The sequence below is a fragment of the Bacillus sp. NPDC094064 genome, assembly GCF_050279585.1.
Lineage (GTDB): Bacteria > Bacillota > Bacilli > Bacillales > Bacillaceae_G > Bacillus_A.
In genome coordinates this window covers 115344-173014 of sequence record NZ_JBNNUI010000009.1, presented here as the reverse complement: position 1 = coordinate 173014, position 57671 = coordinate 115344, and the positions used below count along the sequence as shown (strand labels likewise).

General features: G+C 35.8%; 68 protein-coding genes and 4 pseudogenes (2 of these 72 cut by a window edge). 15 read left to right on the top strand and 57 right to left on the bottom strand.

The features are described 5' to 3' along the window. Window positions 1–1901 carry the 5' portion of a sigma-54 interaction domain-containing protein gene (locus ACQKNI_RS20360; RefSeq protein ID WP_088230992.1) on the bottom strand. It extends 172 nt beyond the left edge of the window, so the window shows 1901 of its 2073 coding nt (coding positions 1–1901); its start codon is at window positions 1899–1901; the stop codon falls past the left edge of the window. 137 nt (window positions 1902–2038) lie between these two features. On the opposite strand from ACQKNI_RS20360, the gene ACQKNI_RS20355 reads away from it, so the two are divergent. Further along, a complete protein-coding gene (locus tag ACQKNI_RS20355) occupies window positions 2039–2272 on the top strand; it encodes a DUF2627 domain-containing protein (protein WP_088230991.1) in 234 nt (77 codons plus the stop codon). 52 nt (window positions 2273–2324) lie between these two features. Here the strand turns inward: ACQKNI_RS20355 and ACQKNI_RS20350 are convergent, their stop codons facing one another. Continuing rightward, window positions 2325–3053, bottom strand: coding sequence for a glycerophosphodiester phosphodiesterase (locus tag ACQKNI_RS20350; RefSeq protein ID WP_088230990.1), 729 nt, complete (start codon window positions 3051–3053; stop codon window positions 2325–2327). 50 nt (window positions 3054–3103) lie between these two features. On the opposite strand from ACQKNI_RS20350, the gene ACQKNI_RS20345 reads away from it, so the two are divergent. Continuing rightward, window positions 3104–3250, top strand: coding sequence for a YycC family protein (locus ACQKNI_RS20345; RefSeq protein WP_001247671.1), 147 nt, complete (start codon window positions 3104–3106; stop codon window positions 3248–3250). Between the two features lie 144 nt (window positions 3251–3394). Here the strand turns inward: ACQKNI_RS20345 and ACQKNI_RS20340 are convergent, their stop codons facing one another. The 9 genes and pseudogenes from ACQKNI_RS20340 to ACQKNI_RS20300 form a co-directional block, all read right to left on the bottom strand. Further along, a complete protein-coding gene (locus ACQKNI_RS20340) occupies window positions 3395–4927 on the bottom strand; it encodes a glycosyltransferase family 39 protein (protein WP_088230989.1) in 1533 nt (510 codons plus the stop codon). A 241-nt stretch (window positions 4928–5168) separates the two neighbouring features. Then, window positions 5169–5246, bottom strand: a pseudogene (locus tag ACQKNI_RS20335) (PRK06770 family protein); the annotation flags it as partial. A 228-nt stretch (window positions 5247–5474) separates the two neighbouring features. Next, a pseudogene (locus ACQKNI_RS20330) lies at window positions 5475–5570 on the bottom strand (sporulation transcription factor Spo0A); the annotation flags it as partial. Window positions 5571–5879: 309 nt separating this feature from the next. Continuing rightward, a pseudogene (locus tag ACQKNI_RS20325) lies at window positions 5880–6134 on the bottom strand (GntR family transcriptional regulator). A 275-nt stretch (window positions 6135–6409) separates the two neighbouring features. After that, entirely contained in the window at window positions 6410–6865 is a 456-nt protein-coding gene (locus tag ACQKNI_RS20320; RefSeq protein ID WP_088230988.1) for an SMI1/KNR4 family protein, read from the bottom strand. A gap of 18 nt (window positions 6866–6883) precedes the next feature. Continuing rightward, window positions 6884–7336 (bottom strand): YrhA family protein, encoded by a 453-nt coding sequence (locus ACQKNI_RS20315; protein ID WP_088230987.1) that lies wholly within the window; start codon window positions 7334–7336, stop codon window positions 6884–6886. 141 nt (window positions 7337–7477) lie between these two features. Continuing rightward, a complete protein-coding gene (locus tag ACQKNI_RS20310) occupies window positions 7478–8050 on the bottom strand; it encodes an imm11 family protein (protein WP_088230986.1) in 573 nt (190 codons plus the stop codon). A 216-nt stretch (window positions 8051–8266) separates the two neighbouring features. Continuing rightward, on the bottom strand, window positions 8267–8836 hold the full coding sequence (locus ACQKNI_RS20305) for an imm11 family protein (RefSeq protein WP_088230985.1): 570 nt from the start codon (window positions 8834–8836) through the stop codon (window positions 8267–8269). Between the two features lie 35 nt (window positions 8837–8871). Continuing rightward, window positions 8872–10530, bottom strand: a complete 1659-nt coding sequence (locus tag ACQKNI_RS20300) for an AHH domain-containing protein (RefSeq protein WP_088230984.1) — start codon at window positions 10528–10530, stop codon at window positions 8872–8874. 268 nt (window positions 10531–10798) lie between these two features. Here ACQKNI_RS20300 and ACQKNI_RS20295 point away from each other — a divergent pair, with 268 nt between their 5' ends. Then, the gene (locus ACQKNI_RS20295) at window positions 10799–11023 is read left to right on the top strand and encodes a hypothetical protein (protein WP_088230983.1); all 225 of its coding nucleotides are present in this window, start codon (window positions 10799–10801) and stop codon (window positions 11021–11023) included. Between the two features lie 60 nt (window positions 11024–11083). Here the strand turns inward: ACQKNI_RS20295 and ACQKNI_RS20290 are convergent, their stop codons facing one another. From ACQKNI_RS20290 to accB, 19 genes are all read right to left on the bottom strand, one after another. Continuing rightward, on the bottom strand, window positions 11084–11698 hold the full coding sequence (locus ACQKNI_RS20290) for a hypothetical protein (RefSeq protein WP_088230982.1): 615 nt from the start codon (window positions 11696–11698) through the stop codon (window positions 11084–11086). Between the two features lie 2 nt (window positions 11699–11700). Then, window positions 11701–12096 (bottom strand): phBC6A51 family helix-turn-helix protein, encoded by a 396-nt coding sequence (locus tag ACQKNI_RS20285; protein WP_088230981.1) that lies wholly within the window; start codon window positions 12094–12096, stop codon window positions 11701–11703. Further along, window positions 12083–12418 (bottom strand): helix-turn-helix domain-containing protein, encoded by a 336-nt coding sequence (locus tag ACQKNI_RS20280; RefSeq protein WP_240522861.1) that lies wholly within the window; start codon window positions 12416–12418, stop codon window positions 12083–12085. Before ACQKNI_RS20280 ends, ACQKNI_RS20285 begins: the two co-directional genes overlap by 14 nt. 1006 nt (window positions 12419–13424) lie before the next feature. Beyond that, window positions 13425–14243: a MerR family transcriptional regulator gene (locus tag ACQKNI_RS20275; protein WP_088230979.1), complete on the bottom strand. Its 819-nt coding sequence runs from the start codon at window positions 14241–14243 to the stop codon at window positions 13425–13427. A 1085-nt stretch (window positions 14244–15328) separates the two neighbouring features. Then, window positions 15329–16300, bottom strand: a complete 972-nt coding sequence (locus ACQKNI_RS20270) for a tyrosine-type recombinase/integrase (RefSeq protein WP_088230978.1) — start codon at window positions 16298–16300, stop codon at window positions 15329–15331. A 165-nt stretch (window positions 16301–16465) separates the two neighbouring features. Beyond that, window positions 16466–17260, bottom strand: a complete 795-nt coding sequence (gene spo0A / locus ACQKNI_RS20265; protein ID WP_033665531.1) for a sporulation transcription factor Spo0A — start codon at window positions 17258–17260, stop codon at window positions 16466–16468. A gap of 288 nt (window positions 17261–17548) precedes the next feature. Next, a complete protein-coding gene (gene spoIVB, locus ACQKNI_RS20260; RefSeq protein ID WP_088230976.1) occupies window positions 17549–18847 on the bottom strand; it encodes a SpoIVB peptidase in 1299 nt (432 codons plus the stop codon). A 118-nt stretch (window positions 18848–18965) separates the two neighbouring features. Continuing rightward, on the bottom strand, window positions 18966–20705 hold the full coding sequence (recN, locus tag ACQKNI_RS20255; RefSeq protein WP_427282664.1) for a DNA repair protein RecN: 1740 nt from the start codon (window positions 20703–20705) through the stop codon (window positions 18966–18968). A 267-nt stretch (window positions 20706–20972) separates the two neighbouring features. Then, window positions 20973–21422, bottom strand: coding sequence for an arginine repressor ArgR (argR, locus tag ACQKNI_RS20250; protein WP_001032580.1), 450 nt, complete (start codon window positions 21420–21422; stop codon window positions 20973–20975). Between the two features lie 142 nt (window positions 21423–21564). After that, a complete protein-coding gene (locus ACQKNI_RS20245) occupies window positions 21565–22404 on the bottom strand; it encodes a TlyA family RNA methyltransferase (protein WP_088230974.1) in 840 nt (279 codons plus the stop codon). Window positions 22405–22407: 3 nt separating this feature from the next. After that, window positions 22408–24300, bottom strand: a complete 1893-nt coding sequence (dxs, locus tag ACQKNI_RS20240; protein WP_088230973.1) for a 1-deoxy-D-xylulose-5-phosphate synthase — start codon at window positions 24298–24300, stop codon at window positions 22408–22410. Window positions 24301–24600: 300 nt separating this feature from the next. Continuing rightward, complete coding sequence (gene ispA / locus ACQKNI_RS20235) at window positions 24601–25491, bottom strand: (2E,6E)-farnesyl diphosphate synthase (protein WP_088230972.1); 891 nt, start codon at window positions 25489–25491, stop codon at window positions 24601–24603. Beyond that, window positions 25491–25721 (bottom strand): exodeoxyribonuclease VII small subunit, encoded by a 231-nt coding sequence (gene xseB, locus ACQKNI_RS20230; protein ID WP_088230971.1) that lies wholly within the window; start codon window positions 25719–25721, stop codon window positions 25491–25493. The genes ispA and xseB overlap by 1 nt, the downstream gene beginning before the upstream one ends. Next, a complete protein-coding gene (gene xseA / locus ACQKNI_RS20225; RefSeq protein WP_088230970.1) occupies window positions 25711–27069 on the bottom strand; it encodes an exodeoxyribonuclease VII large subunit in 1359 nt (452 codons plus the stop codon). Before xseA ends, xseB begins: the two co-directional genes overlap by 11 nt. 26 nt (window positions 27070–27095) lie before the next feature. Further along, a complete protein-coding gene (gene folD / locus ACQKNI_RS20220; RefSeq protein ID WP_098841285.1) occupies window positions 27096–27956 on the bottom strand; it encodes a bifunctional methylenetetrahydrofolate dehydrogenase/methenyltetrahydrofolate cyclohydrolase FolD in 861 nt (286 codons plus the stop codon). Between the two features lie 23 nt (window positions 27957–27979). After that, on the bottom strand, window positions 27980–28372 hold the full coding sequence (gene nusB / locus ACQKNI_RS20215) for a N utilization substance protein NusB (protein WP_000830247.1): 393 nt from the start codon (window positions 28370–28372) through the stop codon (window positions 27980–27982). Window positions 28373–28719: 347 nt separating this feature from the next. Then, window positions 28720–29112: an Asp23/Gls24 family envelope stress response protein gene (locus tag ACQKNI_RS20210; RefSeq protein WP_000807630.1), complete on the bottom strand. Its 393-nt coding sequence runs from the start codon at window positions 29110–29112 to the stop codon at window positions 28720–28722. 22 nt (window positions 29113–29134) lie between these two features. Next, entirely contained in the window at window positions 29135–30487 is a 1353-nt protein-coding gene (accC, locus tag ACQKNI_RS20205; protein WP_000592883.1) for an acetyl-CoA carboxylase biotin carboxylase subunit, read from the bottom strand. Window positions 30488–30503: 16 nt separating this feature from the next. Then, complete coding sequence (gene accB, locus ACQKNI_RS20200) at window positions 30504–30992, bottom strand: acetyl-CoA carboxylase biotin carboxyl carrier protein (protein WP_088230969.1); 489 nt, start codon at window positions 30990–30992, stop codon at window positions 30504–30506. A 468-nt stretch (window positions 30993–31460) separates the two neighbouring features. Here accB and ACQKNI_RS20195 point away from each other — a divergent pair, with 468 nt between their 5' ends. After that, the gene (locus ACQKNI_RS20195; protein WP_088230968.1) at window positions 31461–31655 is read left to right on the top strand and encodes a DNA recombination protein RecO; all 195 of its coding nucleotides are present in this window, start codon (window positions 31461–31463) and stop codon (window positions 31653–31655) included. Between the two features lie 123 nt (window positions 31656–31778). Here ACQKNI_RS20195 and ACQKNI_RS20190 read toward each other — a convergent pair whose 3' ends face one another. The 9 genes from ACQKNI_RS20190 to ACQKNI_RS20150 are packed head-to-tail and all read right to left on the bottom strand — an operon-like array spanning window position 31779 to window position 37316. Continuing rightward, entirely contained in the window at window positions 31779–32450 is a 672-nt protein-coding gene (locus ACQKNI_RS20190) for a SpoIIIAH-like family protein (protein ID WP_088230967.1), read from the bottom strand. Window positions 32451–32465: 15 nt separating this feature from the next. Then, complete coding sequence (gene spoIIIAG / locus ACQKNI_RS20185) at window positions 32466–33128, bottom strand: stage III sporulation protein AG (protein ID WP_088230966.1); 663 nt, start codon at window positions 33126–33128, stop codon at window positions 32466–32468. After that, window positions 33118–33750: a stage III sporulation protein AF gene (spoIIIAF, locus tag ACQKNI_RS20180; RefSeq protein WP_088230965.1), complete on the bottom strand. Its 633-nt coding sequence runs from the start codon at window positions 33748–33750 to the stop codon at window positions 33118–33120. Before spoIIIAF ends, spoIIIAG begins: the two co-directional genes overlap by 11 nt. A 12-nt stretch (window positions 33751–33762) precedes the next feature. Next, window positions 33763–34935, bottom strand: a complete 1173-nt coding sequence (gene spoIIIAE / locus ACQKNI_RS20175; RefSeq protein WP_088230964.1) for a stage III sporulation protein AE — start codon at window positions 34933–34935, stop codon at window positions 33763–33765. 10 nt (window positions 34936–34945) lie between these two features. After that, window positions 34946–35329, bottom strand: coding sequence for a stage III sporulation protein AD (gene spoIIIAD / locus ACQKNI_RS20170; protein WP_088230963.1), 384 nt, complete (start codon window positions 35327–35329; stop codon window positions 34946–34948). 23 nt (window positions 35330–35352) lie between these two features. After that, window positions 35353–35556, bottom strand: coding sequence for a stage III sporulation protein AC (spoIIIAC, locus tag ACQKNI_RS20165; RefSeq protein ID WP_000020914.1), 204 nt, complete (start codon window positions 35554–35556; stop codon window positions 35353–35355). 14 nt (window positions 35557–35570) lie between these two features. Then, window positions 35571–36086: a stage III sporulation protein SpoIIIAB gene (spoIIIAB, locus tag ACQKNI_RS20160; protein WP_088230962.1), complete on the bottom strand. Its 516-nt coding sequence runs from the start codon at window positions 36084–36086 to the stop codon at window positions 35571–35573. Next, window positions 36080–37006: a stage III sporulation protein AA gene (spoIIIAA, locus tag ACQKNI_RS20155; protein ID WP_088230961.1), complete on the bottom strand. Its 927-nt coding sequence runs from the start codon at window positions 37004–37006 to the stop codon at window positions 36080–36082. Before spoIIIAA ends, spoIIIAB begins: the two co-directional genes overlap by 7 nt. Before the next feature lie 28 nt (window positions 37007–37034). Beyond that, window positions 37035–37316, bottom strand: a complete 282-nt coding sequence (locus tag ACQKNI_RS20150) for a YqhV family protein (protein WP_000816054.1) — start codon at window positions 37314–37316, stop codon at window positions 37035–37037. A 189-nt stretch (window positions 37317–37505) separates the two neighbouring features. On the opposite strand from ACQKNI_RS20150, the gene ACQKNI_RS20145 reads away from it, so the two are divergent. Next, a complete protein-coding gene (locus tag ACQKNI_RS20145; protein ID WP_088230960.1) occupies window positions 37506–38084 on the top strand; it encodes a GNAT family N-acetyltransferase in 579 nt (192 codons plus the stop codon). Further along, on the top strand, window positions 38065–38385 hold the full coding sequence (locus tag ACQKNI_RS20140; protein ID WP_088230959.1) for a hypothetical protein: 321 nt from the start codon (window positions 38065–38067) through the stop codon (window positions 38383–38385). The genes ACQKNI_RS20145 and ACQKNI_RS20140 overlap by 20 nt, the downstream gene beginning before the upstream one ends. A 36-nt stretch (window positions 38386–38421) precedes the next feature. Here ACQKNI_RS20140 and efp read toward each other — a convergent pair whose 3' ends face one another. The 4 genes from efp to ACQKNI_RS20120 are packed head-to-tail and all read right to left on the bottom strand — an operon-like array spanning window position 38422 to window position 41048. Continuing rightward, complete coding sequence (efp, locus tag ACQKNI_RS20135; protein WP_000626515.1) at window positions 38422–38979, bottom strand: elongation factor P; 558 nt, start codon at window positions 38977–38979, stop codon at window positions 38422–38424. A gap of 21 nt (window positions 38980–39000) precedes the next feature. Then, window positions 39001–40062, bottom strand: coding sequence for a Xaa-Pro dipeptidase (pepQ, locus tag ACQKNI_RS20130; RefSeq protein WP_088230958.1), 1062 nt, complete (start codon window positions 40060–40062; stop codon window positions 39001–39003). Between the two features lie 4 nt (window positions 40063–40066). Continuing rightward, window positions 40067–40507, bottom strand: a complete 441-nt coding sequence (gene aroQ, locus ACQKNI_RS20125) for a type II 3-dehydroquinate dehydratase (protein ID WP_016086312.1) — start codon at window positions 40505–40507, stop codon at window positions 40067–40069. A gap of 52 nt (window positions 40508–40559) precedes the next feature. Next, entirely contained in the window at window positions 40560–41048 is a 489-nt protein-coding gene (locus tag ACQKNI_RS20120; RefSeq protein ID WP_140417374.1) for a YqhR family membrane protein, read from the bottom strand. Window positions 41049–41292: 244 nt separating this feature from the next. On the opposite strand from ACQKNI_RS20120, the gene ACQKNI_RS20115 reads away from it, so the two are divergent. After that, a complete protein-coding gene (locus tag ACQKNI_RS20115; RefSeq protein WP_088230956.1) occupies window positions 41293–42213 on the top strand; it encodes a DUF1385 domain-containing protein in 921 nt (306 codons plus the stop codon). Between the two features lie 79 nt (window positions 42214–42292). Then, window positions 42293–42694 (top strand): SA1362 family protein, encoded by a 402-nt coding sequence (locus ACQKNI_RS20110; protein ID WP_088230955.1) that lies wholly within the window; start codon window positions 42293–42295, stop codon window positions 42692–42694. Window positions 42695–42747: 53 nt separating this feature from the next. Here ACQKNI_RS20110 and mntR read toward each other — a convergent pair whose 3' ends face one another. Both mntR and splB read right to left on the bottom strand, forming a co-directional pair. Beyond that, window positions 42748–43176: a transcriptional regulator MntR gene (mntR, locus tag ACQKNI_RS20105; protein ID WP_088230954.1), complete on the bottom strand. Its 429-nt coding sequence runs from the start codon at window positions 43174–43176 to the stop codon at window positions 42748–42750. Window positions 43177–43320: 144 nt separating this feature from the next. After that, window positions 43321–44346: a spore photoproduct lyase gene (gene splB, locus ACQKNI_RS20100; RefSeq protein WP_088230953.1), complete on the bottom strand. Its 1026-nt coding sequence runs from the start codon at window positions 44344–44346 to the stop codon at window positions 43321–43323. 271 nt (window positions 44347–44617) lie between these two features. Between splB and ACQKNI_RS20095 the strand changes: the two genes are divergently transcribed. Further along, the gene (locus ACQKNI_RS20095; RefSeq protein ID WP_088230952.1) at window positions 44618–45469 is read left to right on the top strand and encodes a hypothetical protein; all 852 of its coding nucleotides are present in this window, start codon (window positions 44618–44620) and stop codon (window positions 45467–45469) included. Between the two features lie 27 nt (window positions 45470–45496). Here the strand turns inward: ACQKNI_RS20095 and ACQKNI_RS20090 are convergent, their stop codons facing one another. Further along, window positions 45497–46333, bottom strand: a complete 837-nt coding sequence (locus ACQKNI_RS20090) for a lipoate--protein ligase family protein (RefSeq protein ID WP_088230951.1) — start codon at window positions 46331–46333, stop codon at window positions 45497–45499. A gap of 170 nt (window positions 46334–46503) precedes the next feature. Here ACQKNI_RS20090 and ACQKNI_RS20085 point away from each other — a divergent pair, with 170 nt between their 5' ends. Next, window positions 46504–46887, top strand: a complete 384-nt coding sequence (locus ACQKNI_RS20085) for a rhodanese-like domain-containing protein (RefSeq protein WP_088230950.1) — start codon at window positions 46504–46506, stop codon at window positions 46885–46887. Between the two features lie 40 nt (window positions 46888–46927). Here ACQKNI_RS20085 and ACQKNI_RS20080 read toward each other — a convergent pair whose 3' ends face one another. Next, window positions 46928–47464: a DNA polymerase III subunit delta gene (locus tag ACQKNI_RS20080; RefSeq protein ID WP_140417384.1), complete on the bottom strand. Its 537-nt coding sequence runs from the start codon at window positions 47462–47464 to the stop codon at window positions 46928–46930. A gap of 317 nt (window positions 47465–47781) precedes the next feature. On the opposite strand from ACQKNI_RS20080, the gene ACQKNI_RS20075 reads away from it, so the two are divergent. The 5 genes from ACQKNI_RS20075 (at window position 47782) to ACQKNI_RS20055 (ending at window position 50431) form a co-directional block, all read left to right on the top strand. After that, window positions 47782–48759 carry a LacI family DNA-binding transcriptional regulator gene (locus ACQKNI_RS20075; protein WP_088230948.1) on the top strand — a complete coding sequence of 326 codons (978 nt, stop codon included), beginning with the start codon at window positions 47782–47784 and terminating at the stop codon, window positions 48757–48759. 97 nt (window positions 48760–48856) lie between these two features. Next, window positions 48857–49438, top strand: a complete 582-nt coding sequence (locus ACQKNI_RS20070; RefSeq protein ID WP_170933767.1) for a TetR/AcrR family transcriptional regulator — start codon at window positions 48857–48859, stop codon at window positions 49436–49438. A 71-nt stretch (window positions 49439–49509) separates the two neighbouring features. Continuing rightward, complete coding sequence (locus ACQKNI_RS20065) at window positions 49510–49842, top strand: DMT family transporter (protein WP_088230946.1); 333 nt, start codon at window positions 49510–49512, stop codon at window positions 49840–49842. A 1-nt stretch (window position 49843) separates the two neighbouring features. Then, entirely contained in the window at window positions 49844–50158 is a 315-nt protein-coding gene (locus ACQKNI_RS20060; RefSeq protein ID WP_000312621.1) for a DMT family transporter, read from the top strand. 15 nt (window positions 50159–50173) lie between these two features. After that, window positions 50174–50431: a DUF3975 family protein gene (locus ACQKNI_RS20055; RefSeq protein ID WP_088230945.1), complete on the top strand. Its 258-nt coding sequence runs from the start codon at window positions 50174–50176 to the stop codon at window positions 50429–50431. Window positions 50432–50447: 16 nt separating this feature from the next. On the opposite strand, the gene ACQKNI_RS20050 is transcribed toward ACQKNI_RS20055, so the two are convergent. The 10 genes and pseudogenes from ACQKNI_RS20050 to gcvT form a co-directional block, all read right to left on the bottom strand. Next, window positions 50448–50633, bottom strand: a complete 186-nt coding sequence (locus ACQKNI_RS20050) for a hypothetical protein (protein ID WP_140417373.1) — start codon at window positions 50631–50633, stop codon at window positions 50448–50450. Window positions 50634–50999: 366 nt separating this feature from the next. Next, window positions 51000–51633 (bottom strand): annotated as a pseudogene (locus ACQKNI_RS20045) (ABC-2 transporter permease). A 14-nt stretch (window positions 51634–51647) separates the two neighbouring features. Further along, entirely contained in the window at window positions 51648–52316 is a 669-nt protein-coding gene (locus ACQKNI_RS20040) for an ABC-2 transporter permease (RefSeq protein ID WP_098252988.1), read from the bottom strand. Beyond that, complete coding sequence (locus ACQKNI_RS20035) at window positions 52297–53169, bottom strand: ABC transporter ATP-binding protein (protein ID WP_088230941.1); 873 nt, start codon at window positions 53167–53169, stop codon at window positions 52297–52299. Before ACQKNI_RS20035 ends, ACQKNI_RS20040 begins: the two co-directional genes overlap by 20 nt. A gap of 3 nt (window positions 53170–53172) precedes the next feature. Beyond that, complete coding sequence (locus ACQKNI_RS20030) at window positions 53173–53547, bottom strand: GntR family transcriptional regulator (protein WP_088230940.1); 375 nt, start codon at window positions 53545–53547, stop codon at window positions 53173–53175. Window positions 53548–53663: 116 nt separating this feature from the next. Further along, window positions 53664–53855 carry a hypothetical protein gene (locus ACQKNI_RS20025; protein WP_000535933.1) on the bottom strand — a complete coding sequence of 64 codons (192 nt, stop codon included), beginning with the start codon at window positions 53853–53855 and terminating at the stop codon, window positions 53664–53666. Window positions 53856–53925: 70 nt separating this feature from the next. Next, window positions 53926–54129, bottom strand: coding sequence for a DUF3929 family protein (locus ACQKNI_RS20020; RefSeq protein ID WP_000639159.1), 204 nt, complete (start codon window positions 54127–54129; stop codon window positions 53926–53928). Window positions 54130–54418: 289 nt separating this feature from the next. Further along, on the bottom strand, window positions 54419–55894 hold the full coding sequence (gene gcvPB, locus ACQKNI_RS20015; RefSeq protein ID WP_088230939.1) for an aminomethyl-transferring glycine dehydrogenase subunit 2: 1476 nt from the start codon (window positions 55892–55894) through the stop codon (window positions 54419–54421). After that, window positions 55891–57234, bottom strand: a complete 1344-nt coding sequence (gene gcvPA / locus ACQKNI_RS20010) for an aminomethyl-transferring glycine dehydrogenase subunit 1 (protein WP_088230938.1) — start codon at window positions 57232–57234, stop codon at window positions 55891–55893. The genes gcvPB and gcvPA overlap by 4 nt, the downstream gene beginning before the upstream one ends. Window positions 57235–57254: 20 nt before the next feature. Beyond that, a protein-coding gene (gene gcvT, locus ACQKNI_RS20005) for a glycine cleavage system aminomethyltransferase GcvT (RefSeq protein ID WP_000631766.1) crosses the window boundary here: on the bottom strand, window positions 57255–57671 show its 3' portion. 684 nt of this gene lie beyond the right edge of the window; the window shows 417 of its 1101 coding nt (coding positions 685–1101); its start codon lies beyond the right edge, outside the window; the stop codon is at window positions 57255–57257.

Here is a 57671-nt window from a genome sequence, read left to right as displayed (position 1 = left end):
TCTAATTCAGGTAATAAGTTATTTTGTTTTAACTCCAGCTGCTCTTCTTTATGTAAAGGTGGTAAATGCTGCACATCAATATATATCTCGTTATAATTCATAAAGATAATAGCTCTCCCTAAAATATTTTCAAGCTCCCTCACATTTCCAGGCCATTCATATGATTGTAAATATGAAATAGCCGAATCGGTAAGCCCCTCAACATTTCGGCCATAATCTTGATTTATTTTTTGAATTAATCTTTCTGTAATCGCCGGTATATCTCCTTTACGCTGACGAAGAGATGGAATTTGAATCGGGATTTTATTTAAACGATAATAAAGGTCCTCCCTAAATTCCCCTTCTAAAATGGCCTTTTCTAAATTTACATGTGTTGCTGCAATTACCCGGACATTAATAGGTATCGCTTTCGTCCCACCAACTTTTACAATTTCCTTTTCTTGCAACACACGGAGGAGTTTCGCTTGTGTATTCGCAGACAGTTCTCCTATTTCATCCAAAAAGATACTACCGTTATTTGCTTCCTCAAAGAACCCTCGCTTCCCGCCTCGTTTCGCTCCAGAAAACGCACCTTCCTCATAGCCGAATAACTCACTTTCTAACAATGTCTCCGAAATAGCCGCACAGTTCACACGGACGAACTTATTGTACTTTCGATTACTTCCATTGTGGATTGCATGCGCGAATAGTTCTTTACCCGTTCCAGATTCTCCGCGTAGTAATACTGTTGCAGGAGTATTCGCTCCAAGTTTCGCCTGTTCAATGGCTGCCGTTGTTTCATCTGAATTTCCGACAATATCATCAAATGAATATTTCGCTTCTAACGTTCGAATAATTTGCCTTGCTCTATTCAATTCATTTGTTAACTTTTGAATTTCTGATACGTCACGAATTACACCGACGCTTCCTTTCAATATGCCATCAACAATAACTGGCGCTACGTTTACAATTACATCCCGCTTTTTTTGACCAATTTTCATATGTATTCCACGTACCGCACGACGTGTTCGAAGTACTTTCATATGCATACTTTCACCTTCTACAATATCTGTTGTAGCTGGTTGGCCAAGTATATCTTTTTCTGTCAATCCAGTTAATTTCGTATAAGCAGGGTTAATTACTAACCCTCTTCCTTTTTCATCCACGACCGAAATCGCTTCTTCAGATGAGTTAATAATCGCCTCAAGTAACGTTTGAATCTCTTTTAAATCTGTAACTTCTTCCGCGAGATCTACGACTTCTGTAATATCTTTAAAAACCGCAAACGCTCCTTGCACTTCTCCCCCCTCTTTCAATATCGGAATACGTGTTGTAATAATTTTCTTTTCATTCTCTAACGTCAGTTCATAATTCACTTCTATTTGTTTCGTGCGTATGATACGAAGCAACTTACTCGTTGGAATTACGTCTAAAATATGTTTCCCTATTGCATTTTCTTTTTTATATCCGATAATACGCTCTGCACTTTTATTAAAAAGACGAACTTGCCCTTCTCGATCTATTACGATCATACCGTCGTGGGTAGAATTTAAAATTAAATCCCCTTGTTGTGTTTGTTCTTCTAACTTTCCAATTAAATCTTCCTTCTCATGCGCTAATCTCGTAACAATTTTTGCAATATCACCTGGTATAAGAAGAGTATCCTTATCCTTTTTCTCTAATAAAACTTTATGTACATTATCGTCACCTGTCATATCAAACATTACATCAATGTGCATAGAAAGAAATGGAGTTATACTCTCTCCAATCGTAATCCCATATTCCTTGGCGATTTGTAATCCTTTCGCTACCGGATTGATATCTATAATCCCTATAATTTGAAATATATTCGAACTTTGTAACAGATTCAGCAGCGTACTTCCACCTTCACCTGCCCCAACAATTAACACCTTTTGTTTCATATCGTACACTTCCTCTCGAAGTATCTCTGCAATTTTTTTCACACCCTTATCTTACTCGTTCAGCAACCTCTTGACAAACCCCCTTTTCATATAACATCATTGAAATATACTAAATAATCTGAAAAGGAGCGTTATGTATGCAGCGTTACCTCGCTCTATTATTAGCACTCATTCCCATTTCATTAGCTGTGCTTGGCATTAAGTTAATGAGGGATACTTTATTCGGGATACTATTTCCACCAATCTCTATACTATGGTTACAATTTTTCATCGGAGCTCTCTGCTTCGCACTCGGCTTTTATATCTTCGGTGGCTTCGTCTTACATCGGGACCGTAAACGAAATAAAGTTCAAGCCCGCTTTAGAAGATAGAAAAAGTTTTCTTCTATTAATAAATAAAAAAATGAGACCGTTGCATTCGGTCTCATTTTTTTATCGGCAACAAAGCTCTTGCTGTTTCAGGATAATCCGTAATAATCGCCGATATATTCATATCAAAGTATTTACGCATAAGTGTTTCTTCATTTATTGTATAAGGGCGAACCTCTACACCACTTTCTATCGTTAGTTCGGCAATAGCATCTGGAAGGTAACGATAATTCGGATGTACTGCTGTTGCACCCATTTTTTTCGCATATGCCCACGGACTATGCAAACCTTCGCGATATAAAATAGCTGTTTGAATATCAGGGGCCATCATATGACATCGTTTCATACTGTAGTGGTTAAACGATGAAAATATCACCCGATCCTCTAGGCTAAATTTACGCACAAGTGTTATAACCTCTTCTTCTAAACCTCTGTATGGAATTTTATTATTTTTAAGTTCAATATTAAGTAGCAACTCTGTTTTTACAAGCCATTCTAATACTTCTTCTAAAAGTGGTATTTTACAGAAACCTACTTTGTCACCAAATTTATAACTTGCATCTAACTTACATAAATCCTCATATAAATAATTTCGAACCGCACCTTTTCCATTTGTTGTCCGGTTCACCGTTTCATCATGAATGACGACAACCTTCCCATCTTTCGTTAATTGAACATCAAGCTCAATTCCATCTGCTCTAAAAGACTTTGCTGCTTCAAATGAAATCATTGTATTTTCTGGGTACGTTCCCGCTGCACCACGATGTGCAAATATAAGAGTCATCCTCACTCCCCCAATCTTATGCTATACTATACGAAAAAGGAGGTACTTCTATGAGACCATTACAAATTTCTCCAGATACTGCAGTCCGTCTATCAAAAGCGTTAGGTGTCCCACTTGAACAGCTTATGCATATGCCACAGCACATTTTAATTCAAAAGCTAGTTGAATTAGAAAAACAAAATAAAGACGAAGAATAATATGGTCCTGTTTTGCAGGGCTTTTTATTATCATCTATTATATCACGGATGACTCCCCCACTAAAATATGTAACACATATTCTATTCTCCCAATTTAAAACCCCCTCCTTTATGAAAGGAGGGGGTTTTACTATAAGATTTCAATTATTCGAATTGTCCGTGTTTATCTTTTGTCACAATCGTAAACAATTTATACAATCCTAAAGAAGCTGGAATATTCATAAATGCAAATGCCTCATACGTATAATGCGGGGCTGTTTCCCATAGTAACAAGAACGTAAATACCCCTAATGTACTAATCATCGCAATACGTATAACTTCCGATTCTTTTTCATCTTTCTTTGTATAAAGAATAACAGCCGCAATAACAGCTATATACACGAATAATTTAATAACGTAAGAATATATAGTAACGATTTTATACTTCGTTGTACTAAAATTCGATACAAAATTAGTTACCTTGTCATTCTTTTGCTCGAACCATTGCCCAATTCGGTACATGGAAAACTGACTCGATACCCATTCTCTAGTTATTTTTTCATTCAAATGATGTACATAACCCATTACACCAAGTTCATTAAAACGCTGTACTATAACTTTTTTATTATGTTCATTCAAGTCCTTCGTATTCTTTATGTTTTCATCATCAATATAATCTGCATCTGCCTGATTCCAAACACCATACGTATCTTTGTTCAAACCCATCTTTACCCAATGAGTGTACGGAATTTTTTCAATTTCATTATCGGTACTAAGATTTAGCTTCGTCGTTATACCTTTAAAACTTATAATAAGGATTAAACAAAACACAACACTACTTAACACCTTTACAGAATATTCCTTACGAAACTTTAAAATATTTTCAATTAAAATCGCTAACGCTACCGCCAACGCTGTCGGTCGTATAATGTAAGTACAAGCTGCGAAAACCCCCAATAAAATCCACAAAATAATCTTCATTCTTTTTGTTTCCGCCGTTTTCAAGCACAAATATGTATACATCGTTGCTGAAATAAAAAATATTACTAATGTATGTGTATAAAAAACCGGAGCCTGCCAATATATAAAAATGTTTAGCACAGATAACACAATCGATATGTGAGCAACTTTAAAGTTTGTAATCTTCCTTACAATCAATACATTTAAAATAATGCTACCTGTTATACATACTATTGGTAATATTTTTATTGCTAAATCTACGCTTCCTATTAATTTGGAAAAGTACCCTCCTAATAATACAATATGTGTATTATATGGATAAAATAGAAGCTGTCCCATTTCTAAAAATTGATTATCTCCATTAAACACAGAGACAATTCCTTGTTTAAGGATGGCATAATCCCCTACAACAGGATTAAACGCTATAGAAGTAATACATATTTCTACCATCAAAATACTTATTACCCCTAAGGTAATCATAATATTTGTATACGTTCGTTTCATTTTATTAATAACCCATTTGTAATACATAAAGAAGAGCACAAATAAAAGAAGTGTCGCTACTATAACAGCGCCTATCTTGCTTGCAGTATACTCCTCAGTCGGATACGGAAATTCTCCACTCATCAAAATTACTTTCGGAATGAAAAACTTACTTACTATCATTGAAAAAACAGCCAAAAACACCGTCATAACAATGATTGGATACAATCGATCCACTATTTTTTTTACAGACATTCTTATATTCTCCTATACCTATATCATTTCCCAATCAATGATACGTTATCAAGATTACGATGTCAAACCCACGTATTCCCTGCGCAATCTCCTTCTTTCCCCTCCATCTTTCTACATAAATTTATACATATTCCACTAAATCACCCCACAATTTGGCGAAGGCGTTAGGTGAGAGGTTAAAGCACGATTGGTGAAGACTAATAGCCAGTGTAGGATGACCTTTACTGATCACAGTTTCACTTTATTGCACATGTGGCGCATCTCCTGAATCGTGTAATTCTTTCGCTTTTTCTTCACCGAATGTAGTTAAATTATAATGTTACTAAAAATAGGGGGTATTTTCATGAATTTACATAAGCCTCTTTTATTCATCTGAATACATTTAATAAAATCGAACTTACCGCTCCGCTCCTTCTCGATAAAATAAAAAGACCAACGAATCTTAACATTCATTGGTCTTCAATTGAAAAGTTATTGGTTTAAAATTGAAATGCATTATAAATTTATTAACTTTGTTTAAAGCGTAAATCCTTTATACCTTTTATTATCAGCTAGCCTTATGTTCAAGTCTCAGCTTATCCGCAACCATTGCGATAAACTCGGAATTCGTAGGTTTTGCTTTTGACACGGATACTGTATAACCATCGCTATATCAAGGCGTGTTGTATTTCATAACTATCATTAAATGCTTCTATTTATTGGTTAGAAGTGTACAATCTATTGCTTATCTAAATTTAATTGTACCACCTATTTGAAGTACCTTCAATTATATTCAGACATTATTTTTTAGCCTGTTGAATACTTATATATAACTTATTAGTAATCTATTTCAACATAGGATGAATCCAACTTCCTCGCAACTGAATAATAGTTAATCACTTACAATTTCCTACAAGAAATTTTTTGCTTTATTCTATAATTTTATTAAATCAAAAATAAACTCCATTCAAATTCATGTTTTATACTTATACACCGTTTCTAATGTAAGGTAGTAAGTGTTAGAAGCTTTCCCTTGTCCTACTATAACAGATAGTAACCCTTGTTCTTTCAGTCCTTTTATTGCTTTTGTTGTATTACGGTTCGCACGTAAATAGTCTTATTGGTTATATGATAACTTCACAGGTGCTTTATCCGATTCTAATTCTTTCATAATATATAGTAACAATAGTTCTGTTTTATATAAGTTAGTGCGTTTGAATAACCCCAATAATAGACACCTTTCTTCCTTATTATATGTTTTAGTACCTACACTAATGACACCTAGCCTTCTATATAGCACAAATTAATTACTACAAAAACAATAAAAACTTCCTCTTAACTGTGGGATACATATTAAAAAGACTTATGCGTAATTCACATAAGTCTTACTTTTGTTACTCATAATTAATTATTATTTGTCTTCGCAATCACATAAGCTAGAAAACAATTCTTAAAATGATGAACCAATAATGCACTACTTTAAAAAAATAGAATTGATATCTATTAAATATAATAATCAGGATTTTCTTCCATTTTTATTAAAAATTCTTCTAAAGAATCCTCTATTTTCGTTGAACCATAATATATAGGACATTGACCTATTTCATTTTCCTGCTTAAATTTAATTGTTAAAAAGCTAATCTCTGATACTTCAAAAAATACTAGTGATTCTTCATCATCGACATCGTCGAAATTAGGATTATATTCATAAATATCTTGTCTTAAACGAAAATCTGCAACAGAAAATGGGTCCATGAATCTGTTAATAAGAGTCTTATTAGTCTTTAAAAATCCATAGCCAATTTCCTCATAGAAACGTTTTAATTCTTTTGGGAATTGCATTTTCAACAAATCTTCTGCTTCTGCTATCTCTTCTTTTGATAAAGGATAAAAAATAGGTTTTTGATTAGATTTAATACTCTCGTCTGCTACAATGTGTTTTTTCAAAAAATTAAACATGTTTTAATTACCTCCTTATTACAGATGGGCTGTTTTCAATACTTCCTCAAGCATTGTATTGAAATCATTATATGTGTTCATCACTGTGCCAGATGGTTTATCGAGTTCTAGATAAGTACTGTCTGATAAGTTTTTGCAAAACCACGCAATATTTGAATCCCCAAAGAAAAGATACTCTTTTTGAAATTCATTTTCATACCAAATCTCATTCGTGTCTATAAAGCCGCAAATTTGTTCATCTTTTTCTGTTTCTAGTAAAGGAGAATCAACTCCGTAAAGTACCAGCCCATTAAAATCTAAACCATTTATAATTTTAAGAAACTCTTCGTATTCACTCGGTAAATCAACATTAAATTTCTCTTTTGCATGTTCTCTTAATTTCTGAACTTCGCTATCTGTTGCTGGCGTACTCAGTTTATCATTAAAACTTTTCTCTATTTTTTCAATTTCTAAAATCAGATTTTTCCACATATAAATTTCACCATTGCTTCAGCTTGAATCTGTTCAAAAATTCCTTTCTCATTTCCCTCATAATTGTCTAACATTCTTAGGATTTCTGAAACTTTTGTGTCCATGCTGTTAACTCCTATCAGTTATTTTAAGGACTTTCTTTTACATGTCCGCTTTTGAATCCCATACCTCTACAAATTCAAAGCCTTTTAAATCACTCTCTAAAACTGCATTTCTAAATTCGTCAGACACTAAAACAGTAGAGGAGTGTAATCTTTGATTTAAATAGGTTTTAAATATTATCTGCCCTTCAACTATATTAGGCAAAAATGCGTATTTTTCGAAACCTATTATTAATCCTGTACTTAGTTTTTCAAAAACTGCTTTATTGTAGTCAATTGCATCAATTGTATTTAAAACGTTTATTAGGTAATAAACTTCACCTGTAACATCATGGGTTAGCGGAAGGAACTCAACATTATTACAAATTAGAGGTTCTAATACCTCTTTTGCTTTTCTACTAACCATCGGCGTGCCAAGTTCCCCCCAGAACATAGGACAATCACTATGGTTATCTCCTTCTACACATTCAACAAGAATTTCTCCCCATGAATCAGATAGCTTTATTGCCAAATCAATTTTTTCATCGAAATATTTTTTACGGTCTTCTTTCAAATTTAATAGTTGAAAAGATTTATAGTGATCAAATAAACTTTTTAATTGCCAAATTTTCATCTTTTTTCTCCTTTACTATTTTTCTAGCATAAATAAAATTATTCCTTCTTCGGTTTATTTAATTTTAATTTACCATTTACAATGGCAAAACATACTATGTAACAGCAAATGAAGCCTGTGTATATGTGAGGTAGTAGGTAGCAAAAAAGCAGAACCTGATGAAAGCTGAGGTTCTGCTTTTTTATAATGTCTGTCAGCTTTTGAAAGTCAATTTAACTACATATTTGCTTCTGAATCCCATATCTCTACAAATTCAAAACCTTTTAAATCACTTTCTAAAACTGCATTTCTAAATTCATCTGCTACCAAAATATAGGTCGGGTGAACCTTTCCATTTATATACAATTTAAAAAACATTTCATTTTGAACAACACTAGGAATAAATACAAATTTTTCACAGCCTATTATTAAACCTGAACTTAATTTTTCAAATATTGTATTATTAATATCAAGTGCATCTAACACACATAAAACGTGAATAGCATAGTACTTTTCGTTTGTTGTTTTATGAATTAATGGTAAAAATTCAACATTATTGCCTACTAAGGGTTCTAATACTCCTTTAGCTTTCTCACTAATTATTTGTACACCAGATTTCCCCCAAAAAATAGGACAATCACTTTGATACCCTTCATCTATAATCTCAATAAATTTAACTGTCCATGAATCTGACAAACTCACTGTAGAGTTAAAATCATTTTTAAAATATTTTTTGTCCTCTTCATAATTTAATAATTGAAAAGTTTGATAATCACTAGTTGAACTTTTTAATTGCCAAATCTTCATATGTATATTCTCCTTCACCATTTATTGACATATAGTTATTTCTTTGGTTCATTTAATCTTATCTTACCTTCTAATAAATCTTGTCTTATTTTGTGTAAAACTTCAGCTACATCAGCTTGAGTACCACCCATTTCCACAACACTATTTAGTCGTTCTGTTACTTCTCTTATATACTCTTTAGAATGGCTACCTATATGCAATACTTCAGTGGTCACATAATCATTCACTTTATACGGTAAAAATACCCCATTGACAGCAGCATCATGGTGTATTCCAATCTCTTTTAATAATTCCTGTACTTCCACAGCCCTACCATCATTCCAAGGTACAATATGATGTGCCGCATTAGGATACGGTGGTGGTTCAATCCCTGCTTCTTTAAGTTCTGCACGCAATTTTTGAGATGCTGTATACGAATCGGGATACTCATTTTTTACATCTACTTTATCAAGAACCTTATCTGCGTAATCTTGGATTACCTCTTGTACATCTTTAACTCTAGTTTTCCCACCAGTTTTTGAAAACATAAATGTATCACGGGCTTCTTGTAAAGCTTCAAAAGTTTTTATCTGAGTGCTTCCAAAGCCGCTAGCACCTGCAAAAGCAAATCGGTTTTTCAATGGTATTTGATTCGAAACAGACGAGATACCTTCTGAGAATTTTGCTATATTCACACTTTCACCGAGTGTAGTTATTTTTCCTACTCTGCTTATCCCTTTATCCCCAGCCCATCCTAATCCAACGTTCATAAAAGTATTCGTTCCCCATTTTGCAATACTCTCTGCATCACCATGCCAAACATCATTCATAAATGAATCCGAAAAAGTATTCCACGCAGTATATGCCGTCTCTAGGGGATGGCCTATAGCATACTTAATATTCTCTTTTGTTACTGTATCGTCTAGTGAATTGAATCCTTCTACAATCCCTCCGATAACTTCCCCAGAACCAACGTATATACCGTCCCAAATTTTTCTAAGCATAGATTTTTCAGGGGGGGTATCATACATTGTACCTTCTTCGATATTATCATCTGATAAATTGTCATTTAGAAGATTGCTAGCTTGGCGTGCCCTATCTTCTCCAATCGCTTGAATAGCAGTTTTCCACTCCATATTCAACCCTTGTGTACTAAATGTACCACTTGCAGGACTAAAGCCTTTTCCACTTTGTACCTCTGCTAAACCTGTCGCAATGCTAGCGGCTAGTTGGAGTGCAGTATCATAATTATTACTAGAAATATAATTAAATTCATATAGATGTTCTAATTTTTCTTGCAGTTTTTTCCTCATGACAGTAAAAAGATTCGCCATAGCGTCCATACCTGGGATTGGCATAGCTTGACTGATGGCTTCCATACTTGCTTTCATTCGGTCAATTTCTCGAATTTGTTCTAATATTTCTTGTTCGATTACATCTGTGGAAGCGACTTGTGATTGAAATTGACTTGGAAAGGCATCATTTTGACGGATTAATTCTTCACATAAGTAAATGATTCCTTGTGCTAACGGACGAAAGGTTTGTACAAAAAATGATTTTGCACTGCTATAAGTTTGTCCTTGTAGAACAGTATCAATTGCAAAGGTGTCAATCGACTGAATGACTTGTTCCATACCTTGAATGGTAGCGTTACATACAGCGTTCATACTTTGAGTTTGGCTTTGCACTTCTCCCAAATACATATTTAAACTCATGCGTTATCCTCCCTTGCTAGTTGTTGCTGTTGATAGGAAAAATCATTTTTCACTCGAACCATAATACCCCTTCTTTTCCTAGTATTTCATAAGGAAATTATACCATGCTTAATTATTGCACCGTTCTAAACACTTGGCTTTTTTTAATAAAAATTTAATATGCCTCCTTTAAAAAAGGTAAATTAACCAGTTTTCTTCTATTATAAATAAAAAGTAGAAATAATATCGGAGTACGTAGGAATTATTTAATTACAGAGGAGAGATGAAGATGACTAATAATAAATCAAATGATTCAAAAGAAGAATTAGCAATCCCAAAAATTCCAGACACGGATGAATTGATTAATATAGAAGATGCAAGAGAAGGTGTTCAAGTTATAATTCCCGCCTATGAAAACATGCGAGAAGGAGATGGAATTCAAATTTACTGGGGCGATGAATGGAATATAGAAGAAGGAGAAAAGAAGGAAAGGGAAAAGAAAAATCAAGAATAAAATACTCTTGATTATATAAAAAGAAAAGCAAGCACGACGCTTGCTTTTTCTATGTTTTCGTTATTTTTGTTCTGCATATTGTTCTGCATGGTACTCAAGTTCTCCAAAATAGGCTTTACGTACGTCTTCGACGGTCACAATAGGGTGAAAGCCATTGTAATAAGATTGTGCCATATCAAAATCTACTAAACGACGCGTACGCATATCAATCGGTCGGATACCTAAACGAGTTTCAATGTCACGGAATGCACCCAGTTCCCCGCTTGCGTCCATGATTAATTCATGTTGTTTTACAAGTGATTGCAAATAATTCAGCTTAGCAGTTTTGATTTCATCGGCAAGTGCTTCTTCTTGTTTACGAATCTCCGCAAATACCTTGTCGCGGTCTGCTTCGACTTGACCACGCATTCCTTCTAACGCACCTTGAAGTAGATTATCCATATTCCCTAACATAATAAGCACTTGTTCTCGTGTCCCTTGAACCGCGGATAACTCCGTACGTAGCTTCTCATTTTGTATTCCACCATTCATAACAATACTTTGGAAATCAGCTTCGATTTCTTTGTTTAATCGACGAATGTCCGTATCCAATTCTACTAATTTATTTTGCAATTCAATACGTTTTCCCTCGTAGTTTTCTACTGTTTGTTTTGCTACTTCTACTGCGTTTGTCATATTTAATATCCCCCGTTTAGAATCGCATCAATGTCGGCTAACAAATCTTCTGTTACTCCGTCCTGTGCGATGTTGATTTGTTGTTTTGTTTTGATTTCTGATACATCAGTAAGCTTGCCTTGTGTCTTCAAGTACAACTCAATGAACTTTGGTGATTTGCCATCAATAGCCCGACGAACCAATGTATCCATGACGCTGTAATACGCATCAGCTATAAGTTTTTCTTTTAATTGACGTTCCATCTCGACCCACTCTTCAGCTTTTCGCCAATTGTAGATGGTTCGCCTATCGACTCCTATGTCTTTTGCAATGGCGGTTAACGTCTCCCCGCTTCTTTGACGTTGGAACACATCAGTCAAAATTTCTAACTGCTGCGGTGTCAACTTACGCTGCTTCATCAACAACGCCCCCCTTTTGTTTTACAAAGGCATCGACTAGATACACTTCCTCAACGGAATACCCCAGACCCGTTAAAGCTTTCCATAAACGCACATTCATTAAGTCCGCAATTGGCGTAAATCCGCTTTCTACTTTATTTAACGCTGAATGACCGATAAGCATTCTATCCGCTAGTTGAGAAGCCGTAACACCTTTGATTTTTCGTAAAATACCGATAGTCGTGTGATTCAACATAACTGGTATTTTCAGTTCTTTTTGTTCCATAAACGTAACCCCCGTTTTTATATGTAAATTTAATCGTTGTAATAGGAAAAAGGACAAACATGACTCCTACATCACGTTTGCCCAATTAGGAAGAATTTGTTGGCAATATCAGTAACACTATCGGAAATGATTGGTCGGGAAGTAGTGTAAGACTTCCTCACTCTTAAGACATGCTGCGAGGTCTTTTAACAAAGAGAAAATGAAACTTTTTATATTATTTGAGAAAATAATTGTAGGCATAAAAAAAGAGAAGCCAACGAAACGGATCGCTGACTTCAAGAGGAATATCAAATTGATAACAAAAGCGGAAACGGTTAATTTGCAACAAAGAGGAAAGCCCACTCATTCGTACTGGCTTAGATGCGAGGTCTCGAATTAAGATTGGTTACATTGACAACAAACCGTTATAGCTTATAAAACTAATATACCGTCCGTATATAGCTTATCGGCTTCATATCACGCCGTAGGATGTGTTTCCCATGCCCAACACCGTTCCCTGTCGGGTGATTCGCTAAATAACCCGTATATCCTTGTAATGAAGCTTATACAAGAATAGCCGTGAATCAGTGTCATGATCGCCGCTTACGAGTAACTGGTTAACTCCAGTCGTACAACCATGTCTTATTTTGAACTCCCGACACTCTTTGCCATTAATGTCTTGTTTATCATCGTTATTAGGTGTTACGTACCGTAGGCTTTCTTTATGCAAAATTTATTCATCTAAGAAGATTCTGAATGTTAATAGTTAGTATTACTTAAGGCTTCATAATATATTGTTGCGTAGTATTAACTTCTTTCCCGTCTTATACAGTAATAAATACAATATTTTTCGTTAGTTTGTCACAACAAATGATATTTTTATCCGAATAACAAAAAAAGCAAGAACGTAAATTCGCTCCTGCTATACAATATTTGCTATCTATCTGTATTTCTCATTACAGCTTGTTATTAATAAGGTATCCCCGTCACTACTGAAAACATTTAGCAGACTTGTGGGTTTCTCAGCTTCTTTAAGTTTACCTAAATTTTATCTACGATATTGACAAAGAAACCTACGATCTTATTATGAAAGTATATTCGAAAAAGATTCTCTTAATTGTTCTATTTGTTTCTTATTAAATCTTCTTATTTCAGAAAGTGTGCCAGCACTCTCTATTTCTACTAATAAATAGTCGTTAGTTTTGTAATCTTTCATAATTCGAATATCTTGTTTTTGGGGATTCTGTTGTTTTTCTGAATCCTCTTTTTTTACCTTTTCTCTTTTTATCGGCTTCACTGTATCTTTTATCTCTTTTAGTTTCCCTATTAACTCATCATCAAATATAATCTTGCCCATTTCATCCCTTTTTACAGAAAGGTTATTTCGTTTAATCCAATAGCTAATTGTACTCTTTCCAATCCCTAGAGTTCCAGCTACTTCAGTACGGTTCAAATACTTTCTACCTTCATCGTTGTGCAATACTAACTGCTGTTGCATTGATGTTTGAGATTCTTTGTTTTGAATTTTTGATATAGATGGCACTTTTTTCTTCAATTCTTCTATCTTACTTCTTACATCTGATTTTTGATTATCTCCACAATTCATAACAATTAAATTACATTTTCTCAAATCATAAGGATTATCTGTTAAATTTACAACGTGTTTTATCCTACTATCAATACCCATAATGAGTCGTGCCAAATTAATTGTTTTTCGTCCATCACTTCCGCCTATATATTTTTTCTTATCCCTTTTCCAACTTTTCCATGCCCCCTTGATAGCCATATCAACCTTTGAAAAATCTTCTGTTTCAATATATACTTCTTTCACTTGTTTCGTTGCTGCATCTGGACAATATATTACTGTATACCCTTCACCCAAATGCCTAAATTCATTTATCATTGATTATCCACCTTTCATTTGACAGAAATTTATAAATCAATTAAAATTTTATAATTTTCAGTCTTAAAAATCTACATAAACTTACAATTTCCTTTAAATAAGGTGACAAATCCCCTAAATCTAATCATATATTCCATTCCTTCTAATAGTCCTTTTATATGTTCATCTATAGCTACTCTCTATACAGTAATCATTCTCTATATTTTTACTATGCTTTGCATATTAGTTTTATCTTAGCCAACTAACAGCTTAAAGTTTTTAGATTTCTGTGTTATTCGCATTGACTTTTTTCTTTGAAGGTCTTCAGACTATCGAATTGTTACGAGGAAAACGGCTTGGTGGATAGACTTCTCCCTTTCAAAAATTCACAAGATTAAAGTCTATCCACAATACTATCGTCATGTCGACGAGGTATCCGTATTGTATAGAAAGACGCATTGACTGCAATTAGTTATAGCTGTCAAAACGCTATACCATTTGCTTGTAACTTATCGACTATTAATACAAAATGTTTTTTCGCCGTACGGTGCGTGTCCACGCCCTACACCGTTCCCTTTCGGGTAATTCGTTACAAAACCTGCTATCCTCGTAACAAAGTACGAAAACAACCGTGAATCAGTGTCGTAATCGCCGCTTAATAGTAAATGACTAACTACAGCCGTACAATTACGTCTTATTTGACCCCCCAGACACTTTTCACCGTCCACGTCTTGAGTATCATCGTGGCTCCCTTAGGCTTCGGTATACGAGGCTTGTGTCCTTTACCTCGCTTACGTTATACGGTTATAAATGCGTCAATAAACCGATATCCGAATGTATTTTCTGCGTTGGCTACATTAAACCCCGTCTATTTTGAGATACGCTTCACAGCATACCTTCGTGGTCACGGTATCCACGTTCAGGGTTACCGCACACCAACACTTCTAATTACCTAAAAAGACAATAGGAAACTAAACACCTTGCTATCCATTTTTCAAAAATGGTATAATACAAGTGCTAAATGTACGGAAACCCCGTTATTTAGTTGTAAATCATTACTTTTAATTTCGAGTCACCTATTGCAGTAGGTGACTTTTTTCTTTGACTTAAAATTTCATACTTGCTAATGGCGAATGACGTTGGTATTTATTTTTAACTTCATCATCAGTAAAGTCTAAGTACGCCCTTTGCGTTACTTCTACCGATGAATGCCCTAATACCCTAGACAAGCTAAACCAATCACCGCCATTAAGAACGTAATACTTTGCAAAGTTATTTCTTAATTGGTGAGGTGTAAAATGTATACCTACCTTTTTACCAATGCTTCTAATACTCGCTTCGAAATTATTAACGTTCAACATTGTCCCTCTTATCGTAGGAAACAAATACTCTGCATCACTAAATCTATCCTTATACTTCAACCAACGCTTTAGATCGCTAGCCATGATATTAGAAAAATACACATAGCGTTGTTTCTTATTTTTTGGATTCGTAATTAGGATACTTTTATTTTTTATATCTAGGTCTTCGGCTTGCATACTACAACATTCTCCTGCACGTATACCTGTATCTAAAATAAGTTTAATCATGACGTAACTTCTAAGCCCATGGAATGTACTTATATCGATCGAGTATAATACTTTCTTTATTTCATCTACCGATAACAATATCTTTTGTTTCCGTTGCGGCTTAATCGATTCAATTTTAGATACCGGATTCTTAACGATATCCTCTTCAGCTTCTAAAAAGTTGAAAAACACCTTAATATTACGAAGGTAATTAGCAATTGTTGTTTCGCTAATGGTCTTTCCATAATCAGTTCTACGTGTTGGATAATTAATTTGTTCACTAGCTGTATTAGATGTAAATGTGTATTTACCACGTTCCCTTAAATATTTAATATACGTCCGAATATGAAGAGGTTTTACCTTATCAACATCCGTAATCCTTAATTCTCTTTCTAAATATGAAGCAAATAACTTCAACGTTTGGTCATATGAACGAATTGTTTTCCTACTTAAATGCTTTGCATCGCAATGAAGCAAAAAGTTTTCGACATTCATCTGAAAGTTATTCATACAACAAAAAAACCTCCTAGCTATTGGAATCAAAATTTCAATCCAATAAATAGAAGGTTTTTAAATTAACCGCCAATTACCTATGTACTTTATTGCCTACATACGTAATTCGTTGGTTATTACATTTTGTTATGAAATACGCTTAACACCTTGTTACTACAGCGTTTACGAAGCCTTATGTTCAAGTCTCAGCTTATCCGCAACCATTGCGATAAACTCAGAATTCGTAGGTTTTGCTTTTGACATGGATACTGTATAACCAAATAAGGACGAAATCGAATCAATATTCCCACGGCTCCATGCTACTTCAATTGCGTGACGGATTGCGCGCTCGACACGACTTGCTGTTGTATTATACTTTTTCGCGATATCTGGATATAATACTTTCGTAATAGATCCTAATAATTCGATGTCATTGTATACCATAGAGATTGCTTCTCGTAAATACATATACCCTTTAATATGAGCAGGTACACCAATTTCATGAATGATACTCGTAATACTCGCATCTAAGTTTTTCGGTTTTCCATCTACTGTTGTCGCTGATCGGAAAGATGGCAATGGACGTTTAATGGTAGCGTTTACCTTACCACTCACTTGACGAATATGACTTGTTAAATTCTCCATATCAAATGGTTTTAATATGAAATATGAAGCACCTAAATCAACTGCTTTTTTCGTCACATCTTCTTGTCCAAATGCTGTTAACATAATTACGCTAGGTTGTCTTAGCCTTTCGATATGGCGCATTTTCTCTAGTACAGCTAAACCATCTAGATGTGGCATAATAATGTCTAATACGAGCACATCAGGCTGCCTGTCTTTTAATAAGTTTAAACACTCTTGTCCATTATAAGCAGTTCCGATTACTTCCATATCATCTTGAGCAGCAACATAACTCTCTAGCATTGATACTAATTCTTTATTATCATCCACAAGACATACTTTAATTTTCTCCACAGCTTTTCCTCCCTTACCGAATCGATTCTCCGACATGTGTATCCTTCTAGGCTACATGAATTGTTCGACAATTGTGTGAAAATTCCCTTTTAAAGTTTGTTACTTTCCGATAAAATCACAAAAAAATATGTTTATCGTTCATTTTTTCCCTTTCACAACACATTCCATCATAGAAATACAACGAAACGTTCAACCCTTTTCTTTTATTTTACAACAAAAAACACCTCTTGCGGAGCTTTTACAAAATTTCAACGAATTTTTGAACAGAAAAGCGAGCTAATTAATAAATTAGCTCGCTTTTTTTTCTTGATCATAAATATTAATTCCAGCCTCATGTAACATCCATTCAATATGAACACCGTACCCTGACGTTGGATCATTTACAAATACATGTGTAACTGCACCAATTACTTTCCCGTCTTGTACGATTGGACTTCCACTCATTCCTTGTACGATACCACCCGTTTTCGCTAATAAACGTTTATCTGTTACTTTGATAACCATACCCTTTGTAGCTGGAAATTTTTGTGGCACTGTACTAACAACTTCAATATCAAACGATTCCACTTTATCTTGATCAATAACTGTTAAAATCTTTGCTGGACCTTCTTTTACTTGATTTGATAATGCAATAGGCATTGCTTTATCCATTATGCCGTTTGTCATATTCGTATTTAACTTCCCAAAAATACCAAATGGACTGTTTATTGTAATATTACCAATCACTTCACGATCTGGCGAGAATCTTGCTAATTTCTCTCCTGGATTCCCATGACTTCCTCTTTCAATTGATGTAACTGTTGAACGCATAATTTGCCCATCTTCAACTTGAATCGGTTTCTTTGTATCATTATCAGAAATAACATGACCAAGCGCCCCGTATTTCATAGAATCTGGGTGAACAAATGTCATCGTTCCGATTCCAGCTGCCGAATCTCGAATATATAAGCCAATACGATAAGACGATTCACCACTATCTTTTTGTGGTGTTAACTTCGTGCGAATGTATTTTCCATCTCGTAACAAAACAAGATTAAGCGGCTCACCTGTTTCACCACTACTATGAACAAATGGTGCTACATCACTCATTCTTTCAATTGTTTTACCATTAATTTCAGTAATCATATCTCCAATTTGCACACCTGCTGTTTCACCAGGAGATATTTTACCTTTTTCAGTTTGAATTAAATGATGGCCTACAACTAGTACACCTTTTGTGTTTAATTTCACACCAATCGATTGTCCACCTGGAATCACTTTAAAATCTTTCAGCACTTTCACATTTACTTTTTTCACTGGAAAACCAGCAAGTTGAAACACCATATCTGCTTCACCATTTTGATGAGAATTTACCATAAGTCCTTGTTTTTGTTCATTTGAACTCACTGTAAACACATGACGATTTGTAGATGAAGCTTGAAAAACTGGTAATGAAGCTATTTCTGATTGTTGCCCTTCAAAAATAACAAGTTGTTTCGGTGATGAAATAAACGTCCGAAGCGGTTTAAAACATCCAATACAAACTAAAGAAACAAGGAGACAAAGACCTATTATTTTGCGAAATCTTTCTAATTTCAATTTGTTCACTCTCCTCGCTCCTACCCCACATTCAGCCTATCGGCTTCACTTTTTAATCTCTCCTTGCAGTGCTTTATTTATAACCGGAAGAATTAAGAAATCGTCATTTGAGAAAAAAAGCTATCCATTACTGGATAGCCTCTGCTGTCTGTTTAAAATGATGCGCTTGCGTAAGCAACTCTTTCGCATGTTCTGTCGTTAAATCCGTAATTTCCACACCAGAAATCATTCGAGCTATTTCTGTTACTTTATCCTCCATAGTTAAAACGGTAACTGATGTAATTGTCCGATCATTTGCTACCTGTTTTCGAATAAATAAATGTGAATCCGCCATTGAAGCTACTTGAGGTAAGTGCGTAATACAAAGTACTTGCGAGTTTACTGATACACGATAAATTTTCTCTGCAATAGCCTGTGCAACTCGACCACTCACACCCGTATCCACTTCATCAAAAATAACAGACGCAACACCTTGATGCTTAGAAAAAATACTTTTTAAAGCTAAAATAATACGAGATAACTCTCCACCAGAAGCGACCTTTGAAAGTGGTTTTAGCGGTTCACCTGGGTTCGTTGAAATATAAAACTCCACATGATCATAACCATCCGCTGTCAGTCTTATTGGTGTACCTTCCACAAGAGGTTCTTCTGCATTTCCTTCTCTCTTCATGATTCTCACTTCAAATTTCGTTTTTTCCATATATAATTCTTTTAATTCCTGATGAATGGCATTTGTAAGATGCTCTGCAAGCTCATGACGCATATTACTTAACAACGTTGCTTCTTGCAGAATAACACTTTCTAATTCCTTTAACTGTTTCTTCGTCGTTTCAATATGAACATCTTTATTTTCAATTGTAAAAATTTCTTGTTCAATTTTATCAGCATACGCTAAAATCTCTTCTACAGTATTTCCATATTTTCTCTTTAGCATACGAATTTCATTTAAACGTGTCTCAATTTCATCTAGGCGATTCGGATCATATTCCATCATATCGAGCTTTTCTCTAAGTTGATACGCAACTTCTTCTAATAAATAATAGCTATTTGCAATCGAATCATGGTTTTCCTGGTACACTTCATCTAAATGTGTAATACTCTCCATTTGTCCCATTGCGCTTCTTACATTATCTAATCCTTGTCCGTCAGCACTTAACGAACGATACGCATCACCTAACGCTTTATAAATCTTTTCAAAATTAGAAATTTGTAATCGTTCCTCGGTTAATTCATTTTCTTCATCCATTTTTAAATCAGCCTTACGAATTTCCTCATGCTGGAATTGAATTAAATCTAAGCGATGTGCCATTTGTTGTTCATTTTCACTTAACGATTTCAATTGTTTTTTTAATTTCTCGTAGTCAGCGTATACATTTTGATATATATCCAATTGTTTAACAATACGCTCTCCATCAAAATGATCGAGCATAAACAGATGACGCTCTTCATTCATTAAATCTTGTGTCTCATGCTGTCCATGAATATCAACAAGCGTTTTCCCAATTTCTTTTAATATACTAAGTGTAACCAGTTTCCCATTTACACGACATACACTCTTTCCGTTTGAAGCGATGTCTCGCTTCAAAATAATCATGCCATCTTCTATTTCTATATCCAACTCTTCTGCCTTTTCAATACACGGATGCTTATCATCTTCTACATAAAATAGCCCCTCTATCTCAGCCTTTTCTGTTCCGTATCGAACAAATTCTGCTGAACCACGGCCACCTACAAGCAAGCTAATCGCATCAATAATAATCGATTTTCCGGCTCCTGTTTCTCCACTTAAAACCGTTAAACCTTTTTGGAAAGAAATATTTAATGCCTCAATAATAGCAAAGTTTCTAATCGATAATTCCGATAACAATGCCCCATTCACCTCGTTATAAACTAATCCCCTATTAGGGCTTTTCTCAGTTCTTTATTCAAATAGTCATACTATATGTTTGTATGTATACATTACTTTTCTAACCCGCTCCATTGTACCAAACATTTGTTTTACGGGTCAATCCACCTATTTTCTAACTTTATTCAAACAAAATATTATATTGCAATTGAAAATACATATTTTTAATCCATAAAAATATCCTGTTTACTTTCCACTTTACAGGGGAAAGTAAACAAGATTTTTTTGTTACAGCATATTTAAGAAACGATCAGAGACAACACCTGTGTCGTCAGGTGTACGGCAAATAATTAAGCAAGTATCATCACCACAAATGGTTCCGATGATCTCATCCCACTCTAAATGATCAATAAGTGCCCCAAGTGAATGAGCGTTACCAGGCAATGTTTTTAGCACAAGCATATGTCCTGCCGTGTCTAATTTTACAAATGAATCCACTAGATTTCGTTTTAATTTTTGTAACGGGTTAAATCGTTGATCTGCTGGCAAGCTATATTTATAGCGACCATCATGTAATGGCACTTTCACTAAGTGCAGCTCTTTAATATCGCGCGATACTGTCGCTTGCGTTACATTAAATCCCTCATTACGTAAAATATCAACTAATTCATCTTGTGTTTCAATTTCTTTGTTCGCAATAATTTCCCTGATTTTAATATGGCGCTGACCTTTATTCATACATTTGCACCTCACACTATCTCTTACCATAGTTTAAACATTGGTATACTTCACTTATTTATGTTAACGTATAATTCGTTACTTGTACACAATTGTTTTTACAATCATTATACAATTACAACAAAAAGAGGAACAACATATGTTATTCCCCTTTTCCTTTTTGTTTTAGAACGTCATGCGCTTCTGTAACAACTTGCTCAACTGAAACCGGAGAATGATTTTCGCCATTCTCACGTTCACCATGCCATTTCAGATGAATTAAAAATTCAATATTACCATCCCCACCCGTAATCGGCGAGAATGTTAAGCCTTCCACATTATAGCCTTCTTTTAAAGCAAAATCGACAATCATTTCTACGACAGCTTCATGTACTTTTCTATCGCGAACGATGCCTTTTTTCCCAACTTGCTCTCTTCCAGCTTCAAACTGCGGTTTAATTAACGCCGCTACATCACCATTAGGCATAAGCATCGTTTTTAAAACAGGCAGTATAAGCTTTAATGATATAAATGAAACATCGATACTAGCAAATTGCGGTAAACCACGTTCTAAGTCTGCTGGTGTCACGTAACGGAAATTTGTGCGCTCCATTACGACAACACGCTCATCTTGACGTAATTTCCACGCAAGTTGATTATATCCTACATCTAATGCATAAGATAATTTCGCTCCATTTTGAAGCGCGCAATCTGTAAAGCCACCAGTTGATGAACCAATATCTATCATAACTTTATCTTGTAAATCAAGATGGAATGTCTCTAATGCCTTTTCAAGTTTATAACCACCACGGCTTACATACGGCATAACTTGTCCCTTCACCGTAATTTCTGTATCTTGTGGGATTTTCTCTCCTGGCTTATCAAGTCTCATCTCGTTCGCATATACGAGTCCGGCCATAATAGCTCGTTTCGCTTTCTCACGCGTTTCTATAAGTCCTCGCTCTACTAATAGTACATCTACTCTTTCTTTTTTTACACTCATTTGTTACGCCCTTTTTTGTTTTGATGGAATCATTGTATGAATACGGTCTACAACTGCATCTGTCGTTAAACCAATTTCTTCTAATAATTTTGTTACACTACCGTGCTCTATGAAACGATCTGGAATACCCATTCGTTCAATTAATGTACTATGGTATCCGTTCTCAGACGCAAATTCAACTACCCCTGTTCCAAAACCACCGATTAAACAAGCTTCTTCAATCGTTAATATCGGTATATTCTTCCCTAAGAGATCATGTAAATATGCTTCATCCATTGGTTTAATAAAACGAGCGTTCACTACTTTCACTGAAACTCCCGCCTTTTCAAGACGCTCCGCCGCTTCCATTGCCATTGGAATTGTCGTACCAAATGTTAAAATAGCTGCTTGTGTGCCTTCTTTTAACGTTTCCCATGTGCCGATTGGAATCGCCTTTAATTTTTCATCCATAGGAACGCCAAGTCCATTACCGCGTGCATAGCGTAATGCGATCGGACCATCTTCATATTGCATCGCTGTATATACTAAATGTTGCCCTTCATTTTCATCTTTTGGCATCATAATTACCATATTCGGCAAGTGGCGTAAGAATGAGATGTCAAATACACCTTGATGCGTTTCACCATCTGCTCCTACTAAACCAGAGCGATCGATTCCGATGAAAACATTTAAATTTTGGCGGCATATATCATGAACAACTTGGTCATATGCTCTTTGTAAAAATGTTGAATAAATTGCTAAGAATGGCTTCATTCCTTGCGTTGCCATACCTGCTGCCATTGTTGTGGCGTGCTGTTCTGCAATACCTACATCAATCATACGATTTGGGAATTCTTTTTGGAATTTCTCAAGTTTTGATCCCACAGGCATTGCAGGAGTAATTGCAACGATACGTTCATCTTCTCTCGCTAACTTAAGTACTGTTTCACTAACGACAGCACTCCATGCTGGTGCAACTTCTTTCGGTTTAACGAAGTCACCTGATTCAATTTTATACGGTCCTGTTCCATGCCAAGTTCCAATAACGTCACTCTCAGCCGGTTTATAACCTTTTCCTTTTTTCGTAATAACATGAACAAGCACTGGGCCTTTTGTTTTCTTTGCATATTGCAACGTTTCGAATAACTTTTCATAATCATGCCCATCGACTGGTCCTAAATATGTAAAGCCTAACTCTTCGAAAAAGACGCCTGATACTAGTAGATATTTAAGACTATCTTTTATTTTCTCTGCTGTCGCAGCCACTTTCCCGCCAACCGCTGGGATTTTTTTCAATATATACTCTAGTTCATCTTTTACCCAGTGATATTTCCCTGCAGTACGTAGACGGCCAAGTACATTATGAAGCGCACCAACGTTTGGTGCAATTGACATTTCATTGTCATTCAAAATAACAATCATGTCTGTTTTTTCATGTCCAATATGATTCAATGCCTCTAAAGCCATTCCGCCTGTTAAAGCACCATCTCCAATAATTGGTATAACGTATTCTTCCGTTTTCTTTAAGTCACGTGCTAGAGCCATTCCCATTGCAGCGGATAAAGATGTCGAGCTATGACCAGTTTCCCATACATCATGCTCACTTTCACAGCGTTTTGGGAAGCCACATAAGCCTTGATATTGTCTTAATGTACCGAATTCTTTCGCACGTCCTGTTAAAATCTTATGTACATAGGATTGATGTCCTACGTCCCATAAAAATTTATCTTTCGGACTATCAAATAATTTATGCAGAGCAATTGTGAGTTCTACTACACCTAAATTAGGTGCAATATGTCCACCTGTTTGAGAGAGCTCTTCAATTAAAAACTTACGAATATCCTCACTCAATCCCTCTAGTTCACTGATAGACATATCTTTCAAAAAACTAGGGTTTTGAATTTGCGTTAGATCCACATGGATCACTCACTTTCATTTCATAATCTGTCAACATGTCAAATACTATAAAAAGATTTACACAACACAAGAAATTCTCTTTTCTATTTTTTATCTCGTTTTGCTATTCACCAGTCTATTGTACCCTAATCCTATTATAAACCATATTTCTTTCGGCGATGAAAAAAATAGCCGCTAACACGAAGTGATAACGGCAATGTAATCTACATATATTTTTGCCAATAACAAGAAAAGAAAAACCTTTTCCTACATTTATATCATAAAATGATAAATGACTCAACAAATGAAAACGCTGTTATATTAGTTATTACGTTTTGCAATCAAATCACAAATGGATACTAGATATTCATCTTGTAATTGCAAGGAGCTAATCGCATCTTTTGCTTTTGCAATTGTTTCTTCTAAAATATCTTTTGCTCTATCTACAGTAAATAACGTTGTATATGTACTCTTTTCATTTGAAACATCACTACCAATCGGTTTTCCAATCTCTTCCTCGGTTCCTTCTACATCTAAAATATCATCTCGAATTTGGAAAGCTAGGCCGATATATTTTGCAAACGTAAGCAAGTTTTTTTCTTGCTCTTCTGTGGCATCAGCAAGTATCGCTCCTGCCAGTACAGCAAACTCAAGCAGTTTCCCTGTCTTATGCTTATGGATGTACTCCAACTCATCAATCGTAAGCTGTTTCCCTTCGGCTTCCATATCTGCCACTTGTCCGCCAACCATTCCTTCTGGTCCTGCTGCCTTTGCAAGTTCAAGTACAAGTCTTACTTTTTTTTCAGCAGAGATTTCGTTTTGCTCATATGCCATAATAACTTGAAAAGCATACGTCAACAAACCATCTCCTGCTAGAACTGCCATCGCTTCACCAAATACTTTATGATTTGTGGGCTTTCCTCTTCTTAAATCATCATCATCCATACAAGGTAAATCATCATGAACCAACGAGTATGTATGAATCATTTCAAGAGCACAAGCTGCACCTACTCCAAGATTTCTTTCTTTCCCAAACGCTTGTAACGTTGCAAATAAAAGTAACGGGCGGAGACGTTTTCCACCCGCTTCCAAAGAATATGCCATCGCTTCACGAAGTACATTTGGACATTGTAATTCATTTGCATAGCTTACAAGTTTCTCTTCTACGAAAGTTTTACTTTCTTTCAAAAAAGTATCAAAAGCGATAGTCACTATGCTTCATCTCCTAAAGCAGTAAACGGTTCAAGCTCTCCATTTTCCCCAAGAATAACTGCCATTTGTTCTTGTACATTCTTCAACTTCTCATCACAAAGCTTCGATAACTCCATACCCTCTTTAAAATAAGAGATTGCTTCTTCTAAAGGTACGTCACCTTGCTCTAGCTTAGAAACGAGATGCTCAAGTTGCGAAATTGCCTCTTCAAAGCTTAATTTATTTTCCATTATTCAATTCACGCTCCTCTATGCCTGATACGCTACAATCTAGTATTCCATCTTGTAATTGAACTGAAACAGCATCTCCAAGGCCGACATCTTTCACACTTTTTAACACTTGCTTCTCTTCATCATATACAAGTCCATACCCTCTCATCATTACTTTAAGCGGACTTAACGCTTCAAGTTTTTGAGCAGCTCTTACAAAGGCAAATTCTTTTGTTTGGAGTAACGTTTGCATTTCACGTTGTAATTGCTTTTGCAACGTTTCAATTGCTACCTTCGTTTGCATAATTTTTTGAGATGGATGGTGTTTTTCTAAATAAAACGAAAGCTGTTTTAACTGGTTTACTTTTTTATCAATATAGCGCTCTTTCGCTAACACAAGCTGTTCTAATGCTCGATCTAATTGCTCTTCCTTTTGTTCATATACTTGTCTTGGATAACGGAACGCATAAGATTTTTGCAATACTTGCAATTTTCCTTCTTTTTTATGTACTAACTCTCTCATCGCTCTTTGCAATCTGAGAGTTCTTTGTAATACCTTTTCTTGCAACTCTATAATGTTAGGTGCTGCCAGCTCAGCTGCTGCAGTCGGTGTTGGCGCGCGCAAATCAGCAACAAAATCTGCGATTGTAAAATCCGTTTCATGGCCTACTGCCGAAATAATAGGAATTTCACTTTTAAAGATTGCTCTTGCAACCATTTCTTCGTTGAAAGCCCACAATTCCTCAATAGAACCTCCTCCGCGTCCAACGATTAGTACATCTATCTTTCCCATTTCATTCGCTGTACGAATTGCTTGTACAATTGAGGGAGCCGCTGACTCCCCCTGTACAAGTACTGGAAATACAATAACATTTCCAATTGGATAACGACGTTTAATCGTTGTTATAATATCACGAATCGCTGCCCCTGTTGGCGACGTAATCACACCTATTGTTTTAGCATATGGGGGAATTGTTTTTTTATAAACTTGAGAAAACAAGCCTTCTTCCTCTAAACGAACTTTTAACTGTTCGTAAGCTAAATGCAAGTTTCCGATCCCATCAGGTTGCATGTCTTGAATATAAATTTGATAAGAACCACTCGCCTCGTAAACAGAGATTTTCCCTTTCACGAGTACTTTCATGCCATTCTCTGGTCTGAATTTAATATTACGATTATGACCCGCAAACATAACCGCTGCAATTCTTGCATTTTCATCTTTCAATGTAAAATACATATGACCACGGCTATGATTTTTAAAATTGGAAATTTCACCTTTTAACCAAACAGACTGCAAATGCGGGTCGTATTCTATTTTTGTTTTTATATAGCGTGTTAATGCTGTAACGGTTAAATATTGTTTCTCCATTTCTCTCTCCTCATAGCCGACTCAAATTATTTACAAACAACACCTGCACGCTTGGCAGATTCAACAGTATTATGAAGAAGCATAGTAATCGTCATTGGACCAACACCCTTTGGAACAGGCGTAATGTATCCTGCGACATCTAATACGTTGTCAAAGTCAACATCACCACAAAGCTTTCCTGTTTCTAAGCGATTTACGCCAACGTCAATTACAACTGCTCCTTCTTTAATGTAATCAGCAGTTATCATTTTAGGTCGTCCAACTGCTACGATTAAAATATCCGCTAACTTCGATAATTCTTTCATATTTTGCGTCTTAGAATGACAGTATGTGACAGTTGCATTTTCATTTAAGAACAATTGTCCCACTGGTTTGCCAACAATATTACTTCTTCCAATTACTACAACATGTTTTCCCGAAATATCAAGATTCGTTTCTTTTACTAGTTCTACAATACCATGTGGTGTACATGGAAGGAATGTATCTTGCCCCGTCATCATACGTCCCACGCTGATTGGGTGAAATCCATCTACATCCTTTTCTGGTGAAATTCTTTCAATGATAGCTTTTTCTTCAATATGTTTTGGTAAAGGTAATTGCACTAATATGCCATTAATGCGGTCATCGCCATTTAAGCGATCGATTTCAGCAAGCAAACGCTCCTCAGTAATTGTTTCAGGAAGTTCAATTAGCTCTGAATAGATTCCTACTTGTTCACAGCCTTTTTCTTTTCCTTTTACGTAAGAACGAGATGCTGGATCTTCTCCAACTAAAATAACTGCTAATCCTGGTACAATCCCTTGCTCTTTCAACTTCACAACTTCATCTGTTAATTGTGCTCGTTTTTTCTCCGCAACTTCATTTCCTTTGATGATTACTGCTACCATTTTAAGATTCCCCCTTAAAGAAATTACAGTGTATCTTTTATATTAGATAAAACGCCGTTAATAAAACGACGAGATTCCTCATCCCCAAATGTTTTAGCAATTTCAATTGCCTCGTTAATTGTTACATTGTGTGGAATTTCTTCCATGTATTTCATTTCATACACAGCTACACGTAAAATACTGCGATCAACAATACTAATACGCTCAAGCTTCCACTTTTTTAAATTTTGACGAATTGCTTCATCAATTGCTTCTTTATTTTCTACAAAACCTACAACAAGTGATTCTAGAAATTCATTTGTTTCTTCACCTTCATCTAGCGTGTTTTCCACCGCTACTTTCGGTTCTAATTCACCTGTAATATCCATTTGATATAATGCTTGCATAGCTCTTTCTCTAGCCGTCCTACGTTTCATTGTAACTCTCCTTTATGCTTCAAGTCTTTCCTTATGCTTTGTTATATTATTATAATTTATAAGCCGTCAATTCACTTACTCTTACAGTTTTCATTGATTTTCCAACCTTATAATACAATGATAATAACACAATTTATCGTTTCACACACGGGTTACAAGGCTGAAAAATAATAAAAAGATTAACTTCAAGTTCCATATCTTATCACAATGTACGTTTTTTGGAAAAATGAAGTATTTTCTTTTTTATTTCTCATTTTTTGAAATAGTATAATAATTAGGGGGTTGTAATTTGTGAAGAAATAAAACGTTAAAAAAGATGCCTATGTTACTAGGCACCTTTTTCATTCTTACACTGGTTCGATTTCTGTTTTTTGTGTTTCGAATGTTACGCCAACGATGTGAACATTCACTTCTTTTGGCTCAAGTCCTGTCATTGTAAAGAGTGCTTGGCGAATGTTGTCTTGAATCTTTTGTGCAACAACTGGAATTGCTACGCCAAAATACATTACAACATAAAGGTCAACGATAATATCTTCGTTTGCTAATTCAACCTTTACACCTTTACCATGATTTTTCTTACCTAACTTCTCAACAACATCTGTAGCAAAATTACCGCGCATTGCCGCTACACCTTCTACTTCAGCAGCTGCAATACCAGCAATTACTTCAATTACTTCTGGTGCAATTTCTACTTTACCAAGAGTTGTATCTTGACCCATATCTAACATATGTTCAGCCATGAAAAAAACCTCCTTTAATGTATCACTGCGTCACAAGTTCATGCTCTTCCAAAAATTTCGTATTAAACTCACCTTTTACAAAATCAGGATGATCTAACAATTGCAAATGGAACGGGATTGTTGTATGTACGCCTTCAATGACAAATTCACTAAGCGCTCGCTTCATTTTTGCAATTGCCTCTTCACGTGTTTTTCCGTGAACAATTAATTTAGCAACCATCGAATCATAGAAAGGTGGGATTGAATATCCCGGATATACAGCTGAATCGACGCGAATACCAAATCCGCCTGGTGGTAAGTACATTTCTACTTTACCTGGAGATGGCATAAATTTTTTGGCAGGGTTTTCCGCATTAATTCGACATTCAATTGCCCAACCATTAAATTGTACTTCTTCTTGCTGTAACGATAGCTTTTCTCCAGAAGCAACAAGAATTTGTTCTTTAATTAAGTCCATCCCTGTTACCATTTCAGTAACCGGATGCTCAACTTGAATTCTCGTATTCATCTCCATGAAATAAAAGCTTTTCGTTTTATATTCATAAATAAACTCAACCGTACCAGCACCTGTATAATCAACCGCTACCGCCGCTTTAACTGCCGCTTCACCCATCTGCTTGCGAATATTTTCATCAAGTGCAGGTGATGGACTTTCTTCTAATAGTTTTTGCAAACGGCGCTGAATTGTACAATCACGCTCTCCTAAATGAATGGCATTTCCGTGTGTATCTGCCATTATTTGAATCTCAACATGGCGGAAATCTTCAACGTACTTTTCTAAGTATACACCAGGGTTCCCAAAAGCGGTACTAGCTTCTTGCTGTGTAATTTGAATTCCTTTTACAAGCTCTTCTTCATGGCGCGCAACACGAATACCTTTTCCGCCGCCACCTGCAGTCGCTTTAATAATAACTGGATATCCAATTTGATTAGCAAGCTCAATCGCTTCTTCGGTATTTTTAATAATCCCTTGTGAACCTGGTACAATCGGAACCCCTGCTTCTTTCATTGTATCACGAGCAACGTCTTTTGTGCCCATCTTTGAAATAGCTTCTGGACTTGGGCCGATAAAAATCAAGTTACATTCACGACATAACTCTGCAAAGTCTGCATTCTCTGCTAAAAATCCGTATCCCGGATGAATAGCATCGCAGCCCGTTAACTTCGCAACGCTAATAATGTTCGTCAAATTTAAGTAGCTTTCTTTTGAAACTGTTGGTCCTACACAATACGCCTCATCTGCAATTTGTACGTGAAGTGACTCTTTATCTGCTTCTGAATAAATTGCGACTGTTTCAATATCCATTTCTTTACAAGCACGAATAATTCGTACAGCAATTTCCCCACGATTGGCTATTAATACTTTTTTTATCATCACAAAGACTCCCTTATTACGCTTTTACAAGAAATAGCGGTTGTCCATACTCAACAAGCTGTCCGTTATTAACAAGAATTTCAACAATTTCGCCTTCTACATCTGCGTCAATTTCGTTAAATAATTTCATAGCCTCGACGATACATACGATAGAATCTTTCGATACTCTATCCCCAACACTTACATATGCAGGTGTATCAGGTGAAGATGAAGCATAAAATGTACCTACCATTGGTGATGTAATTTTATGTAGATTTTCATTTTGAACGGCTTTCTTCTCTTCTTGTTTTGGTGCTTCTACTTGCGCTGCTGCCACTGTTGTTTCTACTTCAACAGGCGCTACTGGTTGCATAGCTTGTTTTACTACAGGTGCTTGCATCGCAACAACTTCATTACCACGCTTTTTCATTTTAATTGTTGTACCATCTTTTTTGTATTCGAATTCATCAATATTAGAGCTATCAATTAATTTAATTAATTCACGAACTTCTTGAATTTTAAACATGTAAAATCCACTCCCATACTCTTGTTTGTCCCGTTTTTACAGATTTCCATCACTAAAACTAGATTGACTGTAAAAATACGATGTACTCTATTAGAAAATTTATTTCATTTACTAATAGAAATATTTACTATTCCTATCTTACGATAAATTTTTTAAACATTCCAATTTATTTTTCTTTGTAATAAATCGAAATTCCTGTAAAAATATTATTCCACCAAAAAATTATTACCTAGTAATAATACCAAGTTTCACACAAAATTGGCAAGACCACTTCCTAAAAAACATTCCTTACTTTTCAAAATACTACACAGTAAACCTACAATTCCCTCTCTACTCTTCACCTCATCTATGGTCAATAACATATTTTTACCAAATATTATTTTTTTGTTTACACACCGTTCATCGTTCCTTCATATAAAAATAGTATGTTCAAAGTGTAGAAAATATATTGTATCGAGGGGTGGACATATGATATGGCTCATTTTCTTCTTGCCTGCCGTAATAGTCTGGGCATTTGTTCTCTTCATCCACGTCAAATCTGGAAAAAGTAATCACCATTACCATGAACCGTTAATCTTTTACTCACAGCGTATTTCCCCGTTTCGAGTTGAACATAGTGAAAATAACTACAAAGATGATATAGAAAAAAGCTATCGAAAATGATAGCTTTTTTCTATTATTATTTTCATCTAACTATTTTGAAGTACATAAAACTGTATTTCATCCTACTATTTACATACAATCGCTAATAATCCGCGGGGAATCCCCCACGGATTAAAATTTCATTTATTTGGCTGGTGGATCAAATTTCACACCTACATCTTTTGATCCGCCTTCACTTCTTACAAGCTGTATAATTTTATTCGCTTCTTTTTGTGAATGCTTTGCCGCTTTCACAGTTACTCTAATGTCTGTTCCATCAGCTCTTACAAGGGCATCTTTATATCCTCCTTGAGACTTAATCACTGTCTCAAGTAATTCTTGTTTCGTTTCCATTGTAGTGATTGCATCAAAATTATCTTTCGCTTTACTCTTTTCTGTTGCTGAAGATTTTGATGAATTCATCACTTCTTGTAATCTTGCTTTTTGTTCACTTCGCTGATCTTCCATTTGCATACGTAACGCTGTGAAATTTTCATCACTTGATTGGACTGTTACGTTAGCTTCTTTTTTACTTGTTTCTTTTGTAGCACTCTCTTTTTTGTTTGTTTCTTTATTTGTTTCTTTATTTGGTGTTTCCTTGCTTGTATTTTCTTTATTTGAAGATTCTTTTGTTGTTTCCTTGCTTGGTGTTTCGTTTGTTACCGCTTTGTCAGTACCTTGCTTTTCTTGTCCAATTTTTTCACCAGTTGTTGGTGCTGCTGTATTCATTTTGTCAGGAGTTGTTACGTAATAAACAGATAGTACAACCACTAAACTTAACATCGTTAATAGCCAAACCGTTTGTTTTTTTAACACTTTATTTCCTCCCTATCAATTTTTCGGTGATACTGAAACGCGATGAGCTGGTACATCTAGCAGCCGTATGACAGCTTCTTTTACCATCGCTTTAACTTGTATATTATCCACTCCTTTTGCTACGACAAGAACACCTCGTACTTTCGGTTTCTCTGTTCGTAAAACAACGGGAGTTTCTTTATCCCCTTCACGTATAATGACGGTCTTTTCATCAAGAGACTCGTCCTCTACTTCCCTCTTCCCACCTGTTTTATCTGTTTCACCTGTTGTTTGTGAGCGTTTCACTGTATTTTTTTCTAGTATTTTTTCTTCAGATGAGTCTAAATTCACTTTAATCGTTACATCTTTTACCCCCGCAATTTCTTCTAAAGCTGCTTTTAATTCTTGTTCGTACGCTTTTTCATACTTTTCTACATTTGACATACTATCATTACTTTTTTGCCCGAAAGTTGGTACGTCCTTTTCTTGGTTTTGATTTTTTTGTTCTTTAAATACAGGTACTTCTTCTTTTTTTCCTGAAAAGAAACTACTAGAAAACATAAGCAAAATCCCAAGTATAAGTAGGACAAGTAAAAACTTAGGTGTTACCTTCTTTCCCTTCTCACTGCTTTCTTTTTCGTCCCCATTTAATAAGTTTCGAAAAAATGAGAACTTCGAATTTTTATCTTTATTGTCCATTTACTCTACCTGTCCTCCCTTCCATTTGAACTTGGATTTGTTTATTCTCTAGTTGCCACCTGCTTGAAAAGAAATCTTTCATTTCTACATTTGTTTCTTCTACCTTTTTTGGAGGTTCTTTCGTATTAATTTCAATTGGCTTTACTGTTTCGATTGCATCGTTTTTACTACGTTCTTTTTCTTTCAATGTCACAACAACAGATTGAATATCTTTTGCTGACTTTACTTCCGCTGTACTTTCCGCTGCGACTATTTGTATTTCAGAGACTGCCATACCATACTTTTTCTCAAATTCTTTTCCTACTTCTTTTTTCATTTTGGTAGCCATCTCTTCTAAACTATATGCACGTGTTAGAGCTTGTATTTCTTTTTTCTTCGAATCTATTGAATTTTTTACAGATCCTTCTGCTACGTACTTCTCTTCATTAAAATTTGCGATTACTTCATTTACATCTGTTTGCAACAGTTTAAAAAGAGGCGTTAAAATTAATACAACCAATAATAGACTTACGACGAATTTAACGTATTTTTGCAAGTTCGAATTTGGAAGAATAAGATGAAGCATTGTCGCTAAGAGTAAAAAAACGATAATATTTCTAATCCACTCTGTAACAAATTGCATACTCTCCACCCCCTACCGCATCATAAGTGTAATGTTCCCCGCAGCAATAATAATTGTGATACTTAAAAAGAACATAAATGATACGATAGCTAAGCAAGCAAATACGTAAATGATGCTCCGTCCAATGATATCTAAACATTGAATAATTGCTCCTCCGCCTACTGGTTGCAGTACTGCTGCTGCGAATTTATAAATAAATGCGATACAAAATATTTGAATCGCTGGAAAAGCGACAATTAAGCATAGAATGACAAGCCCCATAATTCCGACTGTGTTTTTTAATAATCCCGACGCACTAATAACAGTATCCGCCGCCTCTGTAAACATCCTTCCGACTACCGGAATGAAGTTACCTGTTACAAATTTAGCAGTTTTCACTGCTATCCCATCAGCAACAGCTGTCGCTGTTCCCTGTACAGATAATACCCCTAAAAAAATCGTTAAAAAGATACCGATAATCCCCACGCTAACGTTTTGCAGAAGCTTGGACAATTTCGTAACTTTATATTGATCACTCATCGTACTTACAATACTTAATATCGTTGCAAGTAATAAAAGTGGTAGAACAATATAATTCATAAGAAGCCCACTCGTATTCATTAAGAAAATGATAATCGGATGAAAAAACGATACAGATACAACACCGCCCCCGGTTGCTATGAGTGCAAGCAAAATTGGTAATAGAGCTAGTATGAAATCTACCATTGTTTGTATCGTTTCTCTTGCATATGTCATGACGACATAAAAACTATTTAAAGCGAAAATAATAAGTACCATATATACAACTGCATCAGCAATTTTACTTACGCTACTCTTTGAAAAAGCAGATTGCAATGATTGCAACAGTGCACTAAAAATTGTGAGCATAATGAGTGTTCCAAGTAGTTTTCCATTTGCAACAAGCTCGTGAAATAAATATTTTAATAAACCTATCATCCACTCTTTTATAGAGAATTCTTTTTCTCCCTTTACAAACTCCATAAAGCTTCCTTTTTGACTCTCTGGCAAATACCCTCCATATTTTGTAACAAGCCCGTCCCAAAATTGCTTCACATCTTCAATTCCGAGCTTATCCAATTGTTGATCGACGACGTTTGTTTCTACAGGAGAAGCTTGTACAACAACCGGTAAAGAAAAGAAAAGGAAGCAAGCAAATAGCAGCTTAGCTCCAAACCTCCTCAACATTCACTCCCCCTTATCCCGTCGGTAAAAATCCGAGAATAGTTTCAATTACAACCGTCAAAATAGGAATTGCCATAACGAGAATTAAGATTTTTCCAGCTAATTCAATTTTCGAAGCGATTGCACCTTGACCAGCATCTTTTGTAATTTGCGCTCCAAACTCAGCTATATAAGCAATCCCAATAATTTTTAATAACGTTTCTACATATACGTTGCTAACTTTCGCTTCACTCGCCACTCTCTCAATCATTTGTAAAATAGAGTGAATTTGATCGATTAAAATAAGAAACATCACACTACCTACGAACACAATAAATAACGATGTAATGCTAGATTTATGTTGATTTAAAATAGCTGCTAAAAACGTAGCAACGAGGCCTAATCCGACAATTTGTATAATTTCGATTCGAACCGCCTCCTTTACTGGAAGAGAAAGACACTTTTAATCTTGTCGAATAGCGTATTAATTAAAAATGCAACATGAAATAAAATAACGACAAAACCGACAAGGATAACCCAATTTGCAATATCCTCACGCTTTAATTCTTTTAGTACGGTATGAATGAACGCTAAAACAATGCCGATTCCGGCGATTTGAAATATTAATCCAACATCAATGGACATCGCCTTTCTCCCTCCTATAGCAGTAAAATTACGATAAGTAGCCCCGCTAGTACCCCTAAACTCTTAATCATTTTTTCGTATTGCAGTTGTAATGCTTTCGCTTCTCCTTCTTCTCTCTCCAAATGTGTAATACATAAGCGAATATGTTTTTGTTGAGAGTCACGATCATGTTGCCCGAGCGTTTCACCAAATTGTTGCAGTATTTCATACTCAGTTTGTTGAAATGCTGTTAACTTCCAGTTCTCTTTCAAACTATCTATCCAAGCTTCTCTTACTGTTTGTTCTCCGCTTTCTAATTTTTTTGCGAAACTTTGAAATATCCAATTTAGTGGCTTTGGCATTTGTTTCACTAATCGCTCAGCAGCTTCGGATAAAGGTGTGTGCCCGTACATAATTTCTGCTTCTAGTGATTGAAGTGCCGCTTTTAACAATCTAAGTTGCCTCGGTCTCTCACTGTACCTCTTAGCGTATGAAAACCCGAAAAAGGTGCTAACTGCAACTATTAACACTGCACCAATTATTTTCACCATACGCCCCCAGCCTTTCTATTTGATAGTACTGGTTTTCCATCTCTATCTTTCACTTGCATAACTGTCCCTGGCCCTCTCGCTTTTGACAATTCCACAAACCTATCAAATACACCAAGTTCCAGCACCGCCTGTAACGATGGCCTCTTCACAACATCTTCATAGGAAAATCCATGCGCACTTATGAAAAGCTGAACCCCTGCATGCACCGCCTCCATAATTGCTTCACTATCTTCTTTACGGCCAATTTCATCAACAATTAAAATATCAGGGCTCATAGAACGAATCATCATCATCATGCCTTCAGCCTTTGGACATGCATCTAGCACATCTACTCGTGTGCCAAATTCATACTGAGGGATTCCTTTCACACAACCAGCGATTTCTGACCGCTCATCAACAATCCCCACTTTACAAGAAGAAATTCCCAAAGCACTTATCCCTTGACTCATGCAGCGTGCTACATCTCTTAACAGTGTCGTTTTCCCCGTTTGCGGCGGGCCAATTACCATTGTGTTTAACCATCTTGTATCATACAAATACGGTAAAAGTGGCTCAGCTATTCCTATTTTTTGACGAGCAATACGAATATTAAATGAAGAGACATCACGAATCATTTTCACTGCGCTTTTTTCTGTAATGACTTTTCCAGCTAGACCAATTCTATGTCCCCCTCGAAGCGTCACATATCCCCGTTTCAATTCCTCTTCCATCGTATAAATTGAGAATTGACTTAACTTATTCAATAAGTAAATAGCATCTTCTGCTGTAGTGATGTAGTCATAAAAAAATACATCTCCATGTGCAATACACTCTAGCGGTTTTCCAATTCGAACTCGAATTTCCTCTAAAGTATCATATTGCTTACACCCTTCCACTAACTGTTTCATCGTTCTCGGTAAAACCTCTAATACTTCTTTCATATGCTTCTCCCCACTATACCTGGCTTACTTATTTCAACAACGCGATAAAAATACAGCCGATTCCAAGTGCTAGAAAAAAGAGTTTTAAGAAAGAAATCTCACTTGCTACACTCGCTATCCCAATTGTCATCGTTAAAATTAATACGGTCGGTCCAACAAACGCTAACATACCATTTATAAACAATGCTTTCTTCGCATCATTCACATAAAGCATAAGCAAAGCGGCGAATATTTCCGCGCTACCTGAAAACAACCGAAGTAACCCCATTACAAGCACGGATGTTTCCATTGCCGCTAGCCACTGTTTCATCCTCCCACCTTCTCCCGTAACGGTTACGAATTCTACATTCCAAAAAAGAATATATTTGTACAACCATATGCAGGGGTTGTCTATTTCAGAAGTAAAAACATAATTTTCTATACCACCCTGCATATTTCTGAATATTCTTATTAATTATGTGGGATTTTATGGTATATTTAATGGAAAGGAGGATAGACGATGCAGCAAGTTACTTTATTACCACTCGATTTACAATATGCAGATGTGCTTTTCAAACTATCAAGTAATCCACATGTAAAAAACGCGCTAGGAATAAAAGTAGAAAAACTCGAAGATACAAAAGCATTTATTTTATTTACACTAGAAGAGGAACGAAAAAACCACTCCCTATCTAGAGTGATCCTAAATGAAAAAAATGAAATAATTGGTCTCACCACGCTTAAGCATATTAATTATGAGAAAAAGAAATCTCACATTGGCAGTTGGCTTGGCCATCCTTACTGGGGAAAAGGCTATAACGAGGCTGCTAAAAAAGAAATCCTTACAATCGCTTTTTTAGACTTACAACTTACATACGTATTCGCTGGTGCTAAAACGACTAACATTCGTTCTTTAAAAGCACAAGAGAAATTACCTTATATGTCATTGTATGTGGAGAACAAGTTTCCAGAAGAACACACTGCACTAGAGAAAGAAGTAAAATCACCTTGCGCACTACATGTCGTATCACGCGAGAATTTTTTAAATTGGTTGCAATTACAAAGTGAGGAGGAAAAATATGAAGATATTAAAAATTAGTTTAACGATTGTAGTAGAATTAGCTCTTATTTATCTTTTTTCAATACTAGTCGGTTGGTCATTTATGGATACCTTTTTCCTTGGTAGCTTAGCAATATTTGCAATTACATGGTTAATTATTATGAGTAACTATAGAAATAACAACATGGATCACGCAATAAATAAAACATTAACTGGCGTTGAGACTGGTGAAATAAAACCATTTCAATTCGTTTTCACACCATATATATCGGGTACTCTTTCACTTGTTTTAATTAGTTTTGTTGTCACCGCGATTTATTATCTGCCCTATTTCTTATAAAAAAAAGCACTCGTGATAATCACGAGTGCTTTTTTACTATGCACGAGAAACGTATTTACCTTCACCAGTGTTGATGATAAGCATTTCGCCTTCGTTAATAAAGATTGGTACTTGTACAACAAGACCAGTTTCTAATTTAGCTGGTTTTGTTACGTTAGAAGCCGTATCACCTTTAATACCTGGCTCTGTTTCTGCCACTTGTAATTCAACAGTATTTGGAAGTTCAACACCAAGTACCTCGCCTTGGTAAGTCATAATTGCTACTTCCATGTTTTCTTTTAGGAATTTAAGCTCGCGCTCGATTTGGTTTTCACCAAGTTCGATTTGCTCATAAGTTCCGTTATCCATAAATACGTGAGCCTCACCGCTTGCGTATAAGTATTGCATACGACGGTTTTCGATATGTGCTTTTTCTACTTTCTCACCAGCACGGAATGTTTTCTCTTGAACAGATCCTGTGCGAATGTTACGTAGTTTCGAACGAACGAAAGCAGCACCTTTACCTGGCTTTACGTGTTGGAAATCAAGTACTTGCCAAAGGGCATTATCCACTGAAATTGTTAAACCTGTACGAAAATCGTTTACTGAAATCATGTAAAAAAATCCTCCTGTGTATTACAAAATAATAAGTTCTTTTGGTGATTTCGTAATCACTTCATTACCTTCACTCGTTACAATAATATCATCTTCAATACGTACGCCGCCAATACCTGGAATATAAATACCTGGTTCTACTGTTACAGCCATACCTGGTTCAAGTACTGTATCAGAACGGAACGCTAAACCTGGTGCTTCATGGATTTCAAGACCGATTCCATGACCAGTAGAGTGTCCGAAGTATTCACCGTATCCTTTTTCCGTTATGTAATCACGCGTTAGCGCATCTGCCACGCGGCCTGTTAAACCAGCTTTAATACCGTTCACACCACGTAGTTGTGCTTCTAAAACGATATTATAAATTTCTTTCAATTTATCAGATGGTTCACCGACTGCAATCGTACGAGTAATATCAGAACAATATCCTTTGTAATAAGCGCCGAAGTCTAATGTAACGAAATCTCCTGTTTCTATCACTTTTTCAGATGCCACGCCGTGCGGTAATGCCGAACGAAGACCTGAAGCAACGATAATATCAAACGAAGAAGATGTTGCTCCTTGTTTTCTCATGAAAAATTCAAGTTCATTTGACACTTCAATTTCAGATACTCCCGGGCGAATGAATGATAGAATATGTTCAAAGGCAGCATCTGCAATCTGTGCAGCTTCCTTTAATATCTTAATCTCTGAATCAGTCTTTATCAAGCGTAACTTTTCTACAAGGCCAGAAGTTGGGATGAATTCAGCTTCAATCGCTTCATTATGTGTTACGTAAGAGCTATATGTAAGAGTATCTTGCTCAAATCCTAACTTTTGAATTCCAAGGTCTTTTACTTGTTTCGCAACTTCATCAAGAATTAAACCTGCATGCTGCACGATTTCATATCCAACCGCTTGCTTACTAGCTTGCTCTACGTAACGGAAATCTGTAATAAATTGAGCACGCTCTTTCGAAATAAGAACAACACCAGCTGTTCCTGTGAAGTTAGCCATATATCTACGACTATGTTCATTTGTTAACAATATACCGTCAATACCGACCTCATCAAATGCACTTCGTAATCTTTCAATTTTCTCCATTACTTTATGCCTCCCTCAATTTCTCCATTAATGCAAATAACGCTAACTTATAGCCATAAAACCCAAATCCAACAATTTGTCCCGCACAAACAGCTGCCGTCACAGATTCATGACGGAACGACTCACGCTGGTGAATGTTAGAAATATGTACTTCAATAACAGGAATCGAAACGCTCGCAATTGCATCCCGAATCGCATAGCTATAATGCGTAAATGCTCCAGGATTTAAAATGATCCCTTCATATATATCTTCAGCCTCATGAATACGATCGATAATCGCACCTTCATGATTTGATTGGAAACATTCTAACTCCACTCCCATTGTTTCTGCTTCTTGCTTCATATCTGCTTCAAGTGTCGCTAGCGTGCCCTTACCATATACATTTACCTCACGAACACCGAGGCGATTTAGGTTAGGACCGTTTACGAGGAGTACCTTTTTCATATCCTTAAAACTCCTTAATATTAAATATCTATACAACATTTTAACATAGGAGTTACTTATTTGAATAGTTCGTCTTCTCTTCCCCTTCTTGTTCGGCTTTATTGCTATTTACTGCGTACGAAACAGAGTATGCAATAAACACACCATACAATATAAAAATGCACATCGTCGTCACAATCGTTTCTTTCGGTAAATTGAGCGCACTTTTAATAGCAGGTGCTAGTAATCCCATTCCGAAAAATAGTAATGCCCACCAAAATAGACCATAAATCATCCCTGGAAGAATTCCTTCAAACTTTGCAAAACATATCTTATACAAAAAGGCAATTAAAATTGAAAGAAGTCCCATACAAACAATTCCTGACACATTCCCCCATGCCCCTTCCTTCCAACCACCAAGCGCAAATGGTAAAAGGAAATAATTCGGTCCTGCTTCCGTAAACGAAAAAATATGAAGGAAATACCATATCCCTCCCCAAAAGATTCCACCAAATAAACCAATTTGCACAAAATTCCTTGTTCCTAATTGTTCTTGATTCACATCGACACCTCCGCTCAATAGTATGCCCGAAACTATTTTGAAGCATGTTTAAATACTGCGAAATTTGTCTATAAAAAGAATAAGAAATGTCCGACTCTCGTAACATTTTTCCTTGTCATCTACTTGTATTTGTCGATAAAATAAAGGAAACTCGGTGATTGTCTTATTTCAAAATGACAGAACCCAGTATGACAATTGCCTCTTTTTCTACATAAGAGAGAAACAAATACAGGTTGGTGTTAAAATGGCAGAAGAGTCAAAACAAATATATGGCGGGCAAGCAGTCATAGAAGGAGTTATGTTTGGCGGTAGAGAATATACTGTTACAGCGGTTCGTCGTAAAGATAAATCGATTGAATTTTATCGATTACCACGCGTTCGTAATAAAGTATTATCTATCCTTAAAAAAATTCCATTTTTACGAGGGATTGCCGCTATTGTGGATGCAAGTGCGAATGGAGCGAAGCATTTAAATTTCGCTTCAGAACGATTTGATGTCCACCCAGAAGAAGACGAACAAATTGCAAATAAAAAAGAAGAACAATCAAAATTAACGATGGTATTAGGAGTTGCAGCAGTTGGTGTTTTATCTTTCATTTTCGGAAAAGTAATTTTCACAGCAGTGCCTGCACTACTAGCTGAATTAACAAGACCGATTTTCCCATCTCATACAGGGCAAATCATTGTCGAAAGTGTCATTAAGCTCATGTTATTATTGAGCTATATATACTTTATTTCTTTAACTCCACTTATTAAGCGGGTATTTCAGTACCATGGTGCGGAGCATAAAGTAATCAATGCTTATGAGAATAATCTTTCACTGACTGTAGAAAATGTTCAAAAACAAACTCGCCTTCATTATCGCTGTGGTAGTAGCTTTATTATATTTACAGTCATCGTTGGAATGTTTGTTTATTTCCTCGTCCCTACTGATCCACTTTGGGCACGAGTTATAAACCGAATTTTATTAATTCCAGTCGTACTTGGTATTTCGTTCGAAGTATTACAATTTACGAATCGATTACGAGATGTTCCCATATTACGCGTACTTGGCTATCCAGGATTATGGCTGCAACTATTAACAACGAAAGAACCAACAGATGATCAAGTGGAAGTAGCCATTGCATCGTTTGAAGAATTATTACGTTTAGAAAACAAACAATAATTATTTAAAAATGGTGTTCAACTCCTTTCCTCATCGTTAATATACTAATTTTAATATATGTTTTTAGGAGGTGTTCCTTATGAACGGTCGTTCGTTTACATTCGCTATATTTGTGCTTATTATCGGATTAGCAATATTCGGCCTTGTTTCATCTGTAATTACAAACCCAATGGGTGTATTGAGAAATATCGGGTACATGTTACTTGTTGTCGGTATCTTTTATTTGCTATACAAGATGTTTACAAATTCTAGTGGTTCTGCAAATTCGCAAAGCTCATATAAGCGCGCTGCCAAACAATCGAACCGCAAACACGGGAAACAAAATGTAGCACCCCTAAGCAATTCTTTCTTTAAGTCCAATGCTTCTAATGACAAGGGCAAAAAAGGAAATTCTTCCACTTTGAAACGAAAAAGAAAACAATCTCATTTAACTGTCATTGAAGGTAAGAAAAACAAAAAGAAAGACCGTGCTTCCTTTTAGGAAACACGGTCTTTTTCAATTGAAATAAAAAAAGGAAACGCCATATGTTCCCCTTAATTACTTTTCTCTTCATTTGCTTTTTGAACACCACGAAGTGTGTCTACGCGGACTTCATCTTGTTCAAAGTATTGTACTAAATCACCAATGCGGTCAATGGCTTCCCAACTTAAATGATGTTCAATTCCTTCTACATCATTGTAAATCTTGCTTTCATCCACACCGATAATACGCATAAATTGCTCGAGCAAGTCATGACGATATACGAGACGTTCTCCGATTTTTTTACCTTTTGATGTTAATACAAGCCCTCTATATTTTTCATAAATTAGATATTCATCTTTGTCTAATTTTTGCACCATTTTTGTTACAGAGGATGGATGTACACTAAGCGCTTCAGCAATATCAGATACGCGGGCATAACCCTTTTCATCAATCAACAAATAAATTTGTTCAATATAATCTTCCATACTAGGGGTAGGCATCGGTTTCCTCCATCCAATTTCATTTTGCTTATTCCGTACGAAGCAATCAATAAAATGATACACCAGAAAGAATAACGTGACAAGGTGAAAACGAGCCTAAATCTGCAAAAGAGAAAAGAACCTGCTTTCAAATACAAGTTCCTTTCATGTAAAATATTGAATTTCTGCGTTAGGAAAAAATTGATGAATATATCCTCTAATTGTTTCTTCCAATACTTCTGCATCATTTTTTTTATATACGTATTTCCCAATGCCATATCGTCCCCATTTATATTTGCGCTTCTCTTCATCCATTTCAAGCTTCGTATTTGGATAACGCTCTTGGATGACCTTTTTTGCTGGTTTTGTAAAGCGATGTTGAATTAATTCAAATGTTAAATCCGGTATCGACAAATCTTTTAGTGCATTGTACAGCCGCTCAAATAGTTCACGATATCCTTCTTCCCATCCTTCATGCATATAAAGTGGCGCAACTATAAAGCCAAGTGGATAACCCGCGCCTGCTACTTTACGAGCAGCTTCAATTCTTTCTTCAAACGGTGATGTCCCTGGCTCAAAATTTTTAATCACATACCGTGAATTAATACTAAACCTGAAACGAGTTTTCCCATTATGTTTTGCATCTAACAAATGATCAACGTGCGAATATTTCGTAACGAAACGTAAACGCCCATACTCACTTTCTCCAATGAATTCGATCGCCCGCTTTAATGCATGTGTTAAATGATCAATCCCAACGATATCTGATGTACAAGCAGCTTCAAACCTTGTTATTTCAGGTGCCCTTTCATCCATATATTGCTTTGCCTTCTCAAATATTTCATCAAGATTAACATACACGCGAACATAAGGTTTACTCCCAAGTGTCGTTTGCAAATAACAATAATGACAATGTCCCATGCATCCTGTTGCAAGCGGAATTGCATATTCAGCTGACGGTTTTGACGTATCAAACTTTAATGTCTTCCTCACCCCAACGACAAGCGTTGCTTTTGCATTTCGATACTTTTGCAGATCATTTTCACCTGGTAAATTTCTAATTTGATTATGGGATGTTGTTTCACGAATTTCTAATCCCATCTTCGTAAACTTCTCATATAGCTCTTTTCCAAGTGGGTATTCAAGTGCCTTCGGTTCAAAGTAAACGAGTTTTGGCATAAATGGTTTCATACGCTTCCCTCCTCTCTTTAGTATGAGGAGCGTTAAAAAATTAACACTCACTAAAGTTTTCCACGTTTTAACAGCCTTTCAAAAGGCTGTTTTTCTTCTGTCTAATTTTACAAATTGAAAAATTTCATAAAGAAAATAAGAAAAATGCAAAATAATTAAAGTTAATTGTTGACGTGATGCTTTTATTATCGGTATCATAAATCTTCGTGAGCAATTATTTTTCGTTATACGATTTTTTTATTATTACTGAGTTTTTGAGAGGAGAAATTAGATGTCAGTTAAGAAGAAAACGCAAGTACGCACCGGCAAAATGGTACGTGAACTAATGTTAGCAGACGAAGATGTAAATGCTTCGCTAATTATGGTATATAGTGAAAACGGTGTAAACGCAGAAATTAAAATCGAGGGCTTAACGCCGAAATGTAACGAAGAATTATTTTTGAGCGGAAACGTGGATTGGAACAAGAGTGTTATTTATAAAATTGTTGATTTCACTGGAAACGCTGAAGTTGGTAAAGTTACATTAACAGCGATGAACAAAAATAATGTTTCTCTAGAAATAGAACGTGTTATGTGGAGTAAAGAAAATAAAGAGGCTGCTGAGCAAGAAGAAACAGTTGTAGAAGCTACTCCGAAAAAAGAAGTAGTTGTAGAAGCTCCAAAAGCAGTTACACCTGCTCCAAAGCCTGTTACGCGTGTGGAAACACCTGCTGCTACAGCACCTACACCTAAGCCTACTCCAGTAGCTACACCGAAGCCAGTAAGTGTAGAAGCGGCTGTAGAACTATCTACTCCAGCACCTGTGAAAAAAGCAGTACCAACTTCAGTTACAAAGCAAGAAACAGCACCGGTCGCTCCTGCAAAACCGAAGCAACCTGCTTTAACTGAAACAAATTCAAAACTACAAGAAAATTATGTAAAACTCGTGAAAAAGACAATTGAAGTTTGTCAAGATTACGAGCTTGGCATCGACATAGATGATTCTATTGAAAGCTTAAAAGAAGAACTACAAAGCCAAGGTATTAGCGTTACATTCGACAAAGAAATTATGGACGTTGTAAATCGCCTTCGTTCTTTACAAGATAAAGGAATCAAAGTAGAAAAAGTACTTAATTTACTATAAAAAATAAGAGGTGGCAATCGCCACCTCTTATTTTTTATAATTCCATTCATCACTTTCATACTTTTCTTTCGCTAACGTTTGAACTTCATGTAACTGTTCTTCTGTTAATTCATACGGAACAAGCTCTATATCTAATCCTTTTTCAAATCCAACCTCAAACGCTTTAATTAATTGTTCGATCGTAAATGTACGGTCTGTCAATTCATTAATTGCTACCGCCTTTGAAGAGAACATACTCTTCATACGTTCTTTCACACGTTCGTTCGGGAATAAAAATAGATCGTATAATTCGTCTAAGTCTATTTCTAACGGAATTGATCCGTGTTGTAAAATAACACCTTTTTGACGTGTTTGCGCACTACCTGCGATTTTTCTTCCTTCTACTACAATTTCATACCAAGATGGCGCATCAAAGCATACGCCTGAACGTGGATTTTTTAAATTTTCACGATCTTCTTCTGTTTTCGGAACTGCGTAATACGCTTCTAATCCTAGCGCTTTAAAACCATCTAATAAACCTTGCGAAATAACACGATACGCTTCTGTAACTGTTTTAGGCATATTCGGATGATCTTCAGACACAATAACACTGTACGTTAATTCTTTATCATGTAGTACACCCCTACCGCCTGTTTGACGACGAACGAATCCATATTTCTTTTCATTCACTATATCCATATTAATATCTTTTTCAACACGCTGGAAATACCCGACTGTTAATGTTGGTACTTCCCATTCATAAAAACGAATTGTTGGTTGCATTTTCTTTTCACTTTGCCAATTTAATAAGCATTCATCTAACGCCATATTAAATGCCGGTGAACATTGACCAGAGTTAATATAACACCATTTTTCTTTTCCCATCCTGCACCTCATATAACCAATTATTTTTCACATTCTCTAGTCTACCAAATTCGACAAAATTTGTGAAAGAATACGAAATTTCTTCGTATATACAAATGAATCTGTTGCATAAATACATACGGGCATTATAATATTGAAAGTAGGATAAGAAAAAAGGGAGCGATAGAATCGTGTCAACAACTTGGATTATTTTATTAGCCGTAATCGTAGCGTTCATCGGCTACACTGTATGGATGTATTTCTATCAGAAAAAATTAATTACAACACTTTCAGAAGAAGAGTTTCGCGCTGGTTACCGTAAAGCACAGCTTATCGATATCCGCGAAGCAGACGAATATACTGCAGGGCATATTTTAGGCGCACGTAACATTCCGTTATCACAAATTCGCCTTCGTCATAAAGAACTTCGTAAAGATCAACCAGTTTACTTATACTGCCAAAGCGGATTCCGTACTGGTCGTGCGGCTCAATACTTAAAAAAACAAGGTTACAAAGATTTCTACCAATTACAAGGTGGATTCAAAACGTGGACTGGAAAAGTTAAAAAGAAATAATAACATACAAAAAACTAGCTGAATGATTCAGCTAGTTTTTTCATTTCATATTGTTCGCAATGTATAATAAATTTTGCTTAATCACATCTACATCATTCTCTTCTACATTACGATGCAATAGTTGATACTCAATCCCCTTCTCTTTCCAAATAAGCGTAGCAAACTCGTCCCCTCGTTCGAAGTCATCCTTATTTTTAAAATAAGCGGCGGCTCCATTATTCAATCTTATTTGTTCTTGAAATCGTTTCTCTTCCACGAATTCCGGAAAACTATAAGAAAAATTCGCAACATTTAGCTCAATATATTCATGTCTCCCTTGTTCCTGCTGCTTATATTTAATCGTTAAGACAGCGTTCTTTTTTCCAATGGTTCTTACTTCCCCCTTCACATCACTCATGATGTCGTACGGCAAAAACGTCGGAACTTTAAACTTCACTGGAAAATATTTCGGAATTTCCTTCAGCGGAATAGGATCCGTAACGCGATCCATAGCCCCGCCTGTTGTTCCCACAAAGTTTTTTTCTTCTTGCATCGTTTGCTGAAACGAACATGAACTAAGCACGAAACTAGAAAACACGAAACAAATGATTCTTTTTTTCAATTTGTTTCCGCCCTTTCCTACCGCTCCCTTAACGAATAAAGCGTTTATATGCTCTTCATATTCGCTCCGTTATCAAACTCCACCTTTGAAAACTTTCCACGTTATTCTCACACATTTTGACAAAACTTTTTATAGACGCAAAAAAAGCCCCTTATCATTCTTACGCCCAAGTGAAAAGGTTACGCGAAGAAAAGGAAGCCTCATTAATAACATAGTTTGTGAAAAGCTTTTCAGGTCAAGATTTTTTCCTTCTTATCATCTTCCCTTTATAATAAGGGAAAGAGGTGATACATATGGCCAATATAAAACAAATTGCAAAAACTGCTGGTGTATCTATATCAACTGTTTCGCGTGTCCTGAATAATCACCCTTACGTAAAAGAAGAAAAGCGTAAGCGGGTTCTAGATGCTGTCGAAGAATTAAACTATGCAAAAAATATAAATGCTGTCCATTTAATAAGAGGAAAAACATATACAATTGGCGTTATGCTACCTTTTATTAACCTTCCGTATTTTAGTACGATTATTGAAGGAATCGGAAACGAAGCATTATTAGCTGGATATCATATTAATTTATGCCAAACAAATTATGATAGCCTCGAAGAAATTCGTGTTCTTGAAATGATGAAAATGAAGCAATTCGACGGGATGATTATTTGCTCCCGAACGAGTTCATGGGAACAAATTGAACCTTTCTCAAAATTCGCCCCTATTATTTCATGCGAAAAAATGAACCACCCCCTCATTTCATCTGTCTATGTAGATCATTATGAAGGCTTCCGTCTCGGTACTGCATATTTACTAAGTAAAGGTCATGAAAAAATCGGGATTTGTTTAGCAAGAAAAACAAGTGCAAATTCTATAGAGCGTGAAAAAGCGTTCGCTGATACCCTTCGTCATGATGGCAAAGCAGTGCAATCTGATTGGATTTTTCATCAATGCTACACGATGCAAGACGGAGCACAAATACTCCATCGCATTTTAAAGATGAAAAATCGTCCAACCGCTATTTTCACGGCGAATGATCAAGTTGCAGCTGGTTTATTAACTGAAGCAAGAAAACACGGCATTCGCGTCCCTGAAGATCTTGCTATTTTAGGATTCGATAACCATGAAATTTCAAAAGCACTAGAAATTACTACTATTGAACATCCCGGTCTCACGATGGGATCTCGTGCTTTTTCTTTATTCCATAATCAAATACAAAGCGAGAAAATTATTGGGAGCGCTGAAGAACTGTCCTTCCATTTAATTGAGCGAAAAACAATTTAAAAAGAGCGTTACCTATAGCGTTCTTTTTCAGCTCGTCACCTATTGACTTTGTATTTTTACTCGCATATAATAAAAACTAACGAACGGTAGGTAGGGGATAGAAATGACAGCAAACCGCATTAAAGCTGTAGCACTTTCTCATTTCGCACGCTACGGCTATGAAGGAACTTCATTAGCAAATATTGCTCAAGAAGTCGGGATTAAAAAACCATCGATTTACGCACACTTTAAAGGAAAAGAAGAGCTATATTTTATATGCTTAGAATCTGCTCTTCAAAAAGATTTGCAGAGCTTCACAGGCGATATCGAAAGCTTTTCCAATTCATCCACTGAAGAATTGCTCTTACAGTTACTAAAGGGCTACGCAAAACGATTTGGTGAGAGTGAAGAATCAATGTTTTGGTTACGAACTTCCTATTTTCCGCCTGATGCATTTCGCGAACAAATTATCGATAAAGCGAATGCACACATCGAAAACGTCGGAAAACTTTTATTCCCTATATTTAAACAGGCAAACGAGCAAAGTGAACTGCATAACATTGAAGTGAAAGACGCTCTAGAAGCTTTTCTATGCTTACTAGACGGACTTATGGTTGAACTACTATTCGCAGGTTTAAATCGCTTTGAGACTCGTTTAAACGCCTCTTGGCAAGTATTTTGGCGAGGCCTTTCAAACTGACGGATTGCTCCTTTGCAATGCGTCGTTTTTAAGCCCTTTACCTAACGACTGGTAGGAAGGAGAAATAACATATGGCATGGATTTATGTAATCTTAGCTGGTATTATTGAAATCTTTTGGGTTATTGGACTAAAACACGCGGAGGCACCACTTGAATGGGCTGGCGTTGCATTATTAATTACAATTAGTTTCGTCTTATTATTTAGAGCTTATAAAGATTTACCTGTCGGCACTGTATACGCCGTCTTTACAGGAATTGGAGCTGGCGGAATCGTTCTTACAGAAATTCTCATCTTTGGAGAACCTTTCTCTATCGTAAAAGTTTTATTAATCGGCTTAATCTTCTTCGGCGTAATTGGTCTAAAACGAGTAACAGAAGAAAAAGAAGCGAAGGAGGCCGCATAAAATGGCTTGGGTATTTTTAATTCTAGCTGGTATTTGTGAAATTATTGGTGTACTCTTTATGAAAGTAGCCACTGAAAAGAAGGGCTGGGCACCAAAAGTTATTTTAATCGCTAACTTCGGCGTAAGCTTCTTCTTCTTATCTCTTGCGATGGACACATTACCGATGGGAACTGCTTACGCAATTTGGACTGGAATCGGAACTGCTGGTAGTGCACTTCTAGGTATTCTTATTTTCCGCGAATCAGCAGATTGGCGTCGTCTTGCCTTCTTAAGCTGCATTCTATGCGGCGCTGTTGGCTTAAAACTATTAAGCTAACGTGCGGTGAACGCCATGTGGAAAGAAAAAGGACAGCAAATGTTAGCATGGATCACACTTGGTATCGTCATTCTATTACAAATAAGTTTTCATATAATAGAATGGTTGTTTCATAGAGTATTATCCATTTTCACATTCCTTCCTAACATGACACTTGAAATTATATCAATTGTTTGGTCCATTATCGCCTCCATTGCAATCGTCATTATATGGAGCATCGCCAAACTATTGAATAAAGTATTTAAAAAGGACAGCACTTCTGAAAAAGAGTAACTGTCCTTTTTTATATTCATTCAGACTTTCTGTAGAAGTTTGATGTGATAAGACAAATAAGACCAACTATGACAATACTGATACCAATTCCTTTATGCAAATTAGGAATTGGTGATGGTATGTCTGAGTAAAAATTTGCTAATATGAGACCGATTGAAAATAAAAGTACCCCTATTCTATATAACCATTTTCTTTTGTTCATCATTCTCCCCTCCTGAAATTTTTCATACACTCCTTTCTTTTGGACATACTACCTAAAAAAGGAGTGGATAATATGCAAAATTCTATACATAAGCAAATCCTATTTTTATTTTTCCTCTTTCTTATTCTCGTTATCGTTTTCAGCTTTATATTACATACTCCGAAAGATGTGCCGAATAGCCTCTCTGTTTATAAACTCTTACTTTCATATTGTCGTTATTGAAAAAGGTGCCTTTTATAGGGCACCTTTTAAAATCCTCTCTTCTCATACAATTTCACTGAAACGAAGACGGATACTATGAACATGCATATTAAACTCATTCCTTAACATCACTTATTAGTTTTTATATAAGACAAACCACAAGCATTAAAGCTCTTTCTTTTTAAAACTTACAATCGCCAAAAACATTGAAGCTAAATAACTTACACACGCGCCTATACCTAAAATACTTATAACTAATAGCACATCCGAAGTTCGAAAAATCATTAACATAAGCCTTTCATCCGTAAATATATTGCACATAAATCCTAGTAAACCTATTATAGGAAAAAATCATAACTAATCCCAGCATAGTAACCGTTCGCTTATCCTCACTATATTTTATTGGAAGGATCATAACAGCATACAGAACAGAAAAGAAAATAGCTATAAATGCTGCATACCAAGGAATATTTATATTTTCTTTTAATACAAATACAGGTAGTACAAAGAAAACGAATGTAATGATTAAGCTGAATGCCATAAAAAATAGTATCGATATGTATTTCGCAATGACAATATCTTTTCTAGTAAAAGGTAGACTTACTAATATTTTTTCCGTACTATTTTTCTCTTCATTTGATAAAGAGATTGAAATCATCAAAAGACATATAGCAAAACAAACATACGCCATTTGAAATGGTTCTATAGAGTTTTGGAATGCTCCGTATATTGGTAAGATCAAATAGATAAGGAACATTTTTCTTTGTAAGAAAAACTCCTTCAAAATCAACTGTTGCATATGAATTCCCCTCTCTATAAATCACGCGTTTCATAAATTTTAATTGTAAGAAACATAGAAACGATATAGACACTAGCTAATATAATTCCTCCAACTATAAATACACCAATATGCATTGGATTCATAATCCATTCAATAAATGAAAGTGTTGTTTCATTCAGCTCATCACTAATAAACATCCAAAGAATTACACTCACTCCCATTGATGCTGCTGATACTATACTTCTCACTACCTTTGATTTTGTACCATAATAACTAGGGAAAAACATTGCAACAAAAAATAAGGCGTAAACAGCTCCATTTACTACTTCATACCATGAAATTTCAATGTATAGATTAGGATGATATGCAACGATATCACCAATGACCATAATGCCTCTTATAAGAAAAACGACTAACATCGTAGAAAGCATGCCACCTACAATGAATATTGCACTCAAAATATATCTAGCGATAATGATATCCTTTCTGCTTAACGGTAAACTATTAATCATAATGTCACTTGTATTCCGTTCATCTACTACGATTAATATCGTAACTGAGGAAAGAGTTATAAATACACAACTCATAGGAAATAGCACTTCACCACTAGGTTCAAATAAAAAGAATATACAGGGTATAATAAGATACACTAACCATATACCCCGAAAAAAGAACAAATCTTTATATACGAGCTGACGCATAAGCACCTCTCCCTTTCGCGGTATAAACGATAATATCATCTAATGTAGGCTTTTCTATTACAACCTCATTTCCAAACCAATCTATAATTGCTTGTTTATCCTTCGCTAAACCTTCGAAACCAAACTTATTTTTTCGTAATCCAACAAATAGTTCTTTTCCTTCTCGGTCTAATAAATCATTACTTCCTTTTACGATTACGTAGTTCTCCATTAAGTCGTCTTTTTCACCAGTAAATATAATTTCTCCATCGTTGATGAACGTAATATAATCTGCGATGCGCTCTAAATCTGTTGTAATGTGCGTTGAGAATAATACCGATACTTCATCTTCCATTACAATCTCTTGCAACATATCAAGTAATTCACTTCGAACAACTGGATCTAATCCTGCTGTCGGTTCATCCATAATAATAAACTCTGCATGATGCGAAAGTGCGATAGCAATCGCAAACTTCATTTTCATCCCTTTAGATAGTTCTTTAATCTTTTTATACTTTGGGACTTGCAATCTCTGCATATACGATTGATACTGCTTTTCGTCCCATTTTTTATATAACGGTGCAATAATACGTTTCATTTGTTCACACGTTAAATCTTCGTAGTAATGATTTTCATCATATACAAAACCGATATTTTGTTTTATTTCCTTTTCGGCTTTCTTATTGTCTTTGCCAAAAATTTTTATATCACCACTATCTTTTCTAATTAAATTCATAATCATTTTGATTGTCGTGCTTTTCCCGGCCCCGTTCGGTCCGACAAATCCCATAATATATCCACGTGGTAATGCAAAACTTATATTTTTCACTGCAAAATCTTCATAACTTTTACAAACGTTTTTTAGCTCTAACATCCCTTATTCCCCCTCGTATAAACACGCAATCATCTGCTGTAATTCTTCAAGCGACAGCTGCAACACTTTACTTTCTTTCACAATTTCTTCAGCTTTATTTTCCAATAAACGTAGCCGCTGTTCTTTTAGTAGTTCATTATTTTTACGTGAAACATAAGTCCCCTTCCCAGCCACCGTTTCTATGTATCCTTCTTTTTCAAGCTCTTCGTACGCACGCTTCGTTGTAATTACACTAATTTGTAATTCCTTCGCTAAGCTACGAATAGACGGTAATTGATCTCCACCCTTTAAACCACCATTTAAAATAAGCTGGCTTAATTGTTTTCTTATTTGCACATAAATAGGGTCTTGGGAAGAATTCGAAATAATAATATTCATGTTTTCCTCCAGTGTGTATATACTGTATATATCTTATATACACAGTATATACACAACATCCTATTTTTGGCAAGAAAAAAAGACCAACATTTTCCTGTTGGTCTTTCGTATATGTATCACTTTTCAAAGCGATCTAACATCTCGTCTCTCATTCCGAAACTCACTACCGCAATTCCTATATACATAAACAGAAGGAATGCCGGATGAACTGTGTTGTACCAGCTGCTATCAACAATTAAATAAATCGTTAATGCCACAACAAGAACAAACGCTAAGATAAACATATAAAAGTGTCTTGTACTACCCATGATAAACTCCTCTCTTCTCACTTCACCATTCAACAGTATATTTTATCGAATAATTCGATATGACTCAAGGTTAACTTTCTGTTATGTAATCAAGTTCCACCTTTATGATGTCCTCACACGCTATTGAAATGATTGTTCCTTGTTTATCAATCGCCGTCACTTCTCTATTATCCATTACACGATGCGCTACTCTTTCTAGCACTTTTCCTTGGTCTCGATAACAAAATTCTTTTACATCTTTAATCGTTTTTCCGTTTTCTAAATGGTATATCATTCTATAACACCGATATCCCACAATTTCACCCCCAAACTTGCTCGTTTTTTCACATATACATAAAAATGAGTAAATTTCGTCTCATCACATCTTCTTAATTTCAATAAAATTCTAACAAAAATAAATACTTTTATCAAACCGACTTTTTCAACAAAACCACCTATAAAACTACATCTTGACAGCAATATGAAACAAAAAAATTTAATTTTTAACATTTTCTTCACTATTTCTGCACAAATTCTCCAAACAAAAAAAGAACCCGCATGTAGCGAGTTCTTTTTCATTCTCATCAAACTTGTACAGGAGCTAGCTTTTCATAACGTAAAACAGGTTTACGTGCAGCCATCGTTTCGTCTAAACGTTTAATGACTGTAGTATGCGGCGCTTCTTGTACAACTTCTGGATTTTCTTCTACTTCTTTAGCGATTTGAATCATCTTATCGATGAAACCATCTAATGTTTCTTTTGATTCTGTTTCTGTTGGCTCAATCATAATACATTCTTCCACATTTAATGGGAAGTAAATTGTTGGTGGATGGTAACCGAAATCAAGCAGACGTTTTGCGATATCTAATGTACGTACACCAAGTTTCTTTTGACGACGACCTGATAATACAAATTCATGCTTACAATGTCTATCGAACGGAAGATCATAGAATGGAGCTAATCTTCTCATCATATAGTTCGCATTTAATACCGCATACTCCGTTACTGCACGTAGTCCATCTGGACCCATAGAACGAATATATGTGTACGCACGAACGTTAATTCCGAAGTTACCATAGAATGGTTTTACACGCCCAATTGCTTCTGGACGATCATAGTTGAAGTGATAACCATTTTCCGTCTTCTCTAAAATTGGCTTTGGTAAGTACGGAATTAAATCAGCTTTCACACCTACTGGACCAGAACCTGGGCCACCGCCGCCGTGAGGACCTGTAAATGTTTTATGAAGGTTTAAATGCACAACGTCAAATCCCATATCTCCTGGGCGCGCTTGGCTTAATACCGCATTTAAGTTTGCACCATCATAGTATAGTTTACCGCCTGCATTATGGACGATTTCTGCCATTTCTAAAATGTTTTCTTCGAATAAGCCTAACGTGTTCGGATTTGTTAACATAAGTGCTGCTGTTTCTTCATTTACAACACGTTTTAAGTCTTCTAAATCAACAAGTCCATTTTCATTTGATTTTACTGTAATTGTTTCAAAACCAGCTACAGTTGCAGATGCTGGATTCGTTCCGTGAGCAGAGTCAGGAACAATTACTTTCGTACGGTTAAAGTCACCATTTGCTTCGTGGTATGCACGAATTAACATTAAACCTGTCCATTCTCCGTGTGCACCAGCTGCTGGTTGTAATGTAACAGTATCCATACCTGTAATTTCAATTAAATGCTCTTGCAAGTCATACATTAATTCCATTGCACCTTGCACTGTTTTTTCGTCTTGAAGTGGATGAATATTTGCAAATCCTGCAAAACGAGCTACGTTTTCGTTAATTTTCGGATTATATTTCATCGTACAAGATCCAAGTGGATAGAAGCCAGAATCAACGCCGTGGTTACGGTTTGAAAGTGCTGTATAATGGCGCATAATGTCAAGTTCAGATACTTCTGGTAGCTCTGCATCTTCTACTCGAATATAATCGCTCTCAAACACATCTTCTAGTTTCACTTCTTCTACATCTAATTTGGGTAAGCTATATCCTACGCGTCCTTCTTTACTCACTTCAAAGATAAGTGCTTGGTCTTGGTTCTTCATTGGATAGCCCCCATTTCGTTTACAAGTGTGTCAATTTCCTCTTTTGTACGAAGCTCTGTTACTGCTACAAGCATATGGTTTTCATGCTCTTTATAATCACGGCCTAGGTCGTAACCACCGATAATATTCTTTTGGATTAATGCGTCGTTTACTTCTTTTACTGGGCGTTTGCAATCTACAACAAACTCATTGAAGAATGGTCCAGCAAATGTAACTGTGAAGCCTTTCGCCTCAAATTGACGTTTTGCATATTGTGCTTTAGAAATGTTTTGACGTGCCATTTCTTTCACACCTTGTTTTCCAAGTGCCGTCATTGCAACTGATGCTGCTAATGCATTTAACGCTTGGTTTGAACAAATGTTAGACGTCGCTTTGTCACGGCGAATATGCTGTTCACGCGCTTGTAACGTTAATACAAACCCACGTTTACCATCTGAATCTACAGTTTGTCCAACAAGACGTCCTGGAATTTTACGCATAAATGCTTTCGTTGTTGCAAAGTAACCACAGTGCGGTCCACCAAACTGAGTTGGGATACCAAATGGTTGTGCATCACCGATTACAATATCAGCACCAAATTTTCCTGGTGGTGTTAATGCGCCTAATGATAATGGATTTGAAGAAACGATAAATAATGATTTTTGTTGGTGAACGATTTTTTCAATATCCGCTAACTTTTCAACTTGTCCGAAGAAGTTTGGATATTGAACAATTACACACGCAACTGTATCGTCTACTTCACTTTGTAATACGTCTAAATCTGTTACACCATCTTTATGATTAATTTCAACAACTTCTAAATTTTGACCTTTTGCGTATGTTTCAAGTACTGCTCTTGATTCCGGATGAACTGCACTAGATACAAGAATTTTCTTTTTACGAGTATGGCCAGCTGCCAGCATTGCTGCTTCAGCTAAAGCTGTACCTCCGTCATACATAGAAGAATTCGCTACGTCCATTCCTGTTAATTCACAAATCATCGTTTGGAATTCAAAAATTGCTTGTAATTCCCCTTGTGAAATTTCTGGTTGGTATGGCGTGTAAGCTGTATAAAATTCTGAACGAGAAATCACATGATCAACAATTACTGGAGCGTAATGATCGTATACACCTGCTCCTAAGAAAGAAGCGTATTCTTTTAAGTTCGCATTTTTGCTAGCCATTTGAGATAACTCTTTTAAAAGCTCTGGCTCTGATTTTGCTTCTTTAATTTTTAAATCCCCTTTAAAACGAACACTCTCTGGAATATCAGAGAATAAATCATCGATCGTTTGAACGCCGATCGTTTGTAACATTTCTTTTTTGTCTTCTTCTGTCATTGGAAGATAACGATGCAACATGAAATCTACCCCTCTCCCCGTTACTTTGAACGTTTATAAAATGGTGTTGGAACAACTACTGCTTTGACGCGTTTATTACGAATTTCAATTTCTACTTCTGTATCAACTGCTGCGTATTTTACATCAATTAGTGCTAAACCAATGCTTTTCTTTAACGTTGGAGATTGTGTACCACTCGTTACTTCCCCGATTTTTTCTTCTCCAATAAATACAGGGTAATGCGTACGAGGAATACCGCGTTCGATTACTTCGATGCCGACTAATTTACGAGGCGCACCGTTTTCTTTTTGCTCTTTTAACGTTTCTTTTCCAAAGAAGTCTGCTTCTTTATTTGGTTTTACCGCAAAGCCAATTCCAGCTTCAATCGGTGTAATATCTTTCGATAATTCTTGACCATAAAGTGGTAATGTTGCTTCGAAGCGCAGTGTATCACGAGC

Coding starts and splice junctions, on each gene's coding strand:
- gcvPA (WP_088230938.1), bottom strand. CDS start 57,234: ATGTTGCATCGTTATCTTCCAATGACAGAAGAAGACAAAAAAGAAATG.
- ACQKNI_RS20050 (WP_140417373.1), bottom strand. CDS start 50,633: ATGAACAAAAGAAAATGGTTATATAGAATAGGGGTACTTTTATTTTCA.
- splB (WP_088230953.1), bottom strand. CDS start 44,346: ATGAAACCATTTATGCCAAAACTCGTTTACTTTGAACCGAAGGCACTT.
- gcvPB (WP_088230939.1), bottom strand. CDS start 55,894: ATGAAGAACCAAGACCAAGCACTTATCTTTGAAGTGAGTAAAGAAGGA.
- ACQKNI_RS20275 (WP_088230979.1), bottom strand. CDS start 14,243: ATGATAAATGAATTTAGGCATTTGGGTGAAGGGTATACAGTAATATAT.
- ACQKNI_RS20285 (WP_088230981.1), bottom strand. CDS start 12,096: ATGAAGCAGCGTAAGTTGACACCGCAGCAGTTAGAAATTTTGACTGAT.
- ACQKNI_RS20095 (WP_088230952.1), top strand. CDS start 44,618: ATGTCAGTTAAGAAGAAAACGCAAGTACGCACCGGCAAAATGGTACGT.
- xseA (WP_088230970.1), bottom strand. CDS start 27,069: ATGGAGAAACAATATTTAACCGTTACAGCATTAACACGCTATATAAAA.
- argR (WP_001032580.1), bottom strand. CDS start 21,422: ATGAATAAAGGTCAGCGCCATATTAAAATCAGGGAAATTATTGCGAAC.
- ACQKNI_RS20195 (WP_088230968.1), top strand. CDS start 31,461: ATGATATGGCTCATTTTCTTCTTGCCTGCCGTAATAGTCTGGGCATTT.
- spoIIIAG (WP_088230966.1), bottom strand. CDS start 33,128: ATGGACAATAAAGATAAAAATTCGAAGTTCTCATTTTTTCGAAACTTA.
- spoIIIAF (WP_088230965.1), bottom strand. CDS start 33,750: ATGCAATTTGTTACAGAGTGGATTAGAAATATTATCGTTTTTTTACTC.
- spoIIIAA (WP_088230961.1), bottom strand. CDS start 37,006: ATGAAAGAAGTATTAGAGGTTTTACCGAGAACGATGAAACAGTTAGTG.
- ACQKNI_RS20290 (WP_088230982.1), bottom strand. CDS start 11,698: ATGACAAACGCAGTAGAAGTAGCAAAACAAACAGTAGAAAACTACGAG.
- spoIIIAE (WP_088230964.1), bottom strand. CDS start 34,935: ATGTTGAGGAGGTTTGGAGCTAAGCTGCTATTTGCTTGCTTCCTTTTC.
- ACQKNI_RS20210 (WP_000807630.1), bottom strand. CDS start 29,112: ATGGCTGAACATATGTTAGATATGGGTCAAGATACAACTCTTGGTAAA.
- ACQKNI_RS20040 (WP_098252988.1), bottom strand. CDS start 52,316: ATGCGTCAGCTCGTATATAAAGATTTGTTCTTTTTTCGGGGTATATGG.
- aroQ (WP_016086312.1), bottom strand. CDS start 40,507: ATGAAAAAGGTACTCCTCGTAAACGGTCCTAACCTAAATCGCCTCGGT.
- ACQKNI_RS20350 (WP_088230990.1), bottom strand. CDS start 3,053: ATGACTCTTATATTTGCACATCGTGGTGCAGCGGGAACGTACCCAGAA.
- ACQKNI_RS20035 (WP_088230941.1), bottom strand. CDS start 53,169: ATGTTAGAGCTAAAAAACGTTTGTAAAAGTTATGAAGATTTTGCAGTG.
- ACQKNI_RS20025 (WP_000535933.1), bottom strand. CDS start 53,855: ATGGGTAGTACAAGACACTTTTATATGTTTATCTTAGCGTTTGTTCTT.
- ACQKNI_RS20355 (WP_088230991.1), top strand. CDS start 2,039: ATGCAGCGTTACCTCGCTCTATTATTAGCACTCATTCCCATTTCATTA.
- ACQKNI_RS20060 (WP_000312621.1), top strand. CDS start 49,844: ATGGCTTGGGTATTTTTAATTCTAGCTGGTATTTGTGAAATTATTGGT.
- ACQKNI_RS20300 (WP_088230984.1), bottom strand. CDS start 10,530: ATGAGTTTAAATATGTATTTGGGAGAAGTGCAAAGCCAAACTCAAAGT.
- spoIIIAC (WP_000020914.1), bottom strand. CDS start 35,556: ATGTCCATTGATGTTGGATTAATATTTCAAATCGCCGGAATCGGCATT.
- ACQKNI_RS20140 (WP_088230959.1), top strand. CDS start 38,065: ATGAAGATATTAAAAATTAGTTTAACGATTGTAGTAGAATTAGCTCTT.
- ACQKNI_RS20340 (WP_088230989.1), bottom strand. CDS start 4,927: ATGTCTGTAAAAAAAATAGTGGATCGATTGTATCCAATCATTGTTATG.
- ACQKNI_RS20055 (WP_088230945.1), top strand. CDS start 50,174: ATGTGGAAAGAAAAAGGACAGCAAATGTTAGCATGGATCACACTTGGT.
- ACQKNI_RS20065 (WP_088230946.1), top strand. CDS start 49,510: ATGGCATGGATTTATGTAATCTTAGCTGGTATTATTGAAATCTTTTGG.
- ACQKNI_RS20030 (WP_088230940.1), bottom strand. CDS start 53,547: ATGAATATTATTATTTCGAATTCTTCCCAAGACCCTATTTATGTGCAA.
- mntR (WP_088230954.1), bottom strand. CDS start 43,176: ATGCCTACCCCTAGTATGGAAGATTATATTGAACAAATTTATTTGTTG.
- accB (WP_088230969.1), bottom strand. CDS start 30,992: ATGTTTAAAATTCAAGAAGTTCGTGAATTAATTAAATTAATTGATAGC.
- ACQKNI_RS20320 (WP_088230988.1), bottom strand. CDS start 6,865: ATGTTTAATTTTTTGAAAAAACACATTGTAGCAGACGAGAGTATTAAA.
- ACQKNI_RS20245 (WP_088230974.1), bottom strand. CDS start 22,404: ATGAGTGTAAAAAAAGAAAGAGTAGATGTACTATTAGTAGAGCGAGGA.
- folD (WP_098841285.1), bottom strand. CDS start 27,956: ATGGTAGCAGTAATCATCAAAGGAAATGAAGTTGCGGAGAAAAAACGA.
- efp (WP_000626515.1), bottom strand. CDS start 38,979: ATGATTTCAGTAAACGATTTTCGTACAGGTTTAACAATTTCAGTGGAT.
- ACQKNI_RS20305 (WP_088230985.1), bottom strand. CDS start 8,836: ATGAAGATTTGGCAATTAAAAAGTTCAACTAGTGATTATCAAACTTTT.
- ACQKNI_RS20315 (WP_088230987.1), bottom strand. CDS start 7,336: ATGTGGAAAAATCTGATTTTAGAAATTGAAAAAATAGAGAAAAGTTTT.
- ACQKNI_RS20075 (WP_088230948.1), top strand. CDS start 47,782: ATGGCCAATATAAAACAAATTGCAAAAACTGCTGGTGTATCTATATCA.
- ACQKNI_RS20110 (WP_088230955.1), top strand. CDS start 42,293: ATGAACGGTCGTTCGTTTACATTCGCTATATTTGTGCTTATTATCGGA.
- pepQ (WP_088230958.1), bottom strand. CDS start 40,062: ATGGAGAAAATTGAAAGATTACGAAGTGCATTTGATGAGGTCGGTATT.
- ACQKNI_RS20295 (WP_088230983.1), top strand. CDS start 10,799: ATGACTAATAATAAATCAAATGATTCAAAAGAAGAATTAGCAATCCCA.
- ACQKNI_RS20270 (WP_088230978.1), bottom strand. CDS start 16,300: ATGAATAACTTTCAGATGAATGTCGAAAACTTTTTGCTTCATTGCGAT.
- nusB (WP_000830247.1), bottom strand. CDS start 28,372: ATGAAACGTAGGACGGCTAGAGAAAGAGCTATGCAAGCATTATATCAA.
- ACQKNI_RS20310 (WP_088230986.1), bottom strand. CDS start 8,050: ATGAAAATTTGGCAATTAAAAAGTTTATTTGATCACTATAAATCTTTT.
- ACQKNI_RS20020 (WP_000639159.1), bottom strand. CDS start 54,129: ATGATATACCATTTAGAAAACGGAAAAACGATTAAAGATGTAAAAGAA.
- xseB (WP_088230971.1), bottom strand. CDS start 25,721: ATGGAAAATAAATTAAGCTTTGAAGAGGCAATTTCGCAACTTGAGCAT.
- ACQKNI_RS20115 (WP_088230956.1), top strand. CDS start 41,293: ATGGCAGAAGAGTCAAAACAAATATATGGCGGGCAAGCAGTCATAGAA.
- accC (WP_000592883.1), bottom strand. CDS start 30,487: ATGATAAAAAAAGTATTAATAGCCAATCGTGGGGAAATTGCTGTACGA.
- spoIIIAB (WP_088230962.1), bottom strand. CDS start 36,086: ATGGTGAAAATAATTGGTGCAGTGTTAATAGTTGCAGTTAGCACCTTT.
- ACQKNI_RS20090 (WP_088230951.1), bottom strand. CDS start 46,333: ATGGGAAAAGAAAAATGGTGTTATATTAACTCTGGTCAATGTTCACCG.
- ACQKNI_RS20145 (WP_088230960.1), top strand. CDS start 37,506: ATGCAGCAAGTTACTTTATTACCACTCGATTTACAATATGCAGATGTG.
- ACQKNI_RS20150 (WP_000816054.1), bottom strand. CDS start 37,316: ATGAAACAGTGGCTAGCGGCAATGGAAACATCCGTGCTTGTAATGGGG.
- ACQKNI_RS20345 (WP_001247671.1), top strand. CDS start 3,104: ATGAGACCATTACAAATTTCTCCAGATACTGCAGTCCGTCTATCAAAA.